We start from the raw sequence: 56,939 nt of genomic DNA on the forward strand, positions 1-56,939 counted from the left end.
GGCTAGACCTGCCGCACCGTGGCGTGGCGGTACCAGCGGCTGTGGCCGTCGTCGTGGGCCCAGCGCCATTCGCGGCGGTTGGTGAGCAGTACCGTGGTCGGTGTTCCGATGGCGGCCGCCAGATGGGCCACGGCGGTGTCGATGGTGATCACCCGGTCCATCCGGGAGAGGAAGTGGGCGGTGTCGGAGAAGTCGTCCAGCGCGGGGGCGAGGTCATGGACGCCGTGGGTCGCGAAAAGCTCCCGTTCCTGCCCGGTGGGCTGGAGCTGGAAGGAGTAGAAGGCGCTCCGCTCTCCCCCCTCCGCGCGGCGCGCCTCGTCGAGGATCGTCGGCAGGTCGATCGATTTGCTGTGCGCCAGCTCGGTGCCGACGTTGCTCCTCCAGCACAGCCCGACCCGCCGGGCGTCGTCGCCGTCGTCGATCAGGGCTGCGCGGGGGTGGTGCTGCGGCGGATTGATGTAGCGCCCCTTGCGGTCGTATTTCTTGACCCCGAGGTGGCAGGGCAGCGAGAGCAGTGAACTGATGTACTGGATGTCCACCTGATGGGGGCGGTCGGGGGAGAGGTAGTCGCAGAAGGCGAAGCTCGCCTCGAACAGCGACTCCAAGCGGTCCTGGGCCTTCAGCAGGATGGTGCACTTCTTCTGCTTCAGCGGCAGCAGGAAGCGGGAGAAGAAGATGGCGTCGCCGTAGCCCTGTTCGGGGTAGACCAGGATGGCCTTGCGCGCCGGATTCTGGCCGCGCCAGCGGAACGGCTCCAGCTGTTGGGCGGACATCCCGAAGGAGCGGAAGACCTGCTCGGCGTGGTCGGCGATCTCCGGCGCGGCAAGGCGCTCTTCGTAGGCCTGGAAGCCCTCGTGAACACGTCCATCCAGCAGTGCCTGCTCGCCCCAATCCATCGTTCATTCCCCTTTCTCGGTCGCAAACCGGGGATTCTAACCATGAAGGGCATGAAGCGGAACGAAGGGCAGGAAGAAGACTTCATGTTTTTCGTTCCGCCCCATGCCCTCCATGGTTCGATCATCGGGCGCCGTATCGAATGCGGGTTCAGCCGCCGGTGAGGGACATGTAGCGGAGGATCCGGTCGGGTTTTTCCTGGAATTCGTGTTTCTGCGGTTTGAGGGCGATCGCCTCGAGGATCGCCGCGTGCAGCGCCTCGTCGCTCGCGCCGGCGCGCAGCAGCGGGCGTAGCGGGTACTGGTGGTCCTGGCCGAGGCACATGAAAAGGGTGCCGTCGACCGCCAGGCGCACCCGGTTGCAGGTGTCGCAGAAGTGGCGGGAGAGGGGGGTGATGAAACCGATGCGCAGCTCGCTGGCGCCGAGGCGGACGTAGCGGGCGGGGCCGCCGCCGGGGAACAGATCGGGGATCAGCTCGAAACGCTCGGCGAGCCGCCGGCGCACCTCGTCGAGGTCGACGAAGTGGTCGCCGGCGCGCCGCCCGCCGTCGCCCACCGGCATCGCCTCGATGAAGCGCAGGGTGAAGCCGTGGTCGCGGCAGAACTCGACCATGTCGAAGACCTCGTGATCATTGATCCCCTTCATCACCACCATGTTGATCTTCACCGGCTGGAGACCCACCGCGGCGGCGCGTTCGAGGCCGCGGATCACCGGCGCCAGCTCGCCGCGGGTGATCTCGCGGAAACGCGCCGGGTCGAGGGTGTCGAGGCTGACGTTGATGCGCTGGATGCCGGCCTCACGGAGGCCGTCGGCGTGGCGCTCCAGTTGGGTGGCGTTGGTGGAGAGGGAGAGGTCGTCGATGCCGGGGATGGCGGCCAGTGCGCGGACCAGCGGGACGATGTCGCGGCGCACCAGGGGTTCGCCGCCGGTGACCCGGATGCGCCGGGTGCCAAGGGCGGCGAACGCCGCCATCACCCGCACGGTCTCCTCCGCGGTGAGCCACTCCCGCGGCGGACGGAACTCCTTGAAGCCCTTCGGCAGGCAGTAGAAGCAGCGCAGGTCGCAACGGTCGGTGACGGAGAGCCGCACGTACTCGATGCGCCGCCCGTGGGGGTCGATGAGGCCGTCGGTCATGGTGGTCGGAGGCGGGGGGGGTAGAGGGGGTAGGTGAATTTTAACCGCTCCCAGGGGGGCTGGGAACGGCGGAAAAACGCCTTTTTTCCTTGGGTTGATGTGGCTCAAGTAGTTTTGTCGCGGCTCCGCGTTGATCACGAGGACCGGATTCGAGCCACCCGGTACGCTGTCGGAGGGGGCCTTCTCCGCCATGTCGGGCCGGCGGGTGTCCGACTCCACCCGAGCCTGTACAATACGCGGCTTCTCCAGGCGGCGTTGCCGGAGCGCGCGCGCCGATCGATGCAACACCACTCAAGGTCCGATCCATGCGTTATCTTTCGACCCGCGGGGGCGTGGCGCCCCTCACCTTCTCCCAGGCCGTGATGATGGGGCTCGCCTCCGACGGCGGCCTGCTGCTTCCCGAGACGATTCCCACCGTCGACGCCGAGACCCTGGCCGCCTGGGCCGGGCTCCCCTTTGCCGAGCTGGCGATCGAGGTGATCGGCCGCTTCGTCGGCGACGACATCCCCCGCGACGACCTGGCGGAGCTGATCCGCCGCTCCTACGCCACCTTCACCCACCCCGAGGTGACCCCGCTGGTGGCGGTGGACGGCTTCCAGGTGCTGGAGCTGTTCCATGGCCCGACGCTGGCTTTCAAGGACGTTGCGCTGCAGTTCCTCGGCAACCTCTTCGAGTACCTGCTGAAGCGTGACGGGGGCAAGCTCAACATCATCGGCGCCACCTCCGGCGATACCGGCTCGGCGGCGATCTACGGCGTGCGCGGCAAGGCGAACATCGACATCTTCATCCTCCACCCCCACAACCGGGTCTCGCCGGTGCAGGAGCGGCAGATGACCTCGGTGCTCGATGGCAACGTCCACAACATCGCCATCGAGGGCTCCTTCGACGACGCCCAGGGGATCGTCAAGCAGCTGTTCGGCGACGCCGACTTCAAGCGCGACTACCAGCTCGGCGCGGTCAACTCCATCAACTGGGCGCGGATCGCGGCGCAGATCGTCTACTACTTCCACGCCTGGGGCCGGCTGAGCGGCGGTGACGTCAACCACAAGCCGGTCTTCAGCGTGCCCACCGGCAACTTCGGCGACATCTTCGCCGGCTATGTGGCCAAACGGATGGGGCTGCCGGTGGAGCGGATGGTGATCGCCACCAACCGCAACGACATCCTCGCCCGCTTCGTCGCCAGCGGCGCCTACGCCTCGGGCGAGTGCTACGCCACCCTCTCGCCGGCGATGGACATCCAGGTCTCCTCCAACTTCGAGCGCTACCTCTACTACCTGATGGATGGGGATGCCACCGCGGTGAAGGGGCTGATGGAGGGGTTCGCCGCGACCGGCCGGCTGGAGGTGAGCGAAGAGAAGCTGGCGCAGGTGCACACCGACTTCGCCGCCCACGCGGTGGACGAGGAGCAGACCCTGGCCACCATCCGCGAGGTGTTCGAGGCGACCGGCTACGTGCTCGACCCGCACACCGCGGTGGGGGTGGCGGCGGCGCGGGCAGAGGGCGTGGACGGCGCGGTCTGCCTCGCCACCGCCCACCCGGCCAAGTTCACCGAGGCGGTGCAGCGGGCGATTGGCCGCGAGGAGCCGCTGCCGGCATCGTTTGCCGACCTGATGGAGCGGGAGAGCCGCATGGAGATCCTGCCGGCCGACGCCGGGGCGATCCGCGAGTACATGCAGCGCACCCTCTCCTGAATCCGGGATATCCAAGGAGGCGGCCCCGCGGGATGCCGCCCATCCGCTCAACCGGGCCGATGGTCCGTGATGGGGTTGTATCAATCGCGCCGCTGGCTAGAGTGTGAGGAAAATCCTGAGCCGGCCACGGATCGCGCACGGCCCTTAATCACACCAGGAGACGTTGCCATGAAACACCCCCTCCACTGGCTCGCAGCCGCGACCCTCGCCGCCACCCTCTCCCTGCCGGCCGTTGCGGCCCGCCCCGACGACACCGGCGGCGGCCAGTCCAACGCCGACCACGGCAATTCGGCCAACGCCCACGCCCAGGGGAGCCCCGGTTCCGGTCGCGGGCTGATCGTTCCCAGCCGCCACGTCTACTATCCGGGGGACACCCTCCAGGTGCGGGTGGTCTACCCGAGCAGCCTCACCGCCATCTGGAACGGCGAGGCGGAGAGCTACATCGTGATCCATGTGCCGGGCGGCGCGGCCATCCCGGTGCCGCTGACCAGCGACATCCCCGATTCGGTGGTCAGTCTGGTGGAGCTGACCGACCTCGACACCAGCCAGCTCACCCCCGGCGACTACCAGCTCGGTCTGGTGCTCACCGTGCCCGGCGGTGATCCGCTCAATATCGACGACTGGTACCAGGGGTTCCGCGGCCTGCTCAGCGTCGAGCGGGTGCGCTTCAGCGAGACCACCGATCCGGCCGACGCCGACGGTGACGGCGAGTTCGACAACGACAGTGACGGCGACGGCTTCGGCGATGACGAGGCCCTCGGTGCCGGCGACGACGAGGCCGCCGGAGGCGACACCTCTGGCGGTGATGACAGCGCCAGCGGCGACGACACCTCCGGCGGTGACGACAGTGCCAGCGGCGACTCTTCGTCCGACGACTCCTCCTCCGACGATTCCTCGAGTGACGGCAGCTCCACGGATGGGAGCTCCACGGACGGTTCCAGCGACGGTACCACCACGTCCAACTGAGCGCCTGCTACATGCGGAGATCGGAAGGGGCCCGGCAGGGCCCCTTTCTCGTTGGTGGCCCCCTGTGCGGAGGGGCGCCAACGGGCGGCCGCGGCGCCCCTTTCCGGCGGTTGCTCCCTGCGTAGTGCAAAAATTACTTGTTCTGCATGCGAGAATCCAATACGTTGAGCGATGCTGCCAAGGGCCGTGGCCCGCCCGCCCATCGCGAGGCGCAGCTGAATCAAACTTGTTGTGTGCTCATTAAGGAGTCATCTAGATGAATCAAAAAAATGTTAGCCGCCGTGCGGTGCTGAAGGGCCTTGCCGCTATTCCGGTTGTCGCTACCCTCAGCTATTCCGCTACCGCTTCCGCCGAGGCGTTGAACCCCGATGACGCCCTGGCCAAGGCGATGGAGTTCACCCTGAAGAGCGAGAAGGCCGACCAGGACTGCGCCAACTGCGCGCTGTACCAGGGCGGTGCCAACCCCACCGGCCCCTGCCCGATCTTCGGCGGCAAGGACGTGCCGGCCGTCGGCTGGTGCAAGTCCTGGGTCAAGAAGTCCTAAGGACTCCAGGCGTCCACTGCCGTTGCAGATCCTTGCGGCGGCAGTGGGATCCCCTTCACACCTTCCTACCGATCCCTTCATTCGCACTCCTGGTGCCTCTCCGGCCGCCAGACCTCCAGATCCCAGTAGTCTGCTCCCCGCCTGAAACGTCCATCTTCGCCCTTTGGCGGATCGTCGTGCGCTGCGCGTATGGCGAGCCCGATTGCGTGAAACGCGCTGCCGGGCGATAAACGGGGAGCCGCCGACGCGGGATCCGCGGGTTCAGAAGCGGTAGTCGATACTGGCGTAGAGGGTGCGCCCGGCCAGCGGCAGGTCGCCGGGGATCAGGCCGGAGGGAGGCGTCGGCTCCAGCGCGCGCTCGTCGAACAGGTTGTCCACGGTGAGGTGCGCGCCCCACTTGGCGTGGGGCTCGCGGTAGTGCAGGGCGAGGCTGGTGAGGGTGTAGTCGTCGGTCGCGGGGCGGCTGTCGCCGGGTGGGCGGGCGCGGTCGGAGACCCGGTTGACGCGCCCGTCGAGGCGCCAGCGGGGGGTGATCCGCCAGTCGGCGCGGAGGTAGAGCTGGTGTTGCGGGGCGAGGCCGACGGCGCTGTCCCGCTGGGTGTCCTCGGCGTGTTGCCAGGCGTAGTTGGCGCTCAGGTCGAGGGTGTCGCTGGCCGCCCAGCGTCCCTCCAGCTCCATGCCGTAGCCGTCCTGCGAGCCGGCGTTGCGTTCGGTGACGCTGGTCGCCGGGGCCGGGTCGGGTACCGTGCGGATGATGTCGCGCATGGCGTAGCGGTAGGTGCTCAGCGTGCCGCTCCAACTGGCGGCGGGGTGGTAGACGAAGGAGAGTTCGAGGGTGTCGATGGTCTCCGGTTTGAGCGCCGGGTTGCCGAAGTAGACCGGGTTGGCCTGGTTGTAGAGTTCGGCGAAGCTGGGGGCGCGGAAGGCGCGGCCGTAGAGCAGCTTGGTGGTCAGCGCGTAGTGGGTGGCCCAGACCAGGGCGAGGCGCGGGTTCAGCGTGCCGCCGACGTCGGAGTAGTGGTCGTAGCGCATGCCGGCGGTCAGCTCCCAGTCGGGGGCGAACTGCCACTCGTCCTGCAGGTAGGCGAAGGCGCCGTGGCGCGACTCCTCGGGGAGGAACACCCGGGGGGTGTCGTCGACGTCGACCACCGCGCCGGTGTAGACCGGCAGTCCGGTGAGCGGGTCGATGACGAAGTTCTTGCCCTCGCGGGTCTGGTAGATCTCATCGCCGAACAACCCGACGCCGAGGCGGACGCGGTGGTCGGCGATGCCGGTGTGGACCGCCGAGGCCTGCAGCCGCAGGTGGCGTTCGGCGACGTCCGGGTTGCCGATCATGCCGTCGGGAAAGAGGCTGGCGGCGAAGCGCGTACCGGCGGGGTAGAGGATCAGGTCGGTCCACTGGCGGTAGCGGTGGAACGCCGCCTCGACAGTGACGTCCCACTGCGGGGCGACCTCCCGGTTCCAGGTGAGGTCGGCGGTCAACCGGTCGCGGTTCACTTCGCCCGCGGGGTCGAGGGCCTGGGCGACGCCGCCACCGGTGCCCATGTTGGCACGGCCCTCGTAGGCGCCGCGCAGCCGCCACGGCCCCTTGGCCAGGTCGAGGCGCAGGTCCAGCCGCTCGCGTTGCCGGTTGACCGGGCCGGGGGCGAGGGAGGCGCTGGTGCCGAAGGTGGTGTCGAGGCCGCTCTGGGCGTCGGCGGCGATCCACGGATCGGCGCCGTCGGTGGTGTCGGCCTCGAGGATGAAGGCGGCACGCACGCCGCCGATCCGGCCGCCGTGGAGCAGGCTGACGCGGCGGATGCCGTCGCTGCCGATACCGGCCCGCGCCTCGCTGCCGTGGAGATCGTCGGGACCCTTGGTGACGATGTTGATGACGCCGGAGAAGGCGTCGGCGCCGTAGAGCGCCGAGCCGGGGCCGCGTACCACCTCGATGCGCTGGATCGCCGCCACCGGCATGCCGCCCCAGACGTTGCCGCGATCGCCGTGGAAGATGCTGGTGATCGGGAAGCCGTTGACCATCATCAGCACCTGGGGGTTGAACTCGCTGGCGATGCCGCGGATCTGGTAGAGGGCGTTGTAGGCGATCGGATGGGCGGAGACGTGGAGGCCGGGGACGCTCTCCAGCACCTCGTCCAGTTCGTTGGCGCCCATCGCCTCGATGTCGTCGGCGGTGATCACCGTCGCCACCGCGGGGGCGCGCGAGAGGGGTTTGGCGGTGCCGGTGGCGAGCAGCAGCTCAGGCTCGTCGCCGTAGAGCGCGGCGAGGTCGTCGGCGGCCGGCGCAGGAGCGGAGAGGGCGCAGAGGAGCGGAAAAAGGAGGACGGTCGCGAAAGGGCGGGGTGTGGAAAGGGGATTCACGACGATTGCCTCGGCTGGAGTGGTGCCCCCCTTCCCTGGAGGCGGCGGGTCCGCGGTTCGCCTTCGATTTTTTCAATTTCACTCGGTATAAGTCAAATCCTGATTTTATTGTAAGAGAAATCTTAGACAATGCAGAGGTTTCCTCTTCGCGGGCGGAAGGCAAGGGGGGGGCGGCTATTCGACGGTGAAGTACACGGGGGTGTTGCCGTAGACAACCTCTTCTCCTGTCTGGTAGCCGGCGAAGACCAAGAAGGTGCCTCGTATTCCGGTCAGGCTGGCGATGTCGAAGTGCTCGATGGCGGAAAGCGGATGAGGTCCTTCCGCGGCGGTGAGACTCTCCGCTTCGCCGTCCCACGGGTACCACTGTTTCCCGTCGCGCATATAGAAGTGCATGTGGGAGGGCTCGCTATAGAAGATGGCCACGGCTACCAGCGAGCCGGTGGCGCCGACGTCTGCCGGGTCGGTTTCGATGGTTGCGGAGACCTCCAGCAGGTCACCTGCCAAAAAGTCGCCGTAGATAAGTTGGGTGACACCTCCGTTACCTGAGACGCTCGGGTGGATCGACGCGGCCGTGGGGGCGCCCGAGAAAGTCGCTCCGAGGGAGGGGGCGGGGTCCATCGCGCCAGCGGCAGCGGAGTCGCTTGGTTCCGGGAACAGGGGTGCAGCGGTTGCTCCAATCGGTGCCGCCAGAACGAACGCCACCGTGAAGAGAAGGCGTTTCCAGCCTGTCGTCCTGTGCTTCATGGTCGCAGTCTCCTCTGCATTTCCCGCCGTTTCGCGGGGCGGTCCACGTCGCTCCAAGTCGCCTGAGGTCACTCGACGGTGAAGGTCAGAGGGGTGATGTTGTACGCCAGCTCGCCTCCGACCTGATAGCCCACGAAGACGGTGAAGTCCCCGCGCAGCCCGCTGAGGTCCGTGATTACGTCGACGTCCTCGTTCGCTGGCAACAGGTGGGAAGCGACCGCGGTCGCCAAGGATTGCGGCATACCGTCCCAGAGGAGCCACTGCCCGCCTTCGTCCCGGGTGTAGTAGGCGTTGTTGCACTTGGCCACCATGAAGATCTCGGCGTTCAGCCCGACCGCGTTCGGGTCGGGGGCGATGTTCGCGGAGACCGTCAATCGGTCGCTCGCCAGGAAGGTTCCGGTGGTGTGTTGGGTGGCACCGCCGTCGTTGGTGACGGCGACCGTGATGACCGCGTTCGATACGTACCAGAGGTCTATTGTGGAACGGGGGGTGGAGGCGTTCTCCATCTTGGCGGCCGATGCCGCGGGTGTTGCAGCGTGGGCGGGGAGGAGCGCGGCAGAGAGGATGAGGAGTGCAGCGCCTGTTGCGGACCGGCTGGGGTGGTTCATTAGGGGGGGCTCCTGCCTTCGGGTTGATTCCGTGATGGAGGGCTCTCGGTTGCGGAGGGTTTTCCTCCGTCAGGATGCTTGGCGGACCGGGGCCCCTGTCCGGCTATTGAACCGCAAAATGGGCGAAAAGTGAAAGTATTTCAATTACTTTTGGTGATTTTCCTCTTGCCGTTTCAGGCTTTTTCCCAGTCCTCCCACCGCACGTGTTTTTCTTGGTGCCCGCGAAAAAAGCGCGGGGACCGCAAAGACGCAGAGGGCGCAAAGGCTTGTTGCTCTTCTCTGCGCCCTCCGCGTCGAGCATCCGCAGCCGGATCGTGTCGCTGGTGGATCAGCCGCCGCGGGCGTTGAGGTAGGCCCGCTCGGAGATGTCGTGCCAGGCGATCGCCTGTTCGCGGAAGCTGCGGAAGGAGTCGTAGACCTTTTTCGACAGCGGGTCCTTGGCGGCGATCTCGCCGACCACCTCGTCGGAGAGCGCCTTGAGCTTGGCCAGCACGTCGTCGGGGAGCCTCTTCACCTGGACGTGGTGTTCGTTGACCAGGGTGTGCAGGGCGGTGTTGTTGCGCGCGGTGAACTCGGCCAGCATGTCCTGGTTGGCCACCCGCGTGGCATTGGTGACGATCGCCTGGAGATCCTTGGGCAGGGCCTCGAAGGCCTCCCGGTTGACGAAGCACTCCATGGCGCTGCCCGGCTCGTGCCAGCCGGGGTAGTAGTAGTACTTGGCCGCCTTGTAGAGGCCGAAGGCGAGGTCGTTGTAGGGGCCGACGAATTCGGTGGCGTCGATCGCCCCCGATTGCAGCGAGGTGAAGATCTCGCCGCCGGGGAGCGACACCGGGGTGCCGCCGGCGCGCCTCAGTACCTCGGCGCCGAGGCCGGGGATGCGCATCTTCAGCCCCTCCAGGTCGGCCACCGATTTGATCTCGCGGTTGAACCAGCCGGCCATCTGCACGCCGGTGTTGCCGGCGGCGTTGGGGATCAGGCCGAAGGGGGCGTAGACCTCCTGCCACAGCTCCATGCCGCCGCCGTGGTAGAGCCAGGCGTTCATCTCCTGGGCGGTCAGGCCGAAGGGGACGGCGGTGAAGAACTGGGCCGCCTCGCTCTTCCCTTTCCAATAGTAGGCGGCGCCGTGGCCCATCTGAGCTGAGCCGCGGGAGACCGCGTCGAACACCTCGAATTCCGGAACCAACTCTTTCGCCCCGAAGACTTTTACCTGGATGCGGCCGTCGGAGAGTTCGCCGATCCGCTTCGCCAGGAACTCGGCGCCGGTGCCCAGGCCGGGGAAGTTCTTCGGCCAGGTGGTGACCATCTTCCAGCGGATCTTCTTGGCGGCGACGGCGGGGGCGCCGCTCAGGGTGGCGCCGGCGGCGGCCGCGCCGACCCCCAGCTGCTTGACGAAGTCACGGCGTTTCATCGTTCGGTTTTCCTTCTTCTTAGGGCCCGCGAAAGAATAACTTCCGGTTTTGGGGCGTCGAGACGCCGCTCCAGCAAGGCGCGCAAAGGGGCGCATACTCGTTGTATGCAACCCTTTGCGCAACGCCGCTGGAGAGAATGGATCGGCGTCCCAAAACCGGAAGTTATTCTTTCGCGAGCCCTTAGTGTGGCGGTGGGCACCGTCTGCGGTGCGCTGCGGCCTACTCTAACTCCGCATCGGACGGGGCGCAAAAGGGGCTTTCGGGGTGTGGGCTGTAATGGGAATGACCACAACATATAGTGGTGACCCTGCGAATGGCGCGGGATTGGGCCATGTGCTTGAATTTGTTGGAAAAAGGCTTATTAGAAAAACTGTTATATTATTGATTATAAACAATAAAACTTCATTTCTGTCGTTCCCGTGCGAAGGCGGGAAGGGCCCTTGACAGGGGGGTGTATGAGGTCATAACCTTTCCGCCGACACACAACATCTTGTGGTTAAGGATTTTCCGGCGGTCCCCGTTGCGACCGCCTTTCGGCGCCGGGCCTCCGGCGTCGATTTGCGGGACGGAGGGGTTCGCGGGTGTCGCCGGTCGATTTTCCGCGGGCCCGTTTCACGTCGTCCGTCACGCGCAACCTAACAACACCTGGGGAGTTGTCCGATGAGCCGTGCCCACCTCAAGTCCGTTCCCGATTCCACGAATCCCGAGACCATGAATCAAGAGATCTCCATGCAGCAGGCGTCCCTCGACATCTGGGACAAGAAGTACCGCCTCAAGTCGAAGAACGGTCAGGTGGTCGATGAGACCATCGACTCCACCTACCAGCGGGTGGCCCGCGCCCTGGCTGACGTGGAGGAGGACGAGGCGAAGCGCGAGGAGTGGTTCGGGAAGTTCGTCTGGGCGTTGCGCCGCGGTGCCATCCCCGCCGGGCGGATCACCTCCAACGCCGGTGCCTGGGAGCACAAGCCGGCCACCTCGACCATCAACTGCACCGTCTCCGGGACGATCAGCGACTCGATGGACGACATCCTCGCCAAGGTCCACGAGGCGGGGCTGACGCTGAAGGCGGGCTGCGGCATCGGCTACGAGTTCTCCACCCTGCGCCCGCGCGGTGCCTACGTCTCCGGGGCCGGCGCCTACACCTCCGGGCCGCTGTCGTTCATGGATATCTACGACAAGATGTGCTTCACCGTCTCCAGCGCCGGCGGTCGCCGCGGCGCGCAGATGTCCACCTTCGACGTCGGCCACCCCGATGTCCTCGACTACATCCGCGCCAAGCGCGAGGACGGCCGGCTGCGTCAGTTCAACCTTTCGCTGCTGGTGACCAAGGAGTTCATGGAGGCGGTGAAGAACGATCGCGAGTGGAAGCTCGCCTTTCCGATCATCGCCGAGGAGGCGGAGAGCGACGGCATCGACACCAGTGATTCCGATCAGGTGGTGTGGCGCGAGTGGCCGCTGCGCGAGCCCTACCTCGTCAACGACGAGGGCAAGGTGGCGTGCAAGGTCTACCGCACCATCCGCGCCCGCCGGCTGTGGGACGTGATCATGTCCTCCACCTACGACTACGCGGAGCCGGGCTTCATCCTCATCGACCAGTACAACGAGATGAACAACAACTGGTGGTGCGAGAACATCCGCGCCACCAACCCCTGCGTCACCGCCGACACCTGGGTGCAGACCGCCGCGGGGCCCCGCCAAGTGGCCGAACTGCTCGGCACGCCGTTCGTCGCCCGGGTGGATGGCGCGGGGCACGCCAGCGGTGCGGAGGGGTTCTTCAAGACCGCCACCAAGGAGGTGGTGCGACTGCGTACCCGCGAGGGGTACAGCCTGCGCCTGACCGCCGACCACCGGGTCCGCCGGGTGACCCGGTTCACCCGCTATACCACCGAGACCGAGTGGTGCGAGGCGGGCCGGCTGCGCGCCGGCGATCGGGTGTTGCTCAACGACCATCGCGCCGATGCCGAGTGGGCGGGGACCTACAGCCACGGCGAGGGCTACCTGATGGGGCTGCTGGTGGGGGACGGCACCCTCAAGCGCGACGAGGCGGTGCTCTCGGTGTGGCGCCGCCGGGCGGTGGCCAACGGCGCCGATGGTGTACTCGATGCCGGGGTGGAGGCGGTGATGGCCGAGGCCCTGGAGGCGGTGCGGGCGCTGCCCCATCGCACCGATTTCTCGGGGTGGTACGCGGTGGCCGGGCGCGACGAGCTGCGGTTCTCCACCGCCGCCATTCGCGGTCTCGCCTTCGACCTGGGGATGATGCCCGGCGCCAAGGGGATCACCGCCGAGGTCGAACGGGCCTCCAGCGACTTCTATCGCGGCTTCCTGCGCGGCCTGTTCGATGCCGATGGTTCGGTGCAGGGTGGGCAGGAGAAGGGGGTCTCGATCCGCCTCGCGCAGTCCGATGCGGCGACGCTGGAGGCGGTGCAGCGGATGTTGCTGCGCCTCGGCATCGCCTCCTCCGTACACCGTGATCGCCGCGCCGCCGGCACGGCGTTGCTCCCCGATGGCCATGGCGGGCGGGCGGAGTTCCCGATCCAGGCGCAGCATGAGCTGGTGATCAGCGGCGAGAATCTGGCCCGCTTCCGCGACTTGATCGGTTTCGCCGACGGGGACAAGCAGGCGCGGTTGGACGGCCTGCTCGCCGGTTACCGCCGCACCCTCGATCGCGAGCGGTTCACCGCCCGGGTGGAGGCGGTGGAGGCCGACGGGGTCGAGGCGGTCTATGACGTCCAGGTGCCCGGCATCAACACCTTCGACGCCAACGGCCTGCACGCCCACAACTGCGGTGAGCAGGGTCTCCCTCCCTACGGTGCCTGCCTGCTCGGCTCGATCAACCTGACCAAGTTCGTCCGCGACCCCTTCACCGAGGGGGCGCACTTCGATTGGGAGGAGTTCCGCGAGGTGGTCTCGGTGTTCACCCGCATGCTCGACAACGTGGTGGAGATCAACGGCCTGCCGATGCCGCAGCAGCGTGAGGAGATCACCCGCAAGCGGCGCCACGGCATGGGCTACCTGGGGCTAGGCTCCACCGTCACCATGCTGCGCATGGTCTACGGCTCCGAGGAGTCGGTGGCGTTCACCGAGCAGGTGACCCGCGAGATGGCCCTGGCCGGCTGGCGCACCGGACTGGAGCTGGCCCGAGAGAAGGGACCGGCGCCGATCATGGGCGAGGAGTTCGAGGTCACCGTGGAGATGCTCGAGCGCCGCCCCGAGATGCTGCGCGACGGCTGGAAGGTGGGCGATGCGATCAAGGGGCGCGAGCTGCACGCCAGGTACAGCCGCTACATGCAGCGCATCGCCCAGGCCGATCCGAAGCTGGCGGCGGAGCTGGCCGAGGTGGGCGCGCGCTTCACCCACCACAGCTCCATCGCCCCCACCGGCACCATCTCGCTCAGCCTGGCCAACAACGCCTCCAACGGCATCGAGCCGAGCTTCGCCCACCACTACGCGCGCAACGTGATCCGCGAGGGCAAGAAGTCGAAGGAGAAGGTGGACGTCTGGTCGTTCGAGCTGCTCGCCTACCGCGAGCTGGTCAACCCCGACGCCCAGCCCTTCGCCGAGGACGAGGCCTCCCAGCTTCCCGACTACTTCGTCTCCTCCGAGGACATCGACCCGCGGGCCCACGTCGACATCCAGGCGGCGGCGCAGAAGTGGATCGACTCGTCGATCTCCAAGACCATCAACGTGCCCACCGAATTCGCCTACGAGAAGTTCAAGGACATCTACCTCTACGCCTATGACAAGGGGCTCAAGGGGTGCACCACCTTCCGCTTCAACCCCGAGGCGTTCCAGGGGGTATTGGTGAAGGAGCAGGATCTGGCCAACACCACCTACCGCTTCACCCTCGACGACGGCAGCGTGCTGGAGGTGAAGGGCAACGAGGAGGTGGAGTACGACGGCGAGCTGCATACCGCCGCCAACCTCTACGACGCCCTGAAGGAAGGGTATTACGGAAAATTCTGAAGATTGGCCACGGAGTCACGGAGCACACGGAGATTCGATACTTTCTGCCCCGTGCCCTCCGTGGCTCCGTGGCAAATGTCGTAGGGTTCGCGCCGGGGAACGAGGCACGCCCTACCCGTTTTTCGCATATTCGGAAGACAACGTGGAGAAGTGCCGGCGTCCCCGCGGGCGCGGCACCGACATCAAGATGAATTCGAATGTCTGGTGATCTCAAGCACCAGATATTCGAAACTCCAGAGGAGTTTCGAAATGGCAGTGAAGATCGAGAAGAAGATCGTCAAGTACAACGTGGTCAGCGAGGAGAAGGAGCAGGCTGCGGCGAAGGAGGAGGCCAAGCGCGCGCCCCGCGCCGGCGAGGGCAACGTGGTCCACCTCACCGAGGAGCTGGAGCGTCCCGAGATGCTGCTCGGCTCCACCTACAAGGTGAAGACCCCGCTCTCCGAGCACGCGCTCTACATCACGATCAACGACATCGTGCTCAACCCCGGCACCAGCAACGAGCTGCGCCGCCCCTTCGAGGTGTTCATCAACTCGAAGAACATGGACCACTTCCAGTGGATCGTCGCGCTGACCCGGATCATCTCCGCGGTGTTCCGGAAGGGCGGGGATGTCACCTTCCTGGTGGAGGAGCTGCGTTCGGTGTTCGATCCGAAGGGCGGCTACTTCAAGAAGGGGGGCAAGTACATGCCCTCGCTGGTGGCGGAGATCGGCGACGCCATCGAGTGCCACCTGCGGATGATCGGCATGCTCAAGAGCGAGGAGCTCGACGAGCACCAGCGCAAGCTGATCGAGGAGAAGCGGGCCCAGTACGACGCCACCCTCAAGGAGGCGGAGAGCAGAGACCCCGGCGATTTTCCCGACGGCGCCGAGCTGTGCGGCAAGTGCAACACCAAGGCGGTGATCATGATGGACGGCTGCATGACCTGCCTCAACTGCGGGGATTCCAAATGCGGCTGAGAACTCGCTATCGCGATTTCCCAGTATTCTGATTTGCTTGTGTTGGTATGGTGGCAGGGATGCTGCGGCAAACGTTTGGCGGCCTAAGGGCCGCCTTTTTTTGCCTACAGGGACGTAGGTACCCCGCGAGAGCAGGACGCGGTAGCGGGGTTGCGAAGGGTCACTGCGGCAAGGAGAAGAAAACCGGCGAAAAACCTGGCACACCCCGCGAGAGCAGGACGCGGTAGCGGGGTTGCGAAGGGTCACTGCGGCAAGGAGAAGAAAACCGGCGAGAAACCTGGCACACCCCGCGAGAGCAGGACGCGGTAGCGGGGACTTCGGTGGGTTCGCCGAACACGGCGCCCGCGGGGCGCCCTATGTCGCGCACCGATGCCGGTACTGCGCCCCGGTTCATCCTCCGCGTTACAATGAGCCGGATAACCGTTACGACCCGGGAGAGTGTCCGATGAACGCAGCCGTCAGCCAGAAGAAACGCTCCACCGCCAAGAAGACGACCGTGGCGAAAAAGGGGAGCGCCCAATCCTCCGCCCGCCGCCCCGACCTGGATTGGAGCCAGGTGAAGGAGACGGTGCTGATGCTCGGTTTGGCCGTGGCCCAGATCGAGTCCTCGATGCGCGACGGCGACGATTCGGTCAACGTCCTCGGCAACTCGTTCACCACCATGTATGGCTCGCTGCAGACCATCGCCGCCACCGCCGACCACCTCACCGACCGCGGCGAGACCGGCAAGGTGAAGAAGGCGATCGGCCACAACGTCGCCGAGGTTTCCGGCATGATGCAGGAGGTGATCATGGCGATGCAGTTCTACGACAAGCTGACCCAGCGCCTCTCCCACGTCACCCACTCCATCGAGGCGCTGGGGGAGCTGATCGCCGACCACTCCCGCCTCTACAACCCCTACGAGTGGGCCGGCCTGCAGGAGAAGATCCGTGCCAAGTACACCACCGAGGAGGAGCGGCTGATGTTCGACACCATCATGGCCGGGGGGGACGTGGAGGAGGCGCTGGCGGCGGCGGTGGAGTTCCGGCGCGAGCGCGCCGAACGGGAGGAGGCGCTGCCCGACGACAACATCGACCTTTTTTAGCGGGATGGAAATTCTGCGAATTTCCATCCCGCTAAAAAAGTGTTGGGAGGATGGGGGGCCGCGGTGTTGTTTGGTTGACGTAGGTCGCCGCTACTGCGGCGACGTGAGCGGGGGCAGCGGGGATGGGGGTGTGGGTCGCTTTCCGAGTGCTCCGCCATCTCGTTCGGAATGGCTCCCCCGGGGTTTCACCAGGGTGCCTTCGTTCGCGTCGGCGCGGTAGCACCGACCTACGGTGGCGTTGATGGCGGTGGGCAGGAGGGGAGCTGTTCGCGTAACCACGCGCCCAGCGCGCGGGCCTCGTCCTCATCCTCGGCGGCCTGCGCCAGGCGCCCCTTCGCCAGCTCCACCTCCCCCTTGTACCAGCCGCTGCAGATGGCGTACTCCAGGGTCAGCCGCCAGCTCGCCGGCCGTTCCTCCAGGGTGAACAGGTAGGCGCTGATGCCGAGCCCTTCGATCAATCCGCGGACCTGGCGGTGGAGCGCTCCGGGGACCCGCTTGCCTGCGCCAGCCATCGCTCACCGCCCATCCAGGGCGCGCAGTTCCTGCTGGATCTTGGAGATGTTGCGCGACCAGGGGGCGTAGGCACGCAGCTCCGCCGGCAGTTCGCCGATCGCTGCCTTGGCGTCGCGGTTCAAGTCGTAAAGCCCGAACAGGATGGTGTATTTGTCCGCGCCGTTGGGGTAGCGCAGACGGATCAGGGCGGTGCGTCCGCCCAGCCCGTGGTGGTGGATGAACTCGCGCATCTGCGCTTCGCTCTCGTTGCTCATCAGCTGGATGGTGTACTTGGCCGGATCGAGGGCGAGCACGCCCTGCTCGTCCATCGGCGTATCGGCCGTCCGCAGCGGCGACGAGAGGGGCGTCGGCATGGGCGGGGCCGGCAGGGGTTCGGGGGGCTCGACGGCCGCCGTTTCGGTGGGCGTGGGGACCGGGGTCGGCTCCGCTGCGATGGGCGAGGGTTCGGCGGCGGGTGGGGTGCTCGCCTCGTCAGGCGTTTCGGCCGCGCTCGAGGGGGACGGCCCCTCTGCCACTTTCTGCTCCTCTCCCGGCTCCGCGGCGCGGATCATCAGCCGCGGTTCCGGTTCCCCTTTCGGGGTCTCCCGCGGCGGTTCCTCATCGCTTGCCGGCGGCAGGCTGAGGGGGTGCAGCTCCCGCTCCGTGGAGGCCGCGGCCGGCGGTGCGCCGTCGTTGGAGAGGGGGACCAGGACGCCGTAGCCGACGCCGGCGAGGGCGGCGAGGGCGAGGCCGAGCAGGGCGAGGCGGAGCGGGCGGCGTCTGCCGTCGCCCGTCGTGCCGCCCCCGCCGGCAGGTTTGCGCCGCCGCTCCTTCTTGCCCCCCTTCGAGTCGAGAGCGCGCTCCAGCAGGGCGCGGTGGGCCGCCTTGTCGATCCGTCCAGGGAGCCCCTGTGAGGCGCGCTGAAGCTGGCTCAGTTCGTCGTCGCCGAACGGGAGCTCCCCCTCCAGACCGGCCAGCCGCAGGCGGTGGAGCAGGTATTCGGCCGTCTGCGCCGGGGTGAAGGCGTTGATGTAGATCTGCTGCATCGGCAGGCGGTCGCGCAGCTCGTCGGGGACCAACTGGAGCGAGGTCTTGATCTGCGGCTCGGTGAACAGCAGCCCCTGGATCAGGATCCCCTCGGAGTCGCGCCAGGTGCACATGTCGAGCACCATCTCCAGGGAGCGCTCCGGCAGCAGGTGGGCGTTGTCGACGATCAGCAGCGGCTTCTGGTCGCGGGCGCGGCGGGCGCGCAGGCGGGTGCTCAGGTCGGCCAGGGTGCCGCGGTCCTCGCCGTCGTCGCCGAATACGGTGAACAGCCGCTCGGTGAGGCTGGCCGGCTCGCTCATCGGGTCGGCGTCGATGCGGCAGACCCGCCAACTGCCGTCGTTGCAGGCGAGCAGGTGCTTGATCAGGGTGCTCTTGCCGCTGTCGTGTTCGCCGCTGATCATCACCAGCCCCTCGCCGTCGATCTGCTTGAGCAGCATCTCCAGGCGCTGGTTGAAGGCCGGGTGGGCGAAGAAGAAATCGTCGTCGTCTCGCGCGAAGGGGGCGCGATTGAGCCCGAGCAGGGCGACGTAGGGGGGGAACTGGCGGAAGCTCTGTCCGGGTTCGGGGGTCGACATGGCGGTTCGGCGGCCTGGTGGGCGGTGGTCGGGCAATGATACGACCTTGGGGTGGGGGGGTGGAAGGTGCAGGCGGGCGGTAGGCGTTGCGGGGTGCGTGCGCTAGAGTAGTCACATCGACATGAATGGCCAGATTGGCGTTGTCCGGGAACCTTCCATGAATTTGAAACAGATCGAGGTCGAAGCGCTCCACCTGTCCGAGGAGGAACGTGCCGAACTGGCTCACAAGCTCCTACTTAGTCTGGATGCTCCGTCTGTGGACGAGGTGGAGAGCGCATGGCTGGAGGAGGCGGAGCGTCGCGCGAAGGATTTAGACGATCAGCTTGTTCAGCCGGTCCCTGCGGAAGAGGTGAGCCGCAAGGCGCGGGCCTTGCTACGGTGAACTATGTTTTCCATCCGGCGGCCGAGTCTGAACACCTCGAGACCGTTGCCTACTATGAGTCGAAGCGGCCGGGGCTGGGGGCTGAATATCTGGCCGAGTTCGAGGCTGCCATGGGCGGCGTTTGTCAGTTTCCGCACCGCTACCCCATCGCATTTTCCGCTGACATTCGCCGCAAGCGGATGGAGCGGTTCCCTTTTGCCATTCTGTATCGGGAACAGGTGGGAATCGTCCAGGTTCTGGCGGTTGCTCACCTTCGGCGGCGTCCTGACTATTGGCTGGGTCGGTGTTGAGTCAGTGGTTTCGCCTGTGTCTCGGCAGTGTCATCGTGATGACGATCACGAGCAGCCCCAACCCTACCGCTAGCCCGTTCCCCACCCGTACATAGGGGGTAGCCCCCCTCAGCGGAACCGCCTCTCCCTTCAGGGTGTAGCGCTCGAACTGCGGGCTTCGGGCGGTGATCCCCCCATCCGGCCCGATGATCGCCGAGATGCCGTTGTTGGTGGCGCGCAGCAGGTAGCGCCCGCTCTCCAGTGCCCGCATGCGGGCGATCTCCAGATGCTGCGGCGGGGCGAGGGTGTCGCCGAACCAGGCGTCGTTGCTGACGTTGAGCAGCAGCTGGGCCGCGGGCAATGCGTCGATCAGCTCCTCGCCGAAGGCGGCCTCGTAGCAGATGGAGGCGCCGATCGGGTGGCCGGCGGCGGTAATCGGCGGTTGGTCGTCGGTCCCTTCGCTGAAGTCCGCCATCGGGATCTCCAGTAGCCGCAGCAGTTCGCCGAGCAGCGGACGTAGCGGGAGGTATTCGCCGAACGGTACCAGGTGGCGCTTGTAGTAGAAGCCGGCGGGGTCGAGGGGGTTGAGGATGGCGTTGAAGTAGCGGTCGCGCCCCTCCCACACCGGGGCGCCGATCAGCAGGTCGCTGCCTTTCAATTTCGCGGCGCGGGCGAGCCCTTGCAGACGGTAGCGTTCGCGGTGGTAGAAGGTGGGCAGCGCGGTCTCCGGCCAGACGATGAGCCGCGCGCCGAAGGCGGCCCGGGTCATCCGGTCGTAGATCGCCAGGGTCTGCTCCAGTTCCCCCTCCTTCCACTTCAGCTCCTGGTCGATATTGCCCTGGAGCAGGGCGACGCTGATCGGCTCGCCGGCCGGTTCGCACCAGGCGTGGCCGCGCAGGGCGAAGGCGGCGATCCAGAGCAGGGCGACGGCGGCGAGCGGTTGCCACGCGGCGCTCCCCTGCCGGCGCAACAGGGCGAGGGCGCCGGCGGTGAGGGTGACCGCCCAACCGACGCCGTAGACCCCGGCGAGCGGGGCGAGGCCGGCAAGCGGGGCGTCGATCAGCGCGTAGCCGAGATTGAGCCAGGGGAAACCGCTGAGCAGCCAGCCGCGGACCCACTCGGCGAGCAGCCAGCCGGCCGGCAGCAGGCCGAGCAGGCGGGCCGGGGCGGAGAGGGCGGCGCCCCAGCGGCGCGAGGCCCAGCCGAGGGCCGCCGGGAAGAGGGCGAGGAAGAGGATCAGCAGGGCGGCGATGGCGATCGCCAGCGGCAGCGGCGCGCCGCCGTACTGGTGGATGCTGTAGTGGACCCAGGAGACGCCGACACCGAACATCCCCAGGCCGAACAGCCAGCCGCGCAGCAGGGCGCGGCGCGGGGTGCTCCCCTCCCAACTGAGGAAGAGCAGGGCGGGGGCGAGGATTGCCAGCGGCCACAGGCCGAAGGGGGCGAAGGCGAGGGGGGCGAGGGCGCCGGCCCCGGCGGCCAGCAGGTCGCCGAGATGGCCGGCCAGCCACTCGCCGAGGGGCCGCGGCGGGATCACTCCTCGCTCTTTTCGTCGAGGCCGACGGTCATCCGCAGCAGGTGGATGCGCCGTTTGTCGGCGTGCAGCACGCGGACGTGGAAGCGGCCGAGACGGGTGCTCTCGCCCCGCTTGGGGACGTGGCCGAAGGCGTTGACCACCAATCCGCCGATGGTGTCGAACTCCCCGTCGCTGAATGCCGACTGGAAGTAGTCGTTGAACTCGTCGATGGGGGTCAGCCCCTTGACGGTGTAGTGGTGTTCGGAGCGCTGCAGGATGAACTTCTCGTCGTCGAAGTCGTGCTCGTCCTCAATGTCGCCGACGATCTGCTCCAGCACGTCCTCGATAGTCACCAGCCCGGCAACCCCGCCGAACTCGTCGACCACCACCGCCATGTGGTTGCGGTTGGCGCGGAACTCCTTCAACAGCACGTTGAGCCGCTTGCTCTCGGGGACGAAGATCGCCGGGCGCAGCAGGTCGCGCATGTTGAAGCGCTCCTGATTGCAGCCGGCGTAGCGCAGCAGGTCCTTGGCGAGCAGGATGCCCGCCACCTCGTCGCGGCTCTCGGTGATCACCGGGAAGCGGGAGTGGCCGGTGGGGACCACCTGCCTGAGGATCTCCTCCAGGTCGGCGTCACGCTCCACCACCGCCATCTGCGAGCGCGGGATCATGATGTCGCGGGCCTGCATCTCGGAGACCTGGAGGGTCCCCTCGATCATCGCCAGCGCATCGTAGTCGAGGAGGTCGCGGCTCTGCGCGTCGCGCAGGACCGCGATCAGGGCTTCCCGGTCCTTGGGCTCCCCGGCGAGGAGGTGGGTGAGGCGGTCCAGCCAACTTCGGGAAGGGGTGTCTGTGCTACTAGGTCGGTCTTCGTTCATTGGGGGTTATGGGTAGTCGGTAGGGGAGAGGAGAGGCTATGCCTCCCCGTTAGTGTCGTGAATTACCAATTCGTTGCATTTCAGCGCGGCTGTCCCGGTTTGTGGTTAGGCGCGCTCGCGCAGGAATGGCGATCCCTTTCAAGTGAGCGCAACGACGCCACAAGCCGGTACAGCCGCGCCCGGAGGGAGCCCCGCAAATGGGCCAATTCGGCGTTGCGGCCCTTGGCAAGGGGGCGCCATTCCCTGCGGGCCGCGCCTTGACTTGGCCCATTTGCGGGGCTCTGAAACGCAACGAATTGGTAATTCACGACACAGCCTACTCGCCGCTCTCGTAGGGGTTCGGATAGCCTAATCCGGCCAATATTTCGATTTCAAGCGCCTCCATCGTCTCGGCTTCATCCTCGTCGATGTGGTCGTAGCCGATCAGATGGAGGCAGCCGTGGATCACCATGTGGGCCCAGTGGGCATCGGGCGCCTTGTCCTGCTCGGCCGCCTCGCGCGCGACCACCGCGGCGCAGATCGCCAGGTCGCCGATGTGGGGCATCTCCTCTTCCAGGCCGGGGGGCGCCTCGAAGGGGAAGGAGAGGACGTTGGTCGGCTGGTCCTTGCCGCGGTAGGTGTGGTTGAGGGTGCGGCTCTCCGCTTCTTCCACCACCCGGATCGCCAGCTCGGCGCCGTCGGCGCGGCCGGCGAGCGCCGCCTCCGCCCATTGATGCAGGTGCGGCTCGTCGGGGATCGCAGCGCCCTCGACGGCGTAGATCACCTCTACGGCGACGCTCACTCGCCGGGACCCTGGTAGGCGTCGTAGGCCTTGACGATGCGCTGCACCAGCGGGTGACGGACCACGTCGCGGGCGTTGAAGAAGGTGAAGCTGATCCCCTCCACGTCCTTCAGCACCTCGCTGGAGTGGCGCAGCCCGGAGAGCTGGCCGCGGGGCAGGTCGATCTGGGTGACGTCCCCGGTGACCACCGCGGTGGAGCCGAAGCCGATGCGGGTGAGGAACATCTTCATCTGCTCGACGGTGGTGTTCTGGGCTTCATCCAGGATGATGAAGGAGTCGTTGAGCGTGCGCCCGCGCATGTAGGCGAGCGGCGCCACCTCGATCACGTTGCGCTCCATCAGCTTGGCCACCTTCTCGAAGCCGAGCATCTCGTAGAGGGCGTCGTAGAGCGGGCGCAGATAAGGATCGACCTTCTGCGCCAGATCGCCGGGGAGGAAGCCGAGCCGCTCGCCCGCCTCCACCGCCGGGCGCACCAGGATCAGCCGGCGCACCTTGTCGCGCTCCAGCGCCTCCACCGCGGCGGCCACCGCCAGGTAGGTCTTGCCGGTGCCGGCGGGGCCGACGCCGAAGTTGATGTCGTGGGAGACGATGTTCTTGAGGTAACGCTGCTGGCTGGGGCCGCGGCCGCGGATCATGCCGCGCTTGGTGCGCACCACCACCTCGTCGGTGGGGGCGATCGCCTCCGCCACCTCCATGCCGGTCTCCTGGATGTGCAGGTGGACCTGGGCGGGGGTGAGCGGGCGCTCGGCGGCCAGCTCGAACAGCGTCTGCAGCAGGGTCGCCGCCGCCTCGACGGATGCGCGCTCCTGGCCGATCAGCTGGAAGTGGTTGCCGCGGTTGTTGATCTCCACCCCGAGGCGTCCCTCGACGTGGCGCAGGTGCTCGTCGAAGGGGCCGCAGAGGTTGGCCAGCCGCTCGCCGTCGGCCGGTTCCAGGGTGAGATCGAGGGATTCGGGGAGGTCGTCCAAGGGGGGGATGCAGGGAAAAATGGGAGTGGATCGCGAATTTTATCCGCAATCGCGGCGGGTTGCACCCGCTGCGAAAGGGGAGGCGTGGTGTGGGGGCTATAGGGCGTGCCGTGCGCGCCTTGTCGAGCGGAGCCTCCCCGGTTGGGGGCATCCCACGACTTGATGGGCGGTGCCTTCGTTCATCTGCACGGGATCAACGGTGGGCGGCAAGCAACATCCTGTTTAGAATCGGACCGATGAAGGCTCCCACCTCCACCGCGAGTTCCATCGACGCCGCAGCCCTGTTGCTGGTGGAGCGTTTCCACCCCGCCGCGATCCTGCTCTACGGCTCCCACGCCAAGGGAACCGCCGGCCCTGCCAGCGACGTGGACCTGGGACTGCTGGCCGGTGGCGAACATCCCGACCCTTTCGAACTGATGACAGCCCGCACCGAGCTGGAGGAGTGGCTGGGGCGGCCGGTGGACTTGGTGCTGCTGGACGGCGTCTCGCCGATCCTCGCCATGGAGGCGCTGCGTCACCACCGCCTGCTGCATCTCGCGGATCGTACCGCGTGGGAGGCGTTCCAGGTGCGGGCGATGCGGGAGTATTTCGACCTCAAGATGGTCCGCCGCCCGATCGAGGAGGCGCTGCTCAGGGGACGGCCGGCATGAGCTCCGACGTATCGCTCGCCAAGCTGGCGACCATCGAGCGCTGCCTCGCCCGCATCCGCACCAAGACCGGTGGTGATCCGCAGGCGGTGCGGGACCTGGACGTGCAGGAGATCGTCATCCTCAACCTGCAACGGGCCGCCCAGGCCTGTATCGATCTGGCCGCGCAACTCATTGCCGTCAATGGTTGGGGCCTGCCGGACACCCTTGGCGGACATTTCCGGGTGTTGCGCGAGCAGGGGGTGATCGACGGCGAACTGGAGACGCGGCTGAAGGCGATGGTCGGTTTCCGCAACATCGCGGTGCATGACTACGAGGCGCTGGATACCGCGATCCTGGAGCGGGTGGTGGCGGAGCACCTGGAGGATTTCGAGCGCTTCGCCGACGCGGTACGCCAACGCCTGACCTCGACCCCCGAATAGGTCGCCGCCGCCGCGGCGACGCGAACGGAGGCACTGCCGGAAAATTTCGCACGCAATTCCGGGCTGCTCCTGGATGGTGTTGCCCACTGAACCCGTCAATAGCGTCAGGCCTGTCGCTGGAAGATTGGTATTAATTTAGCTATCAATATGGCTTAATTAAGAGAGTCGTCCTCTGTATTAAGCTATGGAAATGGCTCTTCTGACCATTGAGATCTTCTTGGGTGGTGTTTGGCGCCCCGCCGCCGCCCTCCGATCGTCCCGGCCGGAGGCGGAAGCGCTCGGTTTCGGTGGCCCCTGCTGGCTTGAATACGACGCAACCTATGCCGTTGAACAGCTTGGTCGCAGCGACCGCGCCGCCCTGTCGGTGTGCCACCCGGTCTCTTTCGATCTGCGGAAGGGGGAACACTGGCCCGCCTTCCTTCTCGACCTGATCCCCAGCGGCCACGCCCGTCGGGTCTGGCTCGGTCGCCTCGGCATCGCCGACGGCCCCACCGCCGACTGGTCCCTGATGCTCAACGGTGCCGGCTACCCGCCGGGCAACCTGCGCATCCGCGAGGCGGTGGCCGCTCCGCCGCCCGCGGCGCATCCCGGCTTCGACCTCCAGGAGGTGTTCGACCGTCACGAGGCGTTCATCGAATACGCCGAACAGACCGGCGCCTCGGTGGCCGGCTCCTCCGGGGCCCAGGGCGATGCGCCGAAACTGCTGCTGACTCGCGACCGCGACGGCCGCTGGCACGCCGACGGCGTCCTCCCCGACGGGCATGCCGCCGACCATTGGCTGGTCAAGTTCCCCCGCGGCAAGCGTGAATCGGATCGCCTGGTGCTGCGCCTGGAGGCCGCTTACATGAAGGTGGCCGCAAAGGTGGGGTTGCACGTCCATCCGCGGTTGCCCGAGTGGCGCCAGGACGCGCTGTTGATCTCCCGCTTCGACCGCCGGGCGGTGGCGGGGGGCGTCGAACGCCACGGCCTGGAGAGCCTCGTCTCCGCCGCCGGCATCGCCGAGTTCGGCGCCGTCCGCCGCCACGAGGCGTACTGCGAGACCATCGCCCGCCACTCCACCCGTCCGGCCGAGGACCTGCTGGAGTACCTGCGCCGCGACCTGCTCAACTTCGCGCTCGGCAACACCGACAACCACGGACGCAACACCGCGCTTCTCAAGGCCGCCGACGACGAGGTGCGCCTCTCCCCGCTCTACGACTTCGCCCCGATGTTTCTCGACGATCAGGGGATCGCCCGCGTCACCCGTTGGGAGCGGACGTTCGAGTCCCCAGGCCATAGCCCCGACTGGCTGGCCATTGCCGGGGAATTGGAATCGCGTTTCGGCGCCGCCGGTTTGCGCGAACGGATGGGGGCATGGGTCGATGTTGTCGCCCGCCTGCCGGAGGCGATGCTTGAGGCCGGTGTCGATGCGCCGGTCGTCGAGCGTCGACGTGGCGCGATCGCCGAGTGTGTGTTGCGCTTGAGGGGGGAGGACTGAAATGGCCCGTAATCGGAAGCTGGACCCGGAAGCGCTGCGCGAACTGCGCCAAGCGTTCCACGAGGAGTGCCAGCGGGGCGTGCCGATCGGCCGCGCGGTGAAGACCATGCGCACCATCGCCGGCCTCGACCAGCCCGCCTTCGCCCGCCTGCTGAAGATCGCCCCCCGCGCGCTGATGGAGATCGAGCGGGGTCACGCCAACCCTACGCTGCACACCCTGGAGAAGATCGGCGCGGCGTTCGGCTTGCAGGTGGGGTTCATCCCGAAGGACCGGTGAGGCGGCGGGAATCCGGCCACACCACGGCGCGAGAGGAGACCGCATGGGCCGCTCGGCCCATTGGCACCGAATCGACGTCGACGACTACCTGGAGGGAGAGCCCCCGGCGAGGTCGTCACGAGTACGTGGCGGGTCAGGTGTTCGCGATGGTGGGCGGCGCCCGTGCCCACAATCTGATCATCGCCAACCTCCTCCACGCCCTGCGCAAACGCGCCGAAGGGAGCCCCTGAGAGTTCCACGCCTCCGACATGAAGGTGCGGGTGGAGGCGGAGCACCTGGAGGACTTGGAGCGTTTGTCGATGCGGCACACCGGCGCCTGACCACGACCCCCGAGTAGGTCGCCGCTACCGCGGCGACGCAAACGGAGGCACCGCCGGGAAATTTGGCACGCAATTCATCCGACTATTCGGGGGTGAGTTGTCGGATCAGCTCAGGAATCGCCTCGCGGGCGACGATCCATACCATCTCCAGGTCGATCGTGTCGTACCCATGAATGAGTACGTCGCGCAGGCCAGCCATCTGCTTCCAGGGTGTTTCCGGATGGGCTTCGCGATAGTCGGAGGAGAGTCGTTTGGTCGCTTCGCCGATGATCTCCAGTTGACGGATGACCGCGGAGTGGACCAGCCAATCGCGATTGAACCGCTCCTGGTCCAGCGCAGCGGTGGCCTCTTCGATACGCCGGGCGGCGTTGAGAATATCCGTGACGGTTGCCGGGTCACGCGGCGTCACGGTGGATCGTCCGGGCGGTGGTGAGGATCTCCTGGCGGAGCAGGTGGTTCCGGCTCGCCTCCAGCCCGCGGCGGGTCACCACGTCCACCGGCCGTTCGAACAGTGTGCTCAACTCCTCCTTCATGTCGACCAGATCGAACAGGCTCCAGTGGGCTTCCGATGAGAAGTCGAGCAGCACGTCCACGTCGCTGTCGTCGCCGAAGTCCTCACGCAGGACGGAGCCGAACAGGCTCATCTCGGTGACCTTCCAGCGGTGGCAGAACGCTGCGATGGCGTGCGGGGGAATGGAGCGGTCTGCGATCTGCATGGGGCTGCCGTCGTCGGGTGGGGGGTGGGTTAAGGATATATCGTCTTGCGGGGGAGGACGAAGGGGAATCCGGGGGTGCCCTGCCACGCCTTTGGCTGCGTCGGATCAATGTCGAGCGGAGCCGCTTTGCTCCGGATCTTTTCCATGAGCATCAATGCGGTGCCTCCGTTCATCACGGCGCGCACGGCACGCCCTATAACGCGATGAGTAGCATGGAGGCCGTGCTATCCTGTCGTCATGATCGTTTCAAATGGGGCGAATCCGGCCCCTTTGAAGTGGAAGTCACCGATTACCACTAGAGAACCGTCATGGTCCGCATTCCGACCCACCGAGAACCGACCCACCCCGGCGAGATGCTCCGCGAGGAGTTTCTCGACCCGATGGGGATCAGCCAGCGCGACCTCGCCGACGCGATCCATGTCCCTTATCAGCGGGTCAACGAATTGGTAAATCGTAAGCGCGGGATCACGCCGAGCACCGCCCTGCGGCTGGCCCGCTTCTTCGGCGTATCGGCGGACTTTTGGCTCAACCTGCAGGTGCGGTGGGATCTGTACCGGGCGCAGGTGGCGGAGGGTGACGAACTGGAGACTATCGAGGTGTTTCAGGCGTCCCGCAAGTCGGCGTGATAACCGCGACCATGGGGGGCTCCTCCACATCTTCATAGGGTAGCTTGGCGCTATCGCTGTACATCGGGTCGCGGTTGTCTGCTTGGTGGCGGCGCGGAGTGCGCCGCGTATAGGGCGTGCCATGCACGCCATGCCGAGCGGAGCCTCCCGGTTTCGGGCGTCTCTCGCGGGTTCCGAGTGCGGTGCCTTCGTTCGGCATGGCGCGCACGGCACGCCCTATGGTTTGTCGAAGGTGGGCGCGTCCCGGTCGTTGCCGCGCCGGCATCCGGACCAAAGCAGCAGGCGGCGCGGGACCTGGACGTGCAGGAGATCGTCATCCTCAACCTGCAGCGGGCCGCCGAAAGGAGTCAGGTTGATGCACTCGTCAATCCAGCACCTCATGAAACAGCGCATTTAGCGTCGATACATCCGTGGCGCGCGATGTCGGATGTTCATCATATTTCTCCAAACGTTCGAGCTCGCTCTCGATAAACTGATTGATCTCCGTGATCGGTGGGGCTATCTCCTTCTCTGAACTTCGCCTCTTTTGTTCCAGAAGACGCTCTATGGGGTCATGGAGAGGGGCGTCGGCGGATATCAACGTGCGCAACTTATCGAATTCAATGGGGGCCGGTTCCCGGTGCTTTTCAAGCCACAGGATGGACAATAGCGGCCTGAGCACATAGAAGTATTTTTTCAAGGGCACCCTCTCGCCTTTCAGATACCCTCGATAATTGGTTTTTGCCATGCTGCGATAGTGATAGATTCCTTTTTCGATAGAGTAGATTTCCGGCATCAGTTTCCTGGCTCTCTGCGCAAAGCTGCCGTGCTCGATGTATACAACGGGAGATCGCAGCCACTCGACGAAGGCGGGGTTGGATTTCCAGAAGAGTCTCAGCGCCTTCCTGACATCCCAGCCATTGATGTCAATCTCATCCACGATCTCATACTCGATCACATCCCGCTTTTCTTCCAAATCCACCGCGACATACCAGTCCTTTGGATGAGCGTAGATGAACCTGACATCGTAATCGCTGTTGGGTGACGCAAATCCCCAGGCGCGGCTTCCCGACTCGACGGCATAGAGAACCTGGACGCCGTGGTCGGATTCGGCATCCCGGATTCTCTTTAGAATTTCACTTTTGACGTGTTCTTCGATCATGGCTTCTCAGGCGTTGACCTTGCAAATCGGGAGGGCGGAGTACATGGCCACCTATAGGGCGTGCCGTGCGCGCCATGTCGAACGGAGCCTTCCAGTTTCGGGCGTCTCCCGCGGATTCCGAACGTGGTGCCTCCGTTCACCTGGATTTTCCTTGCTGGTGCTAGCCGTGATTCTGAAATGCCATTTTGAATCGTTTTTTTGGATTCCAGAATTTCACTTCACTGGCACTAAATTGTTCTGCGTCGTATGGGTAGTAGTTCTTTGCATGGTTTTTTAGCCAATAATTCGTATCTTCATGTTCTTCGTCTGTTTTATTTTTAATGATATTCAATAGTCTGTAATAACCGGGTGCTCCGCCACAGTCTTCGGGCGGGCACGCGCGCCTCCCGTCTATGCAGCTTGGATATTTTTTGTCGCTTTCTTGTAGGTGTATCCCTTCCATGAGTATTTTGTGACGCCATCCATCTCCAAAATCGTAATCATAGATTGCTTCATCGCCCGGCTCTTTAAAAAACTGGTTTACCTGAGTTTCCCATCCCGGTAGAGTGCTGTCTTCATATTCATCAGGTATGCCAATCAAGATAGGCTTTCTTTTTCGTGGTGGAAAAATGCTAAAGGAGTGTAGGTGGTAATCCAGCCATCCCATTGAATCCTGTATGGCTACGTGAAGATCCCAAAACGTGTAATCTGACGGCACCTCGATGATGCGCCATATCGTCGGCTCGATTTCCAGCAACTCTATCTTGAACCGATATGCGATTTTCTTTTTCATGTGCTGCGTACCTAGCTGTTGTTGATGTTGATATACCGGATTTTGTCCGATTCGCGCCTGCACGGAAGCCAGCGCGCAGCACGATTATTTATGCGAAATATACAAGAAACGAAAAGGCATACCCACCCCCATAGTCCGACAGGCTCCTAGCCCAAATCGGTACCGGGACCGACGGCGATGGGCTAGCGGTGCGGGAGGGGGCGGAGTACCACCTTGCGTGATTGCCATTTATAGGGCGTGCCGTGCTGAACGGAGCCCCCCGGTTTCGGACATCTCCCGCGGATTCCGAGTGCGGTGCCTCCGTTCGTCACGGCGTGCACGGCACGCCCTATGCGTTCTCGAAGGTGGGCGCGTCCCGGTCGCTGCCGCGCCACAGGTAGGCGGTGAGGGCTTTTCCCTTCTCCAATTCGTCCGCCGGGTTCTCCGGCAGTGGCCAGCGTAGGGCGCGGTAGAGGTCCAGGCGGTGGAGGTCGTAGGCGCTGACGATCAGCGCGCCGTAGACCCGCGCGGCGCGCAGGGTCCAGCCGTAGGCGTAGCGCATCACCGCCAGCGCCACCAGCGGCGCCCACCACGCCCACGGGGTCCAGGCGAGAAAGAGCAGGCCCCACAGCCAGAGGTTGGCGGCGTCGTTCAGCTCGGCGCGGCCGCGGGTCAGCGCATCGCGGGTCGCCTCCGGCAGCAGCAGCCAGAGGCGCGGCCAGCAGACCACCCCGTCGAGGCCGTAGCGCTCGGCGGGGGCCAGCTCGGCGCTGCGCAGCAGGCGGCCGAGGCGGGTGGGCATGAGATAGCGCTCGTCGGCGGGGAGCCCCATCAGCGCCGCGTCGAGGCGGCGGTACTCCTCGCTCTCCTCGCGGGTGAGGTCGTCCAGCCCCTTCCCGGCCAGCGCCTGGAAGCGGGTCTCCTGTTCGGCGGTCTTGCGTGCCTGACGCGCCAGCAGCCGGCGGCGCAGCGGGTTGCACCAGCGGGGCCAGTAGCCCTCCAGTAGTTGCAGCACGGGGAAGGTGAACTGGCGCGCTGCCGCCGCCGAGAGGGTCACCAGCAGCAGCGCCACCACCGCCAGCCCGCCCTGGGCGGCGGCGGGCAGGGCGGTGAAGCGCGCCTCCAGTTCACCCCACGGGCAATCGCGGAGCCGCAGGCCGAGGCCGGCGGTCCAGAAGAGCAGCGCCGGGGAGAAGAGGGCGGCGATCCAGCGGTCGGCGAGTTTGGAGCCGAGGGATTGCCAGAGGTTAGCCATCATCGTTTGATTCCTTGTCGGGGAGGGCCTGTTTCAGCAGCGCTTCCGCCTCCTCCGTTGAGAACTGGAGGGTCTCCGCCACCGCGGCCGGAACCTCCAGTTCGGCGGCGGTTTGGTGGAGGTGGGCGAGGCTGCGGAGGACGATGGCAAGATTATGGGGGGCATTGAAGCGGCTGAAGATGGCGAGGCTTTTCAGGAAGTCGGCGAGCGCCTCTTTGCGTTGTCCCCGCGCCACGGCGACGCTGCCGAGCTGGTGGAGGGTGGATGCCTGCCCGTAGCGGTCGTTGAAGTCGATCTTGATGGCGAGTGCCTTGCGGTAGTGCTCCTCGGCGGCGTCCCAGTCGCGCCGCAACTGGGCGATGGTGCCGAGCTGGTGGAGGGTGGATGCCTGGGCGTGGCGGTCGTTGAAGTCGATCTTGATGGCGAGCGCCTTGCGGTAGTGCTCCTCGGCGGCGTCCCAGTCGTGTCGCTCCTGGGCGAGGATGCCGAGCTGGCCGAGGGTGGATGCCTGGGCATGGCGGTCGTTGAAGTCGATCTGGATAGCGAGCGCCTTGCGGTAGTGCTCCTCGGCGGCGTCCCAGTCGCGCCGCTCCTGGGCGATGATGCCGAGCTGGTGGAGGGTGATTTCCTGGGCGTGGCGGTCGTTGAAGTCGATATTGATGGCGAGTGCCTTGCGGTAGTGCTCCTCGGCGGCGTCCCAGTTGCGCCGCTCCTCGGCGACCCTGCCGAGTTGGTGGAGGGTGGATGCCTGGGCGTGGCGGTCGTTGACGTCGATCTTGATGGCGAGCGCCTTGCGGTAGTGCTCCTCGGCGGCGTCCCAGTCGCGCCGCGCCTCGGCGACCCTGCCAAGCTGGTGATACATTCCCGCCTTTCCCGTTGCGGCCTGCTTGGGTTCGATCTGAGGAGCCGATTCCAGCAGATTGATCGCCTTGCCGTAGGCCGTTTCGGCATCGGCGTAGCGTTTGAGCAGGAAGTATCGCTTGGCGACGTCGTCCGCTACGCCGATCAGCCCGAGCAGCGCCTCCCCCTCCAGCTCCCCGGTCGCGTACCCCTCCAGGCGTTCCAGCACCGTCTCGCCCAGGGCCAGGCCGCGCGCCTCGTCGTGGGTGGTGTCCAGGTAGAGACTGAGCGGTCGGTAGAGCCGGAACACCGAGGCGTGGGCGTCGAGGGCGAGGCGTAGGGCGTGGTGGAGGTTCTCGTACTCCAGCCGGGTGAGGGCCTGGCCGATCTGCCGCTCCTGTGGTTCCTTGGACTGGAGCAGTTGGGCGAGCGTGTTGCCGGCCGCCTCCATGGTCTCGTGGAAGGCGCGGTCGATGGCCCCCCGCCGGGTCTCCCCCTTCAGGCGACCGCGCAGGAAGTAGGGGACGGTGGGTTGCAGTCGCAGGTAGCCGGGTAGCTCGTGGGGGGTGGCGAGGCCCCAGCGTTGCGCCTCTTCCAGCACCTCGGGCCAGCGTTCGAAGGGGAGGTTGGCCAGTTCCGGCTGCACCCTTAGTCGCTCTTTGTAGTGCTCCAGCCAGAGGGTACCCACCACCCCCTGAAACGGCGCCAGACACTCCAGCAGCCCCTGGGCCTCGGCGGAGAGGCGGCCGTGGGAGTATTCGATGCAGCGCAGCAGGCTTTGGCTGCGGTCCGCCTCCCGGCCGTCGTCGGCGTGGAAGTCGAGGGCGTCGTCTCCCGCCGACAGCGCGGTCAGCACCTCTGCGGGGCTCTGTTCGGCGAGGTTGGCAAGCACCACCTCTATGGCCAGGGGGAAGCCGGCGAGCAGTTGGAGCAGGCGGTCGAATTCCGGTTCCTCACGGCGGGCGGTGGCGTCGTGGCGCTCCAGCACCCGCTCGGCGAGGGTGGAGGCGGCCTCGGGGTCGAGCCCCGGCAGTTCGTAGTAGTGCGCTTCGCCGAGCGGGTAGTCTCCGTCGCCGGTGAGCCACGCCTCGGGGCCGCGTGAGCCGAGGAGGACCCGGCTGCGGCCCCCCTTGAGGCGGGTGAGGAAGGCGCGCAGGCGGGCCTGTTCGGCCTCGTCGAGGGTGTTGGGGATCGCCAGGTGGGCACCGGTGACCGACTCCAGGTTGTCGAGGATCAGCAGGTGGTGATCATTGCGCAGCCGTTCGACGATCAGCTCGCGCTGGGCCTCGTCGGGCAGTGCGTGCCAGCTTGCGCGTTCGTCCTCTCTCAGCAGGCCGCTGCCGGGGCGCCCCTCCTCGCCAAAGGCGAGGTGGTGGAGCAGCTTCGCCAGGGGCCAGGGGGCGGTCTCGAAGGTGAGGTACCACGCCTTGTCGATGAAGCGGGTGGTCTGCCACCACTGGGCCAGGTGGCGCAGCAGGGTGCTCTTGCCGGCGCCGGCCATGCCGCGGATCAGCAGCAGGTTGTGGTCGAGCAGCCGCCGTTCGATCTTGAGGATCTCCAGGTCGCGGCCGTGGAAGCCGTAGGTGAGGTCGGGGGTGCGGTAGCGGCCGGCCTTCCGCTGGTAGCGGGCGGCCAGCGTCGCGGCGTCGGGCGGGGTCAGCGCCAGCGCCACCGGGCGGTTCTCGTAGACCACTGGCAGCAGCCAGTCCTCCAGCGCCACCCGCTGGTCGTAGTAGACCCGCCGCTCCTTCTCGTTATGCAGTCTGAGGCGGGCGCGGCGCAGGGCGGCGGGGAGCGGGGCGCCGTCGAAGAGGGCGTGGTAGAGGGCGGTCATCAGCCGTTCGGCGGCGGTGACGGTGACCGAGTAGCCCATGGCCAGTACCCACTGCACCCCGGCGCTCATCAGCCGGGCGCCGAGGCTGCTCTCGCGCTCCCCCACCTGCTTGCCCGACTGGCAGGCGTTGAGGATCGCCACCGGGATGCCGTGGCCGGTGAGCAGCGCGGCCAGCTCGTGGTCGGCCACCGGGTCGTCGCCCCCCTCCGGGTGGTCGAGGAAGAGGAAGCCCTTCAGCCCCTCATAGGGCTCGATCTCGTCGCGGCCGAAGCGGCCCTTGAAGAGGTAGCGCTCGGGGTGGGAGGACTCCTCCAGCTTTGCGACCTGTGCATGGTCGAGCACCGCGCCGTGGGCGTCGAAGTGGACCACGTGGTAGTGGCCGGCGCCGTGGTGGTCGCGGGTCGCCTCCAGGTGTTCCACCAGGGCCCGGTAGCTGCCGGGGCGGAGGATGTGCACCGCCACCGGCAGGCGGGCGTTCTCCAGGGACTCCACCAGCGGGCGGGAGATGGTGCGATAGGCGACGTCCCGCTCGCCGAAGGGGCGGGCGGTGACCAGCAGGATGCGCAGGGTGTCGGCGGGGCGGGGGCGCGCGTCGGCGTTGGGTGGGGTGAGGTTGCGCCGCAGGAGCGGGCATTCGAGGGCGAAGGGGCGGGGGAGTTTGGGGTCCTTGAGGGCCTCCCAGTGGAGGCGGTGAAATTCGGGGGAGCCCTTGATCTCGATGATGAGATTTTCGATGCCCGCTTTCTTGATCGGGCCGTACTCCTCGATCACCTCAGGGGTGGAGAAGAGCTGCCTGAAGAGCTTTTCCCCGTAAGGGCCGATGCTCGCCGCCGCCCGTTGGTAACGCACCTCCTCGATGAAGGGGAACTTGAGGTACTCCTCGAAATACCACTCCAGGTCCGTCTCCTGTTTCTCGTCGAAGGGGTCGCTGACGGTGGCGGGGTGTTCGGGGCCGTGGTCGAAGCTGACCACGGTGTTGGCACCGTCGGCGCCGGGCTGTTCGCGGATGGTGAGGAGGGTCATGCCGTTGAGTCCTTGGTTCCTTCGTGGGAGGGGTTGGCTCCAATGTCATTAAGTTGAGAACCGCTCTCTGAATGTAGGGCGGATTAGCGATGGCGTGATCTGCCGGATCGGAGCAGGTTCCGGCGTAGGTGCCTTCGTTCCCGGCGGATTACGCTATCGCTAATCCGCCCTACTCGCGCTGTGGCCTCAACTGAACGACGCTGGGTTAGCTCTTGGGGATCAGGCGCTTCTGGTGGGTGGGGCAGAGGGGCGGGTGTTTGCCCGCCTTGCGTCGGAATCAGCGCTCCGCGCAGCCTGCCTCGGGGCAGACGAACTCCTCGGCGCCGATGGCGGTGCCCTGGCCGGGCAGGGGTTGGAAGGCGGAGCGGGTCTCCAGGCCGAAGGTGGCGGACCTCTGCTGGAGGCCGAGGTGGTCGGCGAGGCGGCGGCGGGCCTCGGGGTGGGCGGCGATTTCGGTGAGCAGTGCGTTGGCGGGGGCTTCGTCGCTCTCCACCCGGGGGATCAGTTGGTCGAGGTGTTGCTGGAGGTCGGCGGCGCGGTCGCCCAGCAGGTCGGGGAGTTCGTCCCGCAGTTTGCGGGTGGCGGTGAGGATCTCGTTCTTTTCCATGTCGGTGTCCTGGTCCGGGTGGGGGTATGACGACGAATCGGCGATCGGAACATGATAGCCAAAAGTTATGCGCCGATCGGTCATGTGTTGGTGCGAGGAGAAGCGGGGGTGGATTCGGGGTTGGGATCGCTGTTCGGAGTGGGTTTTGTGGAAGGTGTATGAAGGGGAGAAGAGCTATCGGTGAGCGGGATGGGAGGCGTAGGGGAAGCGCTGATTTACTGATGGGCCATTGGACGGAGTACAGCCCTCGGGCTGTACGTGGGAAAAAATGCCGCGTTTCTCAGGGGTAGGGCGGGAAATTCGTACACGCCCAAGCGTGTACTCCAGTGCTCTTGGTGAGAGGCTGGTTTGATCAGCGTTTCCTGAGCACTGTCATTCGGGCGGGAGCCGCCGGCTGGCGGTCCCGCCCACGGGTCGAGGGCCGGGGCCCTCTACAGCTGTTCGTCCAGTCGTTTGAGGACGTTGAGGATCTCCTCGGAGAGGGTCCACAGCGCCCAGGCGAACTCATGGACTTCGTCGGCCTCCAGGCTGGTGCCGTGGCGGCCGATGGCGCCCTGGGCCAGGACGTAGCTGAGACCGCGGGAGCGGCGGATCCGGTTCTCCAGGAAGGCGCTCAGATCGAGGCGCGACAGGCCGGGTTTGAGCTGGGTCCATGGGTCCAGCTCCACGGGCGGGGCGGCTTCGGCCGCTGTGGTAGACTTTTCTTGGTTCATGGGATTGGGTTCCTGCAAAGAGTTAATCCCAGGGCCCCGCCCGGTGTTTGCGCACCGGGCGGTCATCCCCTTCGTCGATGGCCACGTTCGCGGCCGGTTTTCTCGTTTTCTCTTGTGATGAATCGCTGGGTCGGGCGCCTCCTTGGTGTGGTTATGAACATGCCTATAGGTTAGTGTTTGTGACGGATTTGCGCAAGGGAATGTTGGTTGAATTTCGATAAAAAACAGTGTGTAAGAATAGTCTGATCGATTCGTGGGCGGGCGGTCTGATCGATTTGTTATTTTGGCTGGTTGTTCGGGGCGCGCCCTTGCGGAGTGGCGTGTTTCCTCTGTCTGTCAGAAATTTCGCAGTCTTGTTTCTTCTGGCGAATACAAAGGATCCTCCGGGTGTCTTGAGCCTCGGGGAGTTGATTGGCTTCCCGGTCTATTGGCGATGGTTGTCACTTGACAACTAAAAGGAAGAGGTCATACTCCCCATGCGACCCCGACACCCGAACAAGGAGATTGAGGCGGCGCTCAGAGACGCGGAGGCTTTGGGCTGGCGAGCGGAGAAACGCTCCGGTTCCGCGCACTCCTGGGGGTTGCTCCGGTGCCCGCATCACGACGAGGCCTGCCGGTGTGGGCACTTCTGCCAGATGTCGGTGTGGAGCACACCGAGGAATCCGCACAACCACGCCCGGCAACTGCGCCAGCGGGTGCTTGGTTGTATTCACCAGAATCCGAGTCCGAGACGACGATGAACCCGTACGAATTCACCCTCGCCTTTTCCCTCCGCGACCCGGCAGCGGGGGCGGAGTCCCATCTCGATGCGCTGTTCGAGGCGGGGTGTGATGATGCCCTGGTGGGTTCCGGCGTGCCGGGGATCCTGGCGTTGGATTTTCTGCGCGAGGGGGTGTCGGCGGAGGCGGCGGTGCGTTCGGCGGTGGAGGCGGTGTGCGCCGCGATTCCCGGTGCGGAGTTGATCGAGGCGAAGCCCGATCTGGTGGGGGTGAGCGAGATCGCGGCGCTGGCCCACTGTTCGCGGCAGAACGTGCGCAAGTATCTGGTCAATCTCCGCTCCGGTTTCCCCCTGCCGGTCCACTCGGGCAGCGTGCCGTTGTGGCATCTGTTGGAGGTGGTGGAGTGGTTCGGGCGTTCGCCGAAGCCGGCCGTGGCCTTCGATCCGGCGGTGGCGGAGTTGGCGGCGACCACCTTGCGGATCAATCTGGAGGGGCAGAGCCGGCGGTATGCGCGGCTGTTGGCGGGACGGGCGGGGCGCTGACGGATCAGGGCGAGAAATCCGGCCACTGTCGGCCGGTGGGGAGGCCTTCGATCTCGGAGAAGTGGGTGTCGATGAGGACGCCTTTCATCGCCAGAGCGCTTCGTCGATCTGTTCGAACTCCCGTTGGCTTTCTCCGAATTCGACCGCCTTCTCTTCGCTCCAGATTACGGCCAAGTGGCGTTCATCTCCACCGGATTCCTTGCTACGGGCACGACGTGCGTTGCCTTCGTTCGGCACGGCGTGCGCGGCACGCCCTATAGGGGCGCTTCGCTTTCGGCATCCATGCAGTCATTTCCACTCTGCCGCTCGGTCTGACGTCGGAGGTTTGAACCCGGTCGAGCCAATCGCAGGTCGGTGACCAACTCTTCCGCTTCGCCGATTTCGATCCTCGTGAAGTCGGGATGCTGCGGATTGAGCAGGTAGTTGTGCTCGGCGGGGAGTACCGCGCTGGGTACCGTCAGCACGGCGGCGGTTCCTTTTTTGGCCCAGGTGGTGCCGAGGGCTTGCAGGTCGTCGCGGACGCCGGGGGTTCGCCAGTGGGGCGGGAGTTCTTCGGCGGGCAGGTGGTCGATACGCAGGTCAGCGGGGATCGTCGCGGGGATCAGGGTGTAGCGGGCGCGGAGGTGGGTGTCCTGGACGATCATTTCGAGCAGCGCGAGGGAGCGGTGGGCGGCGGTGTAGACCAGGGGGGTGCCCTTGCGGTTCCAGCGGCCGCCGTAGCGGCGGGCGCCTTCGCCGGTGAAGGCGTCGGCGGTGTGGCGTAGGGTGGTCAAGCGCCAGACGGTCGTCGCTGGATCAGGCGAAGACGCCATGTTCGATGCGCCCCAGGGTGTCGAGGACGCCTTCGGCGCCGACGTCGGTGTCCATCAGGGAGAGGGGCGGTACGCCGGCCAGGGCGGTGTTGGGGCTCTTCAGCCAGTCGAGGGCGCCCTCCAGGGTTTCGAACACCTCTTCGGCACGCTCGACCACGCGGGCGAGGCGGACCAGTTTGGCGCTCTCTTCGCTGTTGAGGCGTCCCTCCCGTTTGCGCCGGGCGAGGGTGCGTTCGGGGATGGCGAGGGCGGTGGCCAGTTCCGCCTGGGTCAGCCCGACGCTGCGTTTGATGGCGTCCACCGCGGTGATGGCGAGGCCGTCGCGGATCACCGGGACCCACTCCAGGGTGGAATGGGGGGAGGCGCCTTGGCCGCCGAGGAGTTGGTCGGCGGTGAGGGGCGGCGGTGGGGGTTCGGAGAGGGCGGTGGTGATCATCGGGTTGGGTTGGGTGGGGTGTTGGTGCCAGTTGGCATCCAGTTTAGGCCAATCTGGCGTGTTCGGCGACGATCCGAACGTCCCGGCGGTCTCGTGCGGGTGTGGCGCGCGTTGCCTTCGTTCGGCACGGCGCGCGCGGCACGCCCCATAGGGAGCGCGGATTCGATTGAATCCGCGCTCCTTCGCGGATCAGCCGGACTTTTTCACGAATTGGGTGAGGATGACGATCCGTTGGCCCTCGACGCGGCCTTCGATCTGTTCGGGGTTGTCGTGGACCAGCGAGATGTTGCGCACGGCGGTGCCGCGTTTGGCCGTGAAGTTGGCGCCTTTGACGTTGAGGTCCTTGATCAGGGTGACGGTGTCGCCGGCCTGGAGCGGGGCACCGTTGCTGTCGAGGTGTTGGATCGCCTCCTCCTGCGTCTGGCCGGTGCCGTCGGCTTGGGCCCAGGCGAGGGTCTCTTCGTCGAGGTAGAGCATGTCGAGCAGTTCCTGGGGCCAGCCTTCGGTGGCCAGCCGGGTGAGCATCCGCCAGGACATCACCTGGATCGCCGGGACCGGTTTCCACATGGCGTCGTTGAGGCAGCGCCAGTGGTTGGGGTCGACCTTCTCGGGGTCTTCGATCTGTTCGCGGCAGGTGGCGCAGAGGAGCAGGCTGCGCTCGGCGTCGCCTTCGCCGTCGGGCGGTACGGCGTAGACGGCCAGCTCGTGGTCGGCGCCGCACAGTTCGCAGCGGGAGTCGGCGCGGGTTTGCAGGGTCTGTTCGATGGTCATCGGTCTTGGCCTCGGTGGTTTTTTTCCATGAAGGGCATGAAGGAGGGGATGGTGCCCCCTCATTTGCCGGTTGGTGTGCTGGATCGGGTCGTAGGGCGGATTGGCGGCAGCGTAATCCGCCGGAAATGGGGGCGCCTTCGCCGGTGGCAGCTTCGAGGCGGCGGATTACGCTGTCGCTAATCCGCCCTACGGGACGCTTCGTTGGTTCGCGTGAGTGTTCGGTTTAGCCTCTCCTCGCCAGATAGAGCTGGAACAGCGGCGGGTCGCTCGTCTGGAGTGCCTTGCGCTGATCCACCGAGGTGGGGTCGCCGATCAGCCGACGCAGTTGGTGGAAGCTCTCGGGGGCGCCCTCCAGTTCGGCATCGTGGAGGTTTTCGGCCAGTCCCGGACGCTGGATCAGCAGCCAGGCGGGGAACTGGGCCTCGGGGAGTTCGGGGTCGAGGTCGAGGAAGTCGCGCCACGGGTCGCGCCATTCGCGGGCGGCCTCGTCGCCGATGGCGCCGCTCTCGTCGGGGTGGCGCCAGCAGAGTTGGAACCAGTCGGCCAGCGCGGTGAGCGGGCGCCGGTCGTGCTCGGCGGCGCGGGCGTGGCGGCGCAGCAGCGCCGCTTGGTCGCGCCAGGCGGGGACGCCTTCGATCGCCTCGAGTGCTTCATTCCACAGGCCGAGCCGTTCGGCGGTGTGGCTGGCGTGGAGGCGTGGCGTCGCGGCGGCGTAGGGGTGGCCGGCGAGTCGCTCGTGGAGGCGGCGCAGCAGCGGCGTGAGGTAGGCGCGGGCGTCGCTGCCCAGCTGCTCTTCGGCGAGCGGTTGCAGTGTCTCCTCGATGCGTTGGAGTTCTTCCGCGGGCTCTTCCCGCGGTGGCTGCTCGGCCCCTTCCACCAGCCGCTCCAGGGCGCCCAGTTGGCGGTGGCCGGGGTCGTTGTCGCGCAGTTGTTGCAGGGCGCGGTGGGCCTCCGCGCTGTCCCGCTCGGCGAGCGCGGCGGTGATGGTGTTGACCAGGGTGTTGCCGCCGCCGTCCATGAAGAGATCGAGCTGGGGGCGCGCGGCGGGGCGCAGGTGGTGGGTGGCGAGCAGGGTGTCGAGGGCGGGGGCGCGGGCGCGCTTGAGTTCGCCGCCGCCGCCCCAGGCGCGGTGGTGGCGCGCTTCGGCTTCCAGGCCCAGCTTCTTGGCGTAGGCGGCGGCCTCGGTGAGGGTGGCCCGGATCTCGGCGGGGTCGCCGAACAGGTGGTCCTCCAGGTAGCCGGCCTCACCGCCGCGCCACGCCTCGTAGTCTTCGGGGAAGAGGCGGCCCTGGGCGAGGAGCAGTTCGATCGGGCTGTAGTCGCCTTGCTCCAGCAGCAGGCGGTCGACGTCTTGGCGGGTCTCGTTGTCCATGGGCGTTGTCGTTGTGGGGCGGGGTGTTCCAGTGGATCGGTGTGGCGTTGGGGCTGCTGCCCTCGTTTGCGTCGCCGCGGTAGCGGCGACCTACTCCAAGGGGGCGAAGAGGCGTTCCAGGGCGTCGCTGTCCCACAGGGTGTCGGCGCCGTCGGTGTGCTCGAACAGGCCGTCGGCGAGTGCCTGCTTTTTCGCCTGCATCTCGTGGATGCGCTCTTCGACGCTCCCTTCGCAGATCAGTTTGTAGACGAACACCGGCTTCTCCTGGCCGATGCGGTGGGCGCGGTCGCTGGCCTGGCGCTCCACCGCGGGGTTCCACCACGGGTCGTAGTGGATCACGGTGTCGGCGGCGGTGAGGTTGAGCCCGCTGCCGCCGGCCTTCAGGCTGATCAGGAAGAGCGGTACCTCGCCGGCCTGGAAGCGCTCCACCGGGGTGGCGCGGTCGCGGGTGCGGCCGGTGAGCTGGACGTAGTCGATGCCGGCGGCCTCGATGCGCGCGCGGATCAGCTCCAGCATGGTGGTGAACTGGGAGAAGAGCAGGATGCGCCGCCCCTCGTCGAGCAGTTCGGCGAGCAGTTCCATCAGCAGTTCGAGCTTCGCCGAGGGGGCCTCGCGGGTCCCGGAGAGGCCGGTGAGGCGGGGGTCGCAGCAGACCTGGCGCAGCTTCAGCAGGGCGTCGAGGAGCACGATGCGGCTGCCGCCCCAGCCGCGCTCGGCGACCTCTTCGCGGATCCGCCGGTGCATCGCCAGGCGGATCGATTCGTAGAGTTCGCGCTGGCTCCCCTCGAGGGTGACGCCGCGCAGGATCTCGGTCTTCGGCGGCAGTTCGGTGGCCACCGCCTCCTTGGTGCGTCGCAGCATGAACGGCAGCACGCGGTAGGCGAGCCGCTCGGCGGTGGGCGCGTCGCCCCACTCCTCGATGGGGGTGCGGAACAGCTTGCGGAAGCGGCGGCGGTCGCCGAGCAGGCCGGGGGTGGCGAAGTCGAACAGCGACCAGAGTTCGCCCAGGTGGTTCTCCAGCGGGGTGCCGGTGAGGCAGAGGCGGTGACGGGCGTTCAGCTCGCGCACCAGCTTGCCGGCGCGGGTGTCGGGGTTCTTGATCGCCTGCGCCTCGTCGAGGATCAGCAGGTGCCACGGCTGTTCGCGCAGCACCGCCTCGTCGCGGGCGAGCAGCGGGTAGGTGGTGAGGATCAGGTCGTGGTCGGTGAGCGATTCGAAGTGGCGGTGGCGGTCGTTGCCGTGGAGGGTGAGCAGCTTGAGGGCCGGGGCGTGCAGGGCCGCCTCGCGGCGCCAGTTGGGCAGCAGGCTGGTGGGCAGCACCAGCAGGCTGGGGCGGTCGGCGCGCCCCTGCTCCTTTTCGAGCAGCAGGTGGGCGAGGGTCTGCAGCGTCTTGCCCAGCCCCATGTCGTCGGCGAGGATGCCGCCGAGGCGGTATTCGCGCAGCCGTTGCAGCCATTGGAGGCCGTGCAGCTGGTAGTCGCGTAGCGTTGCCTGGAGGCCGGCGGGTTGCCCGGGGGGGGGGCTCTCGCGCTCCTCGCGCAAGGCGGTGAGCATGCCGCGCAGCCGCTCGGCGCCGTGCCAGACGAAGCCCTCGTCGTCCTCCAGCTCCGCCAGGCGGGCGGCCTGGCTGCGGTTGAGGCGCAGCTTGCCGGCGGCGTCGGGGCGGCCGCCGTAGAGTTCCACCAGGGTGGTGAGGATCGGCCGCAGGCGGGCCATCGGCAGGGCCACGGTGCGCCCGTCGGGGAGCGTGAGCGGGATGTGCCGGCGCGGGTCGAGGCCGAGCAATTGCTCCGGGGCGAGGGCCTCGGGTTGGGCGCGCAGCAGTTCGCTCAGCGGGCCGAGCAGGTCGATCCGCGCCCCCTCCAGTTCGATGCCGAGGCCCACCTCGAACCAGTCGCCGCGGTCCTGCGCATCGTCGCCCGCCAGTTCGCCGAACCACTGCTCCGCGTGGTGGAGGGGGTGGGCAAACCCCGTCGCGCACTCGACGATCCAGCCCTCGTCGCGCAATGGCTCCAGGTGGTCGAGCTGGAGGGCGAGCCAGGCGTCGCGGCCGCCGTGGAGGCGCCAGCCGTCGGCGGTGGGGTGGAGGCCGGTCTCGCCGAGCCGGTTGCGGCATTCGTCCTCGAATGCCGGGTCGCGGTCGAAGCGCAGCAGCTTGCCCTCCGCCGCCCGACGGGGTTCCTCCCCTTCGCCCAGCGGATGGCCGTGGTAGAGGAAGGCGAGGCGGGCCCGTTCGTGGCCGGCCGCTCCCTCCAGGCGAAGGCGTGGCTGCGGGGCGGTGGCGGGGAGCCGCTCCTCATCGAGGAGGCGGGGGGGCGGGAGGGTCGGCGCATAGGGGGCGAGCCGGCGGGTGGCCTCGGTGAGCCGTTCCGGGGGGATCGGGTCGACCGTTTCCGGCCGCTCGAAGAGTTCGGCGGGGAGGCCGCTCTCCAGCGGGGCGCACCGTTCGCCATCCAGGTACCAGGGGGCGGGGAGGCGGAGGACGGTGGCCGCCGGGGGATCGGCCTCGAAGGTGAGGCGCTGGTCGCCGTTGGGCGCCATCGCCCAGCGCGGGATCGCCCGGCGCGGTGCGCCGGGGGTGAGCGGCGGCGCGTCCGCGGCGAGCCGGGCGCGGCCGGTGGCGAGGATGCCGCCGAGCAGCGCGGGGGCGCCGGGGCCGTGGAGGTGGCGGCGGTGCTCGGCGCCGTCCGCGGGGAGGGTGTCGAGGGTGGCCAGCAGCGTCAGGTCGGCGGCGAGCAGGAAGCGCGGCGGGGTCCCCTGGGCGGCCCAGGCGGGGTGGTATTCGCGCAGCCGCTCGAAGCCGCCGTCGGGGCGCAGGTTGGCGCTCAGGGTCTCCACCGCGAGGCGGCCGTCGGCGGCGGGGGCGAGGAGGTAGAGCAGGCGTTGACGGACGTCGGCGGGGTAGTCGTCGGGGGGCGCGGCCGACGGGGCGTCGTCGGGCTCTTCCATCGCCTCGCCCAGGGCGTCGTTGTCCAGCTCCTGCTCCTCGCGCAGGGCGCGCAGCAGGGCCGCGGCGACGTGGACACAGCCGCCCTTGCGACCGCAGCCGCACTCGCCGTGGATGGCGAGTGTTTCACCGTTGCGTTCGATGCGGGTGTAGGTGCGCAGCGGGCGGCCGCCGGAGGGTTGGTCGACCACGGCGGTGATCAGCGCGCCGTTGCGGCGAGTGTCGGGGGCGCGCACCAGGCCGTGCTCGAGCAGTGTGAAGGCCCATTCCAGGGCGGCTTCGCCGAAGTGCTGCTTGAGGTCGTCGAGGGTGAAGAGCATGGGGCGTTTCGGCTGATGGTGTAGGAGCGGCTCCTAGGCCGCGATGGCGCCCTTTCCGGGAACCCCCGCCGGTATCGTGAATGGCGGCACTTCGCCCGATCGTGGCCTGGGGGCCGCTCCTACAGGGGGAGGGGTTACCCGTTGGCGGCCCGGTCGAAGTGGTGGATCAGCTCGCCGCGCAGGGAGTTGGGTAGCGCCTCGGTGATGCGCACCTCTGCAAACTGCCCGAGCAGTTCGCGGGGGCCGTCGAAGTTGACCACGCGGTTGTTCTCGGTGCGCCCGGCCAACTGGTTCGGGTCCTTCTTGGCGGGGCGGGTGACCAGCACCCGCTGGGTGCTGCCGACCATCGCCTCGCTGATCGCGAAGGCCTGCTGGTTGATCCGCGCCTGGAGGACGTTGAGCCGTTGGCTTTTCACCTCGGAGGGGAGGTCGTCCGGGTAGTCGGCCGCCGGGGTGCCGGGGCGCGCGCTGTAGATGAAGCTGAAGGAGTGGTCGAAGCCGATCTCCTCGATCAACCGCATGGTGGCGGCGAAGTCCTCGTCGGTTTCACCGGGGAAGCCGACGATGAAGTCCGAGGAGATGGAGATCCCCGGGCGGGCGGCGCGCAGCTTGCGGATCTTCGCCTTGTACTCCAGCGCGGTGTGGCCGCGTTTCATCATCGCCAGGACGCGGTCGGAGCCGCTCTGCACCGGCAGGTGGACGTGGCCGGCCAGTTGCGGGACCTCGGCGAAGGCCTGGATCAGCCGGTCGCTGAACTCCACCGGGTGGGAGGTGGTGAAGCGGATGCGTTCGATGCCGTCGACCGCGGCGACGTATTCGATCAGCAGTGCCAGGTCGGCAATTTCGCCGTCGTCCATCTCGCCGCGATAGGCGTTGACGTTCTGCCCCAGCAGGTTGATCTCGCGCACCCCCTGGGCGGCCAGCCCCGCCACCTCGGCGAGCACGTCGTCGAAGGGGCGCGAGATCTCCTCGCCGCGGGTGTAGGGGACGACGCAGTAGGTGCAGTACTTGGAGCACCCCTCCATCACCGAGACGAAGGCGCTCGGGCCGTCGGCGTGGGGCTCGGGGAGGTGGTCGAACTTCTCGATCTCGGGGAAGGAGACGTCGATCACCGCCTGGTGGTCGCGGGCGGCGGTGGTCAGCATCCCCGGCAGGCGGTGCAGGGTCTGCGGGCCGAACACCAGGTCGACGTAGGGTGCCCGCTCGCGGATCGCCTCCCCCTCCTGGCTCGCCACGCAGCCGCCGACGCCGATCACCGTTTCGGGGTTGCGCTCCTTCAGCGGCTTCCAGCGGCCCAGCTCGGAGAAGACCTTCTCCTGCGCCTTCTCGCGGATCGAGCAGGTGTTGAGCAGCAGCACGTCCGCCTCCTCGGGCGTCTCGGTGCGCTCCAGTCCGTGGGTGGCGGCCAGCAGCTCCGCCATGCGCGCGGAGTCGTAGTCGTTCATCTGACAGCCGAAGGTCTTGATGTAGAGCTTTTTCGCCATGGATTTTGAGTTTGAGCGCGTGCGGTTGAATAGGGGGTTCGAACCGCTCATTATACGAAAAAGAAGTCCTTAGCAAAGGAACGATCGAGCTGATGTGGGGAGGGGCGTTGGAAGAGATAGGAAACTGTGACGGCGGCGAGGGTTCAATCGACTGAGTTGCTACGCTTTACCAAGCAATAATTCAGAAGATGAGCTGGAGTTATCGTCTACTAAAACCATAAGTGCTTGCGGTTTTTTCGAGGGTTGTAAAGGATGCGCTGATTTAATCGAAATTCGAGCGGCTAATGTCGCGTAACCTGTTGATTTGAAAGGTATATAATTGTTGGATTCGATTGAATCAGCATTCCTAAAGGGGTGCGCCTACGCTGGCGATAAGGGATCGGGGACGCTTTATATGAATCTTGCTGGGTTCTTTGACAATTTCGTCGGTTGCGGGAGGGCTTAGGCGTATCGGACACTCACCATCCCACAAAAGTCCTTGTTGACCTCTGTTGCTCACGCCGGGAATCCTCGTCTTGAGCTGGAGTCGGCCTGGGGGTGGCCGCTTCCTTGCTAATCTTTAAGTCGGATATGCGTCGATCGCCTGGAAAATTTTCTGACAACTGGTCTATGTGTCTCTCTGCAAACTTGAGTGATTTCGCCTCGATTTCGTTTTTTATAAGTTCCACGAGACGATCAGCTACAATCTTCAGTCCCTCTGTGGCCTTGTGGTTTCCTGCATCCAGCTCCAAGATGTGAAAATAACATTTGGCGGCATTTTCCTCTTCTCCATGTGAAGAGACTAGTTTCCCTACTTGAAGATATGTGTTGCATTTTTTCTGCAACGCATTGATCGTGTCTTTCTCTTCTTGGATTTTGTTTTTCTCTGTCCTCCTTTGCTCTTCGCGGCGAATATGTCTTAGCTTAATGTTCGCGAGCGAAACGTAGGCTCCGGCGGGGTATTCCGCTAAATACGCTGCGCAGTAATCCGCTGAGTTTGATGTATCACATTTTTCCCAAAAATATTTTTCTGCGGTGACTGTGCTCTGTGCTGAATCTTTCTTCTGGCTGAAATAGAAATCATCAACTAGTGAAGAGTGATCCCAGGGAATTTGTTTTCCATTGGATTTCTTAATTACATCGGCGCGTACCCTGGTTAATAGCTGACGAACTTCCAATCCGCCCTCTCCGATATGTTCGAGTAGCGCGGCTGTGAAAGGACTATTTCGGCCGTCTCCATCAACCGCCACGTTGCCTGGCTGAGTGGAATAAGCTAACAACGTGCCCATGCCTGCTTCGATTTGTCCAAGCCCGCGTGCGACGGAGGTGCTTCGGGATGTTCCCATACTTCTTGCCAGTTTGTTGGCTAGCGGGTTATCTCGGCATGCATCGAGAAAAACTAGGCTTATTCGACTATCTCTCTCCATTTGGTCCATCACAACATCAACAGAAACTGTTTCAAATTGAATGTCAGCCTCGTCCATCAGCGCGGCATCGATGGGAACGAGATAGTTTTCTCCGTGAACTTGGAGGCCGTGGCCAGCGTAAAAGAAGAGTCCAACAGACGAGCCCCTCAATGCCTTTGAAAACTTACGGATGGCGTCCTCCAACTGAGTCCGGCTCGCGTCTTGAATCAATTTTACATCAAAGCCAAGACTCGTCAGCTTCTCTCTAATGTCTAGTGCGTCGTTCGCTGGGTTTGGCAAGAAGGGAGCATGCATGTATTCGGAGTTTCCGACAACCAATGCGACTCTATCGCCCGCCGCATCGGCAGTTCCAACACCAAAAAGAAATAGGGTGGCAATCATCCCAAGAAAGTGGCTCAATTTCTTGCGGCTATTACTCGCTGAACAAAGAATCATCGGCTTGCCAAGTCAATTGATGGTTGTGAGTGTTGTTGGAAGCTGGTGCTCCTCGTTCGATGAGGAGCGCCGCAGTGAAATCAAGTCCAAGTAGGTGTTGGGTGAAATACAAATACTAAAACACCATGTTTATTCCAAATCGCAGAGATAGCTGCTCTTCTTCAATGGTAAGGTCGGGTGCGAAGTTATCGTATTCATATTTATAGGTATCCAGCTCTATGACGTAATTTGTTTTCCCTATAAAAGGGCCTGTCATCATGGCGCCCAGAGAGATGCCGCTTCCGTTAACTTTGCTGGAAACCGGGTACCACGATATGTCCCCGCTCAAATCGCTGTATGCGGCCTTCAGTGAAAGCGAATTTCCTAAAACTGGAATCGTGTATGCCGCTCCGACAAACGGTCCGGATACATCGACGCTGTATAGCGTGGTGGGTAGTCCGCTCATGTCTACGCTGGTTTCTCCACTAAGATATCCAGCAAACGCACTTATTCTATCTGTGAAGCGGTAACCGCCTACCAACGAGAGGTCTTTGCGGTCTAGTTGTGAGGATGCGCCATAGGGCATCTGGTAGTTCTCGTTGGTGAACCCCGGCAGGATTGAGGCGGAAACGTCGCCTAGTGATGTTTCATATTTCACTCCGCCAAAAAATTTTCCGTATCCAGCATTTAATCCAACACGGATAGAAGGAAAGTTTACGTCAAAAACATCCACCGATTTGCCTGGTATGCTATAGCTCCATTTATAATTTCTATGACTAAGCGCCACTTCCGGTACAATGGCGAGTTTGTCGCCTGATTCCGGCGAGGCGGCGTTGCTGCTCTCTGCGAAGGCCGCTACTGCGAGAAGAAGCGGTATATATTTACTTGCGTTTTTCGATTTCATTTTATCTCCTTGGCTGGGTTGTGTGGTTGGTGTTGCGTTTGTGGTTCCATATTTGTGTTCGACCGTCAGCGGTGTGGCGTGATCGGTCTGATCCCCTTATTCAGGACGCAATGCCCCGTGAACTCGTAATACTTACCTCTTTCGCAACAAATTGCACAGCGGGAACAGCATGAACAACTGTACGGTGTTCTTCGTCAGCCCACGATAACGAGCCTTTCGATGCTTGAACAGGTTCTTCACCACATGGAAGGGATGCTCAACCAGCAAGCACACTAGCGACGTCGCTTGCTTTCGAACGCCTCCGCGCTCTTGCGCGCCTGTCCCTCTGGCGGACTTTTGATCTAGTTACGCTTTTCCGCGACGATCCATTTCGCCTTCCGATGTTTCCTATCCACGCATTTCTCCACGCCGACGTAGCCGTGTCTCCGATTCCGTAGGCCTCGTGGCCATGCAGTACTGGTCCGCCTGGGTAACATCTCCGACGGTCGCCGCGGTGCCGATCACACTGTGGACCAAGCCCGATTCGGCATCCACGCCGATATGCGCCTTCATGCCGAAATACTACTGGTTCACCTTCTTTGTATGATGCATCTCCGGGTCGCGTTCCTTCTCCAGGTTCTTGGTCGAAGACGGCGCATCGATCAACGTGGCATCCACAATCGTCCCCTTGCGCATCCATCATCAAGCCGCGTTCCCCCAGCAAGCCGTTGATGGATTGAAACAGGGCCTAGGTCAATGAATGCTCTTCCAGGATCCGGCGAAAATGAATCATCGTCATTGCATCCGGTGCCGCCTCGCAGGATTGATCGATACCCACAAATCCACGGATCGCCTGATTGTCATAAATGGCATCCTCCGCGGCTTCATCCGATAAGCTGAAGCACTGTGCTGCACAATGTGTATCCGTAGTATTTGCTCGATGCCAATCGGCGATCGTCCACGCTTTTCTTTCGGTTAGTACGGCTCAATCACCGCCACCATCTCTCCCGCGGGATAATGGCATCAATGTCAGCCAGAAAGCGGTTGCGGCACGTCACTTTCTCCCTCGCGGCGTACTCCAATTCTGAAAAGCTGGTCTGTCGCATCAGGGGGGGGCTCCCAGGCTGTCTGGGCTGGGCCAATTACCCGCGCTATCCCAGACGCTCGCGGGATTAAATCAGCGATTCCCTAGCAGGGAAGCAGTAGGCGCAATGTAGATCAAGAGTAACGTTGTCCAGTACCGGAGTTGTGGTGATTTTTATCGTGTTGAGAACTCAAAAATCGCACAAAAAATACGGTAAGGCATGGCGAGCAAAAGCATGCCGGGGAGTGGTCAATGCCAGAGTATTCTTCACGCGTTTTGGATGAGGCTTGAGATCGATTACGTTTTATGGCATCCGGCCGACGCAAGACTAAGACCCCTGCATGATATACCGCTGCACCCGGTTTATCCACCCCGTTTATCTTGTCATTTATCGCGGCTCGCGAAGATACACAAGTTAAGATGCTTTTTCTTTTTTTGATTTGTGTTATTCCTCCAAACCCTTTCGCTCCAAGTCTGTTTAGGGCACAGGAGTTCGCCCCGGAGGCGATTGAGAAACGGCTGCTATCGCCTGTGCAATCTCGCTTGTGAGCTGGGACAACGAAACAGTGTTGCGGGAGAATTTGGTCGTATTGGGATATCATGGCGGTAGGTCGCCGTTGCTATAGATGTTACCTTTGCGATAGATTTTCTTGTGGCTTTCGAGTTTTCCTACTTCGGTGTAGGAATACTGCTCGTGGGGCCAAAATGTACTGCTTTTCGCGGGAAATGGAGATTACACCTTGATCACTTGGACGGCTGTCTTCTCGAAGGCGATATTCGGTTCATTCTTTATCCGCCGGGTTGGAACAGCTCTATGGACGTGGCTCTTATGGCTTGCTGCAGTGAGCGTGGCATCGGGGGCTTTGGCGGAGGACGGGCCGCCTACAGTGGAATACCGGGCGGCGTTGGTCATTGGGAACGGACGCTATGGCGCCGAGCGGTTAAAAAATCCCGTTTACGACGCCACGGACATCGCTTCGAAATTGGAAAGCAGGGGGTTTTCGGTTACCCGCTTGCTTGATGCCGATCAGCGACAGATGGAGGAGGCGGTGGAGCAGCTTGCTGCGCAACTCGATAGACCCGGTGCGGTGGGCCTCTTCTACTTTGCCGGGCACGGTGTGGAGACGAACGGAAGAAACTATTTGATCCCGGTTCGGGCTGATATCGAATCAGCAGCGGATCTCAAGTATCGGGCGGTGGATGCCGGATGGGTCCTGGACCAGATGTCGTCCCACAACAAGCGGTTGAATCTGATCGTTCTCGATGCCTGTAGAAACAACCCGTTTCGCTCACTTTCGAGAAGCATTGGTCGTGGTTTGGCGCGGATGTCGCCTGCGTCGGGGTCGTTGATTCTCTATGCGACGGAGCCCGGTAGCCTTGCCAGCGACGGTGATGGGCGCAACGGCACGTTTACCAAGCACTTTCTGGATGCCTTGGACGTACCCGGTCTTTCCGCCGAAGAGGTATTCAAACGCACCGCGAAAGGGGTCAATCAGGAGACCGGGGGTGAGCAGGTGCCTTGGATGGAGGGGATCATCCTGGGTGACTTTTATTTCAATTCGGGCCAGTCGGGTAGCGGATCGATGAGCCGGTATGAGTCCGGCTTTTCGGGGGGGGCTTCGGCGTCTCGTGCAACGCGCCGGGATGATACCGAAAGGGAAGGCGATCTCCCGGAGGTATCGGATTCCAAAACGGAGACGCGGGTTGCGGCTCGCGATGAGCGTTCGACGGTGGTCGAGAGGGACGTTGCAGGCGCGGCCAGCGGTGGAGCGTCGTCTCCGGGCGATACCGTATCTACCGTGATTGGAGGTTCAGACCTCGCAGAGCAGCTGAAGGTCGTTCGGCCGGTGACCAGAAAGGTTGGCGTCTTTACGCAGGGCCAGATCGGAATCCAGAACCTGAGCGATGACTCCCTATCCTTGGAGTACCAGTTTCGCTGGATGGATCGAAATGGCTTTGTCGTCTCCGACGAGTCGATGTGGCACCGGATGCAGCTGGGGGCTCGCCAGATGAAGCGGGTGAGTTCCGTCGGGAAGTCAAAGGACGCCTACCACATGGAGGTCACCGTGCGGGCGCCGGAAAGCTACTTCCAACCGAAATCGGATGCGGCTAAAGGATCGCAGGTCTCCGGTTGGTAGGGATTTTCGAAACCCGTTTCGCGACGACATGTCGAGCGCATGGCTATTTCAGGATCACGAACTGCACTCTGCGGTTTTCGTCGGAGTAGGGGTTCTGCTGATTGATGGGTTGGGATTCCCCCCATCCGTAGATCACCATCCGCTGAGGGTCGATCCCTCCGTAGATCAGATAGTTGCCTACCGATCGGGCTCTCTTCTCCGAGAGTTGGCGGTTGAATTCGGTGCCGCCGGCGGCGTCGGTGTGGCCCTCGACGGTAAAGCGGCAGCCGGCCAGTCCCGGTGATTTCATTGCCTGTGCGATTTCTCCGATCAGTCGATATCCCGAAGGGGAGATGCTGTAGGATCCCGAGTCGAATTCGATCTGTACGGCTAGCCCCGGGACCCTCGCCTGACACCCTCCGTCCCCGGGGGGGAGCGCAGAGATCAATTTTTCGTACTCCTTATCGAAGGAGACCTCCACTTTCTTGGGACTGCTCTTGGGACGGTTCAATTTGAGCGACCGGGAGTTGCCGTCCTGGGGCTGAAAGCTGCGAAAGCGGGGGGCGTCGTCTCTCTCCTGGGTGTCCTCGCGATTGCCGACGAGTGCATCGACGATCCCATGGGAGGTAAGCGTGGCAGACTCCTCTGCGTTGAAGTCCATAACCGATACGTTTCCGCCGAGCGCGTCGGCAACATAAAACGCCGTGCCGATGGTGATCGCCAGGGTCAGGGGTATCGCTCTCCGCGACGCGTCGGATTTTGGTTGGTGTGCTGGTGATTGAGTGTTGTGCATCTTTCTACCCTATTCGATGACCATGTTTCCCATGTTGGATTCCGCATTTCGGCCGATATTGAAGTTGGTGCCATTCGATTTGTCCAGGTGGTTGATCACTGCGCCCTTGATTTCGGCGTTGATCACCCTGAGGTGACGATTTTCGTTGGTGCGTTCGATGGTTGCAGTTGATTGGGGCTCGCGGGTCATTACTCCGCTCCAGTGACCCTGGCAGTCGTCGTCTAGTAGGGCATCCGAGCGGAACGTGAGCGTCTGTCGCTGAATATCGCCCGAGGTAAATGGGGTATCGCGCCCGCCAATAAGTAAACTTCCGCCTTTGCTGACGATCCCGTTTGCGTATCCGGATCGGGAGATGTTCCGGTGACCGCCTGTCAGGGAGTAGGACCAAGTTCCCGAAAGGGTATCGCCGGAGCCTTTCGCATCCCACTCCACCGCGCCTCGGAGTTCAGTTCCTGATGCGATCCCAAGCTCTCGTTTGCACTTTGTGACTCGGACGGTGATGGTCCCTCGCCAATAGCCGCCAAACTCGTTTGTAGCTCCCTCTACAGCCCCCAGGGTCGAAGTGGCATTTGCTGAAGACCGAAGGTTGCTAGAGTGGGAAATGTCTGTGTTGGATGTGTTGTAACTGATCGGGTATTCCGTCTGCTCAGCTATCGTAGACGAGGTGGAGAGAGTAAAGAGAATCACGATGGAATATATTACTAAGTCATTGCGTATCACGGGGAGGGCCCTCCACGTTGGGGCGTAGAGGAAGTCGCTTCGCTTTTGAAAAGGCAAACCGTGTCCTTCCCGAGAGGGAATAAGCTCAAATGTATCGGATCGTTATGAGAGACGCCGGCTAAATGTACGACGTCGCCCGCCTGGGTGGCTATCATTGACTCCAGTCCGACTTCACTGACAATCAGTTTTCCATTCTGCCAACACTGTAGCGTCTTGGAAGGTCCACTTGGCTGCGCCTTGGTGCTATTTTGCTGCTCCGCGCAGGAAGTGCCGGGGGAGGCCATGAGTAGCAGAAGAGCGATTGTTGCGTAACCGTATATTGTATTCATGCAAAACGTTCCGTTCGCCGCTGGTTCCGAGAGGTTAGTTTTTCCCTGAGTCTGCACGAGGGTGCGTCGATGATGATAGGAGGCTTTCAGTTGATGGGGATTCTTTCTATCTGATAAGTGATTTTTCCCGCGGATTTCCCGTCATTGAACTCATCCAGTAACGCCTGTAGGTTGGTGACTTTGATTGGTGTTAGTGGTGGCACGCTGTGTGCGGTCGCGGAATAGTTGTCAAGTGGGTCGGTCCCCGCTACGCACGCGACGAATTCATTATTCCTCGAGGAACCAACTTCAATAGTGAAATTTCCGTTGTGGATCCTGGAGTCGGGAATTTTTGTTACAACGCCTCCCGCGGTAACAGTGGTGTTCTGCAGTGGATTTGGATAAATTCTGAAAACCGTGCCTTGGCCGTCTTGATAATAGCAGTCGAGATGGCCATCCTTGCTGATGCGTGTCGTAACGATCAGGTGGTCACCTTCTTTGAAGGTCTTTTGGTTTAATACCATTTCCAGGCTGATTGCGGAAGAGTGGGTGGGTTGTTCCTTCAGGTTTCTGCGCCTGTGTTTTGCCTGCTCAGTGATTGGGATATTGAAGAGGATATCCGAATAGAGTTGGAAGTCGATGGATTTTCCGTGCAATGCATTGGGTCCCTTTAGTGTGGTCAAGGCATTGATTGTTGGAGGGTCAAGTATGTCGGTCCGGGGGACGTCGAAGCCGTATAGGTAGAGCCAAGTCTGGATGTCATCGATGCGCTGTTGATCGGAAGATTGGGAGTAGGTTGCTTTCCATCTGTCCACAACGTAGGGGTCGGGAGCAGCGTTCTCGTCGAGTATTCGCCAGTATGGAATGCCTACATACTTTCCGATCATCTGGATGACACTCAATTCGACAAGCAGTCTCACGGCGTCGTGGCGTCCTTGAACCTTCTTTATTTCACCTTTGGAACCGAAGCTAAGCCCGAACAAGGATATGTTGAATCCGTTCTCTGATCTCGCTTTATGCACCTCCATGGTGTTTCTCACGTTTACTCGTGGAATGCCGGTCATGTAGTGATAGTCAAGCATATTGAAGTCGAGGGTGATGCGGGCGGTTCCCTGCTTTCCCTGTTTGCCGGCTTCGATGCCGATCGCTTCTCCATTGAGTGTCGAGTCCACACCTACGTCCCGGCTTGAGCCAATGGTTTCCAGGGCCCTGTCGAATTCGGTGATTCCCCCGGATATTACGATGTCGGGGAGTCGAATTTTTGTGGATAGACCATATTTGCTGGAAAGGTAATCCTGGTCGTAAGGAATGTAGGTTACCTTGCCGCCAATGGAATTTAATGCGCTCTTGGTCATTTCCGTAATGTCTTTTGGGATCTCCCCTACAGTCACCCCGGAAGTTCCGGTTTTGTCATCTATGGGGGTGCTTTGTATATAGATGGGATTTACGGGGTAGATCTCTGTCATCAGGCCAAGCTTTGTCAGCGCCGCGCTATAATTGGTAACCTTTTCTCGCGGAGGTGTATTTTTCAGCACGACGTCATCGCTCTTCGGTGGGGCGGCGACACACCCCGCGAGTAACGCCACGGACACCGCAATTAGCTTTCCAATCAGTCGCATTTTTCTCACCAATATCGCAGTTTTTCGTGTTCTAACGAGGGCTATTCAATACATCCGATGGCGGAGCTGTTGCCACTGCTGTCGTGGATGTTGTAGACGTCCCGAAGGTTGTTGGCGACAGCGGGGTCGGTAATCACAATGCTGTTGGTGACATTGGAGTATCCCTCCAGCTTTCGGCATCCGTCGCGCTTCTTCGCTTGATTGGCCTTGGCCCTCGCCTTCAGAACGGTGTATTTCTCATTGACCATTCGATCCCCAATTTCATCCCACTTGGAGATGGGGTCATCGTTGTACTTCGATATCCCGTCGTCGAGGTCTCCGGCGTGGGTGGTGGCGGCCACGAGGATGGCGGCCGAGAAGGCTGTCGAGCGCAGGAGGTGCATGATCTCTCTCCTATATCGATCGTATGCTAACGCGGGGATCGGGAGGATTCCCAATCCCCGCTCGCATTACTCAACGCTTACCGAACCCATGTTTGCTTCGGCATTGGCTCCGATTGCGGTGTTGGCGGCGTTGGTGATGTCGGCCCGGTTGGTCACGGTACCACGGATATCGGAGTTCTTAATCGAAGTCGAGCCCATGTTGGCGGTGGCACGCTCGCCGATGGCGGTGTTGGCGGCGTTTCGGATGGTGGTGGTGTTGGATACTGTTCCTCGGATGTTGGAGTTCTCGACCCGCATTGAGCCCATGTTCGCCTCTGCGTCGGTTCCGATGGCGGTGTTGGCGGCATTCTCAATGGTGCTTTGGTTGCTCACGGTGCCGCGAATGTCGGAATCCTTGATCGCCGTGGAACCCATGTTGGCTCGCGCCCGCTCACCGATGGCGGTATTGGCGGCATTCTCTATCGATGTGCGGTTGCTGACGGTTCCCCGGATGCTGGATTCCGCGGACGTAATGGTGGTCATTCCCAGGGCGATCATCGCCACCAGTAGTGTGTTTGTCGATTTCATTGCTGCTTCTCCTTGGTAGTTGCCTGTGCTTTCTGCGCAGGGATGTTTGGGTAACAAATATCTCGAGGCATGACGCATCAACAATATGAATTCGTAACTTTTTTCAGTGTGCGCTCACCGCTTCCGGCGTGGTCAGGCTGGTCAGTGATGACCGATAACAATGGAGTTCTTGTACGAATGGTTTCCTTCGGTGGCGACGTTCGTATTGTTGATGCCGCCGGAGGCCCATGCGGGCTGGATCTCGATGTTGTTGAATTTTGCCCCTCCCCAGGAGAGATTATGGCCTCCGCCATTTCCGCCATTGTCGACTAATACGGAGCCCTCAACGGCGCGTGACCCCCTCCCGATTGCCAGGTTGGTCGCCGTGAGGCCGGTGACCACGTTGGTGACGCTGCCGCCGATAGAGCCGTTGGATACGGCGACGGAGCCCATGTGTGCCTGGGCGCCACTTCCGAGCGCCATGTTGGTTGTCGCTCCGGAGACCACCACGTTGGTGATGTCGCCCCGCACGTTGCTGTTGCGAAGATCGACCGCGCCCAGGTTCGCGGTTGCGTTGTCGCCGACCGCGAGGTTGGTCGCGACGCCGGAGGCCACCGTGTTGACGATGGATCCGGAGAGCCTCGATCCGCTCATGTCGACGGCGCCGAGGTTCGCGTGGGTCCCGTTTCCAATGGCGGTATTGGTGGCGACCCCCGCGGTGACCAGATTGGTTGCGTTGCCCGTCATAGAAGAGTTCTCCATATTCACCGCGCCGAGGTTGGCGGAGGCATTCTTCCCGATGGCGGCGTTGCTGGCGCCGGCGGTGACGACGACATTGGTCACGTTGCCGTTGAGTGCGCTGTTGCTCATCTTGAGCGCACCCGTGTTCGCGGTCGCTCCCTCGCCGATGGCCATATTGTTGATTCCGGCGCCACCGACGAAGTTGGTGACGTTTCCGTGCAGTGTGCTGTTTTCCATCACTGTGGCCGCCATGTTGGCTTGAGCGCGATTGCCGATGGCGGTGTTGATCGCGGCCTGGGCGGCGGTGGTGTTGGTGAGCGTTCCCTCCGCCACGCTGCCGAGCAGGCGGGTGGAGGCCTGGTTGGCCTGGGCATTGGAACCGATGGCGGTGTTGGCCGTGGCTTGACCAAGGGTGACGTTGGTGGCGACGCCGTTGAATCGTCCGCCGTTGATTCGGGTCGCCGCCTGGTTGGCCTCGGCGCCGTTGCCGATGGCGGTATTCACCGTCGCCGCGCCCACGGCCATATTGGTCAAGGTGCCGGTTGCGCTGCCGCCGGTGATGCGGGTGGTGGCCTGGTTGGCAAGGGCGTTGTTGCCGAGTGCGGTGTTGGTC

Annotated in this window: 49 protein-coding genes and 1 pseudogene (1 of these 50 running past the window's edge); 15 read left to right on the plus strand and 35 right to left on the minus strand. The window is 64.3% G+C overall.

Features of this window, described 5'->3' with window-relative positions:
• Positions 1-2: 2 nt before the first annotated feature.
• Positions 3-896: a glycosyltransferase family 9 protein gene (locus tag ACYQ2W_RS00735; RefSeq protein ID WP_459862422.1), complete on the minus strand. Its 894-nt coding sequence runs from the start codon at positions 894-896 to the stop codon at positions 3-5.
• 148 nt (positions 897-1,044) lie between these two features.
• On the minus strand, positions 1,045-2,028 hold the full coding sequence (moaA, locus tag ACYQ2W_RS00740; RefSeq protein ID WP_459862425.1) for a GTP 3',8-cyclase MoaA: 984 nt from the start codon (positions 2,026-2,028) through the stop codon (positions 1,045-1,047).
• A 305-nt stretch (positions 2,029-2,333) separates the two neighbouring features.
• On the opposite strand from moaA, the gene thrC reads away from it, so the two are divergent.
• From thrC to ACYQ2W_RS00755, 3 genes are all read left to right on the plus strand, one after another.
• A complete protein-coding gene (thrC, locus tag ACYQ2W_RS00745) occupies positions 2,334-3,719 on the plus strand; it encodes a threonine synthase (protein ID WP_459862428.1) in 1,386 nt (461 codons plus the stop codon).
• Positions 3,720-3,887: 168 nt separating this feature from the next.
• Positions 3,888-4,685: a hypothetical protein gene (locus ACYQ2W_RS00750; protein ID WP_459862431.1), complete on the plus strand. Its 798-nt coding sequence runs from the start codon at positions 3,888-3,890 to the stop codon at positions 4,683-4,685.
• 256 nt (positions 4,686-4,941) lie between these two features.
• A complete protein-coding gene (locus tag ACYQ2W_RS00755; protein WP_459862432.1) occupies positions 4,942-5,229 on the plus strand; it encodes a high-potential iron-sulfur protein in 288 nt (95 codons plus the stop codon).
• Between the two features lie 261 nt (positions 5,230-5,490).
• Here the strand turns inward: ACYQ2W_RS00755 and ACYQ2W_RS00760 are convergent, their stop codons facing one another.
• From ACYQ2W_RS00760 to ACYQ2W_RS00775, 4 genes are all read right to left on the minus strand, one after another.
• The gene (locus ACYQ2W_RS00760; RefSeq protein WP_459862434.1) at positions 5,491-7,587 is read right to left on the minus strand and encodes a TonB-dependent receptor plug domain-containing protein; all 2,097 of its coding nucleotides are present in this window, start codon (positions 7,585-7,587) and stop codon (positions 5,491-5,493) included.
• Between the two features lie 174 nt (positions 7,588-7,761).
• The gene (locus tag ACYQ2W_RS00765; protein ID WP_459862436.1) at positions 7,762-8,331 is read right to left on the minus strand and encodes a hypothetical protein; all 570 of its coding nucleotides are present in this window, start codon (positions 8,329-8,331) and stop codon (positions 7,762-7,764) included.
• Between the two features lie 68 nt (positions 8,332-8,399).
• Positions 8,400-8,939 (minus strand): hypothetical protein, encoded by a 540-nt coding sequence (locus ACYQ2W_RS00770; RefSeq protein ID WP_459862438.1) that lies wholly within the window; start codon positions 8,937-8,939, stop codon positions 8,400-8,402.
• Between the two features lie 328 nt (positions 8,940-9,267).
• Positions 9,268-10,347: a TRAP transporter substrate-binding protein gene (locus tag ACYQ2W_RS00775; protein ID WP_459862440.1), complete on the minus strand. Its 1,080-nt coding sequence runs from the start codon at positions 10,345-10,347 to the stop codon at positions 9,268-9,270.
• A gap of 712 nt (positions 10,348-11,059) precedes the next feature.
• On the opposite strand from ACYQ2W_RS00775, the gene ACYQ2W_RS00780 reads away from it, so the two are divergent.
• From ACYQ2W_RS00780 to ACYQ2W_RS00790, 3 genes are all read left to right on the plus strand, one after another.
• Positions 11,060-14,311, plus strand: a complete 3,252-nt coding sequence (locus tag ACYQ2W_RS00780) for an LAGLIDADG family homing endonuclease (RefSeq protein WP_459862442.1) — start codon at positions 11,060-11,062, stop codon at positions 14,309-14,311.
• A gap of 249 nt (positions 14,312-14,560) precedes the next feature.
• Entirely contained in the window at positions 14,561-15,268 is a 708-nt protein-coding gene (locus ACYQ2W_RS00785; protein ID WP_459862444.1) for a TSCPD domain-containing protein, read from the plus strand.
• A gap of 445 nt (positions 15,269-15,713) precedes the next feature.
• Positions 15,714-16,352 (plus strand): hypothetical protein, encoded by a 639-nt coding sequence (locus tag ACYQ2W_RS00790; RefSeq protein ID WP_459862446.1) that lies wholly within the window; start codon positions 15,714-15,716, stop codon positions 16,350-16,352.
• A gap of 227 nt (positions 16,353-16,579) precedes the next feature.
• Here the strand turns inward: ACYQ2W_RS00790 and ACYQ2W_RS00795 are convergent, their stop codons facing one another.
• Together ACYQ2W_RS00795 and ACYQ2W_RS00800 are read right to left on the minus strand one after the other, a co-directional pair.
• Entirely contained in the window at positions 16,580-16,864 is a 285-nt protein-coding gene (locus ACYQ2W_RS00795; RefSeq protein WP_459862448.1) for a hypothetical protein, read from the minus strand.
• 3 nt (positions 16,865-16,867) lie between these two features.
• The gene (locus ACYQ2W_RS00800; protein ID WP_459862450.1) at positions 16,868-18,466 is read right to left on the minus strand and encodes an AAA family ATPase; all 1,599 of its coding nucleotides are present in this window, start codon (positions 18,464-18,466) and stop codon (positions 16,868-16,870) included.
• A gap of 157 nt (positions 18,467-18,623) precedes the next feature.
• Between ACYQ2W_RS00800 and ACYQ2W_RS00805 the strand changes: the two genes are divergently transcribed.
• Both ACYQ2W_RS00805 and ACYQ2W_RS00810 read left to right on the plus strand, forming a co-directional pair.
• On the plus strand, positions 18,624-18,848 hold the full coding sequence (locus ACYQ2W_RS00805; protein ID WP_459862452.1) for an addiction module protein: 225 nt from the start codon (positions 18,624-18,626) through the stop codon (positions 18,846-18,848).
• Positions 18,845-19,138: a type II toxin-antitoxin system RelE/ParE family toxin gene (locus tag ACYQ2W_RS00810; RefSeq protein ID WP_459862454.1), complete on the plus strand. Its 294-nt coding sequence runs from the start codon at positions 18,845-18,847 to the stop codon at positions 19,136-19,138. The genes ACYQ2W_RS00805 and ACYQ2W_RS00810 overlap by 4 nt, the downstream gene beginning before the upstream one ends.
• A gap of 1 nt (position 19,139) precedes the next feature.
• On the opposite strand, the gene lnt is transcribed toward ACYQ2W_RS00810, so the two are convergent.
• The 4 genes from lnt to ACYQ2W_RS00830 all read right to left on the minus strand — a co-directional run bounded on the left by lnt (position 19,140) and on the right by ACYQ2W_RS00830 (position 23,260).
• Positions 19,140-20,654 (minus strand): apolipoprotein N-acyltransferase, encoded by a 1,515-nt coding sequence (lnt, locus tag ACYQ2W_RS00815; RefSeq protein ID WP_459862456.1) that lies wholly within the window; start codon positions 20,652-20,654, stop codon positions 19,140-19,142.
• On the minus strand, positions 20,651-21,511 hold the full coding sequence (locus tag ACYQ2W_RS00820; RefSeq protein ID WP_459862457.1) for a CorC family transporter: 861 nt from the start codon (positions 21,509-21,511) through the stop codon (positions 20,651-20,653). Before ACYQ2W_RS00820 ends, lnt begins: the two co-directional genes overlap by 4 nt.
• 316 nt (positions 21,512-21,827) lie before the next feature.
• Positions 21,828-22,292 carry an rRNA maturation RNase YbeY gene (ybeY, locus tag ACYQ2W_RS00825; protein WP_459862459.1) on the minus strand — a complete coding sequence of 155 codons (465 nt, stop codon included), beginning with the start codon at positions 22,290-22,292 and terminating at the stop codon, positions 21,828-21,830.
• Positions 22,289-23,260, minus strand: a complete 972-nt coding sequence (locus ACYQ2W_RS00830; RefSeq protein WP_459862461.1) for a PhoH family protein — start codon at positions 23,258-23,260, stop codon at positions 22,289-22,291. The genes ybeY and ACYQ2W_RS00830 overlap by 4 nt, the downstream gene beginning before the upstream one ends.
• Positions 23,261-23,496: 236 nt before the next feature.
• Here ACYQ2W_RS00830 and mntA point away from each other — a divergent pair, with 236 nt between their 5' ends.
• The 4 genes from mntA (at position 23,497) to ACYQ2W_RS00850 (ending at position 26,083) form a co-directional block, all read left to right on the plus strand.
• Positions 23,497-23,910, plus strand: coding sequence for a type VII toxin-antitoxin system MntA family adenylyltransferase antitoxin (gene mntA / locus ACYQ2W_RS00835; protein WP_459862462.1), 414 nt, complete (start codon positions 23,497-23,499; stop codon positions 23,908-23,910).
• A complete protein-coding gene (gene hepT / locus ACYQ2W_RS00840; protein WP_459862464.1) occupies positions 23,907-24,329 on the plus strand; it encodes a type VII toxin-antitoxin system HepT family RNase toxin in 423 nt (140 codons plus the stop codon). Before mntA ends, hepT begins: the two co-directional genes overlap by 4 nt.
• A 190-nt stretch (positions 24,330-24,519) precedes the next feature.
• Positions 24,520-25,806: a type II toxin-antitoxin system HipA family toxin gene (locus ACYQ2W_RS00845; RefSeq protein WP_459862466.1), complete on the plus strand. Its 1,287-nt coding sequence runs from the start codon at positions 24,520-24,522 to the stop codon at positions 25,804-25,806.
• Position 25,807: 1 nt separating this feature from the next.
• A complete protein-coding gene (locus tag ACYQ2W_RS00850) occupies positions 25,808-26,083 on the plus strand; it encodes a helix-turn-helix transcriptional regulator (RefSeq protein WP_459862467.1) in 276 nt (91 codons plus the stop codon).
• 402 nt (positions 26,084-26,485) lie between these two features.
• On the opposite strand, the gene ACYQ2W_RS00855 is transcribed toward ACYQ2W_RS00850, so the two are convergent.
• Both ACYQ2W_RS00855 and ACYQ2W_RS00860 read right to left on the minus strand, forming a co-directional pair.
• Positions 26,486-26,812, minus strand: coding sequence for a HepT-like ribonuclease domain-containing protein (locus tag ACYQ2W_RS00855; protein WP_459862469.1), 327 nt, complete (start codon positions 26,810-26,812; stop codon positions 26,486-26,488).
• Complete coding sequence (locus tag ACYQ2W_RS00860; RefSeq protein WP_459862471.1) at positions 26,799-27,119, minus strand: nucleotidyltransferase family protein; 321 nt, start codon at positions 27,117-27,119, stop codon at positions 26,799-26,801. Before ACYQ2W_RS00860 ends, ACYQ2W_RS00855 begins: the two co-directional genes overlap by 14 nt.
• 308 nt (positions 27,120-27,427) lie before the next feature.
• Here ACYQ2W_RS00860 and ACYQ2W_RS00865 point away from each other — a divergent pair, with 308 nt between their 5' ends.
• Positions 27,428-27,745: a HigA family addiction module antitoxin gene (locus tag ACYQ2W_RS00865; protein WP_459862472.1), complete on the plus strand. Its 318-nt coding sequence runs from the start codon at positions 27,428-27,430 to the stop codon at positions 27,743-27,745.
• 364 nt (positions 27,746-28,109) lie between these two features.
• Here the strand turns inward: ACYQ2W_RS00865 and ACYQ2W_RS00870 are convergent, their stop codons facing one another.
• The 6 genes from ACYQ2W_RS00870 to ACYQ2W_RS00895 form a co-directional block, all read right to left on the minus strand.
• Positions 28,110-28,886 carry a nucleotidyltransferase domain-containing protein gene (locus ACYQ2W_RS00870; RefSeq protein ID WP_459862473.1) on the minus strand — a complete coding sequence of 259 codons (777 nt, stop codon included), beginning with the start codon at positions 28,884-28,886 and terminating at the stop codon, positions 28,110-28,112.
• A gap of 160 nt (positions 28,887-29,046) precedes the next feature.
• On the minus strand, positions 29,047-29,658 hold the full coding sequence (locus tag ACYQ2W_RS00875; RefSeq protein ID WP_459862475.1) for a plasmid pRiA4b ORF-3 family protein: 612 nt from the start codon (positions 29,656-29,658) through the stop codon (positions 29,047-29,049).
• A 328-nt stretch (positions 29,659-29,986) separates the two neighbouring features.
• Positions 29,987-30,895: a hypothetical protein gene (locus ACYQ2W_RS00880; protein ID WP_459862477.1), complete on the minus strand. Its 909-nt coding sequence runs from the start codon at positions 30,893-30,895 to the stop codon at positions 29,987-29,989.
• On the minus strand, positions 30,885-34,589 hold the full coding sequence (locus tag ACYQ2W_RS00885) for a tetratricopeptide repeat protein (RefSeq protein WP_459862479.1): 3,705 nt from the start codon (positions 34,587-34,589) through the stop codon (positions 30,885-30,887). Before ACYQ2W_RS00885 ends, ACYQ2W_RS00880 begins: the two co-directional genes overlap by 11 nt.
• A gap of 277 nt (positions 34,590-34,866) precedes the next feature.
• On the minus strand, positions 34,867-35,196 hold the full coding sequence (locus tag ACYQ2W_RS00890) for a hypothetical protein (protein WP_459862481.1): 330 nt from the start codon (positions 35,194-35,196) through the stop codon (positions 34,867-34,869).
• A 431-nt stretch (positions 35,197-35,627) separates the two neighbouring features.
• A complete protein-coding gene (locus tag ACYQ2W_RS00895) occupies positions 35,628-35,909 on the minus strand; it encodes a hypothetical protein (RefSeq protein WP_459862483.1) in 282 nt (93 codons plus the stop codon).
• A 736-nt stretch (positions 35,910-36,645) separates the two neighbouring features.
• Between ACYQ2W_RS00895 and ACYQ2W_RS00900 the strand changes: the two genes are divergently transcribed.
• Entirely contained in the window at positions 36,646-37,170 is a 525-nt protein-coding gene (locus ACYQ2W_RS00900) for a DNA-binding protein (protein WP_459862485.1), read from the plus strand.
• Between the two features lie 254 nt (positions 37,171-37,424).
• On the opposite strand, the gene ACYQ2W_RS00905 is transcribed toward ACYQ2W_RS00900, so the two are convergent.
• From ACYQ2W_RS00905 to ACYQ2W_RS00945, 9 genes and pseudogenes are all read right to left on the minus strand, one after another.
• Positions 37,425-37,943: an RES family NAD+ phosphorylase gene (locus tag ACYQ2W_RS00905; RefSeq protein WP_459862487.1), complete on the minus strand. Its 519-nt coding sequence runs from the start codon at positions 37,941-37,943 to the stop codon at positions 37,425-37,427.
• A gap of 22 nt (positions 37,944-37,965) precedes the next feature.
• Positions 37,966-38,418 carry a type II RES/Xre toxin-antitoxin system antitoxin gene (gene parS, locus ACYQ2W_RS00910; protein ID WP_459862489.1) on the minus strand — a complete coding sequence of 151 codons (453 nt, stop codon included), beginning with the start codon at positions 38,416-38,418 and terminating at the stop codon, positions 37,966-37,968.
• Between the two features lie 189 nt (positions 38,419-38,607).
• Complete coding sequence (locus ACYQ2W_RS00915) at positions 38,608-39,189, minus strand: PhnA domain-containing protein (RefSeq protein ID WP_459862491.1); 582 nt, start codon at positions 39,187-39,189, stop codon at positions 38,608-38,610.
• A gap of 223 nt (positions 39,190-39,412) precedes the next feature.
• On the minus strand, positions 39,413-40,561 hold the full coding sequence (locus ACYQ2W_RS00920) for a hypothetical protein (protein WP_459862493.1): 1,149 nt from the start codon (positions 40,559-40,561) through the stop codon (positions 39,413-39,415).
• Positions 40,562-40,651: 90 nt separating this feature from the next.
• On the minus strand, positions 40,652-43,828 hold the full coding sequence (locus ACYQ2W_RS00925; RefSeq protein WP_459862495.1) for an SNF2-related protein: 3,177 nt from the start codon (positions 43,826-43,828) through the stop codon (positions 40,652-40,654).
• A gap of 134 nt (positions 43,829-43,962) precedes the next feature.
• Complete coding sequence (miaB, locus tag ACYQ2W_RS00930) at positions 43,963-45,312, minus strand: tRNA (N6-isopentenyl adenosine(37)-C2)-methylthiotransferase MiaB (protein WP_459862499.1); 1,350 nt, start codon at positions 45,310-45,312, stop codon at positions 43,963-43,965.
• A 458-nt stretch (positions 45,313-45,770) separates the two neighbouring features.
• Positions 45,771-47,099: a caspase family protein gene (locus ACYQ2W_RS00935; RefSeq protein WP_459862501.1), complete on the minus strand. Its 1,329-nt coding sequence runs from the start codon at positions 47,097-47,099 to the stop codon at positions 45,771-45,773.
• A 169-nt stretch (positions 47,100-47,268) separates the two neighbouring features.
• Entirely contained in the window at positions 47,269-48,036 is a 768-nt protein-coding gene (locus tag ACYQ2W_RS00940) for a hypothetical protein (RefSeq protein WP_459862503.1), read from the minus strand.
• Positions 48,037-48,168: 132 nt separating this feature from the next.
• Positions 48,169-49,124, minus strand: a pseudogene (locus ACYQ2W_RS00945) (IS5 family transposase).
• Between the two features lie 715 nt (positions 49,125-49,839).
• On the opposite strand from ACYQ2W_RS00945, the gene ACYQ2W_RS00950 reads away from it, so the two are divergent.
• Positions 49,840-51,237 carry a DUF1425 domain-containing protein gene (locus ACYQ2W_RS00950; RefSeq protein ID WP_459862505.1) on the plus strand — a complete coding sequence of 466 codons (1,398 nt, stop codon included), beginning with the start codon at positions 49,840-49,842 and terminating at the stop codon, positions 51,235-51,237.
• A gap of 43 nt (positions 51,238-51,280) precedes the next feature.
• On the opposite strand, the gene ACYQ2W_RS00955 is transcribed toward ACYQ2W_RS00950, so the two are convergent.
• From ACYQ2W_RS00955 to ACYQ2W_RS00980, 6 genes are all read right to left on the minus strand, one after another.
• Positions 51,281-52,009, minus strand: a complete 729-nt coding sequence (locus tag ACYQ2W_RS00955) for an OmpA family protein (protein WP_459862507.1) — start codon at positions 52,007-52,009, stop codon at positions 51,281-51,283.
• Between the two features lie 9 nt (positions 52,010-52,018).
• Positions 52,019-52,441 carry a hypothetical protein gene (locus tag ACYQ2W_RS00960; RefSeq protein WP_459862509.1) on the minus strand — a complete coding sequence of 141 codons (423 nt, stop codon included), beginning with the start codon at positions 52,439-52,441 and terminating at the stop codon, positions 52,019-52,021.
• Between the two features lie 703 nt (positions 52,442-53,144).
• Positions 53,145-54,656: a DUF4384 domain-containing protein gene (locus ACYQ2W_RS00965; RefSeq protein ID WP_459862511.1), complete on the minus strand. Its 1,512-nt coding sequence runs from the start codon at positions 54,654-54,656 to the stop codon at positions 53,145-53,147.
• A 41-nt stretch (positions 54,657-54,697) separates the two neighbouring features.
• The gene (locus ACYQ2W_RS00970; protein ID WP_459862513.1) at positions 54,698-55,039 is read right to left on the minus strand and encodes a hypothetical protein; all 342 of its coding nucleotides are present in this window, start codon (positions 55,037-55,039) and stop codon (positions 54,698-54,700) included.
• A 66-nt stretch (positions 55,040-55,105) separates the two neighbouring features.
• Positions 55,106-55,606 (minus strand): hypothetical protein, encoded by a 501-nt coding sequence (locus ACYQ2W_RS00975; protein WP_459862515.1) that lies wholly within the window; start codon positions 55,604-55,606, stop codon positions 55,106-55,108.
• 141 nt (positions 55,607-55,747) lie between these two features.
• Positions 55,748-56,939, minus strand: partial view of a beta strand repeat-containing protein gene (locus ACYQ2W_RS00980; RefSeq protein ID WP_459862516.1) — the 3' portion only. 1,106 nt of this gene lie beyond the right edge of the window; the window shows 1,192 of its 2,298 coding nt (coding positions 1,107-2,298); its start codon lies off the right edge, out of view; it ends in the stop codon at positions 55,748-55,750.

It is taken from the genome of Endothiovibrio diazotrophicus, from assembly GCF_054657215.1.

Coding starts and splice junctions, on each gene's coding strand:
- ACYQ2W_RS00765 (WP_459862436.1), bottom strand. CDS start 8,331: ATGAAGCACAGGACGACAGGCTGGAAACGCCTTCTCTTCACGGTGGCG.
- ACYQ2W_RS00935 (WP_459862501.1), bottom strand. CDS start 47,099: ATGATTGCCACCCTATTTCTTTTTGGTGTTGGAACTGCCGATGCGGCG.
- ACYQ2W_RS00850 (WP_459862467.1), top strand. CDS start 25,808: ATGGCCCGTAATCGGAAGCTGGACCCGGAAGCGCTGCGCGAACTGCGC.
- ACYQ2W_RS00770 (WP_459862438.1), bottom strand. CDS start 8,939: ATGAACCACCCCAGCCGGTCCGCAACAGGCGCTGCACTCCTCATCCTC.
- ACYQ2W_RS00775 (WP_459862440.1), bottom strand. CDS start 10,347: ATGAAACGCCGTGACTTCGTCAAGCAGCTGGGGGTCGGCGCGGCCGCC.
- ACYQ2W_RS00975 (WP_459862515.1), bottom strand. CDS start 55,606: ATGAAATCGACAAACACACTACTGGTGGCGATGATCGCCCTGGGAATG.
- ACYQ2W_RS00925 (WP_459862495.1), bottom strand. CDS start 43,828: ATGCTCTTCACCCTCGACGACCTCAAGCAGCACTTCGGCGAAGCCGCC.
- ACYQ2W_RS00785 (WP_459862444.1), top strand. CDS start 14,561: ATGGCAGTGAAGATCGAGAAGAAGATCGTCAAGTACAACGTGGTCAGC.
- ACYQ2W_RS00885 (WP_459862479.1), bottom strand. CDS start 34,589: ATGACCCTCCTCACCATCCGCGAACAGCCCGGCGCCGACGGTGCCAAC.
- ACYQ2W_RS00965 (WP_459862511.1), bottom strand. CDS start 54,656: ATGCGACTGATTGGAAAGCTAATTGCGGTGTCCGTGGCGTTACTCGCG.
- thrC (WP_459862428.1), top strand. CDS start 2,334: ATGCGTTATCTTTCGACCCGCGGGGGCGTGGCGCCCCTCACCTTCTCC.
- ACYQ2W_RS00860 (WP_459862471.1), bottom strand. CDS start 27,119: ATGCAGATCGCAGACCGCTCCATTCCCCCGCACGCCATCGCAGCGTTC.
- ACYQ2W_RS00865 (WP_459862472.1), top strand. CDS start 27,428: ATGGTCCGCATTCCGACCCACCGAGAACCGACCCACCCCGGCGAGATG.
- ACYQ2W_RS00875 (WP_459862475.1), bottom strand. CDS start 29,658: ATGAAAAAGAAAATCGCATATCGGTTCAAGATAGAGTTGCTGGAAATC.
- ACYQ2W_RS00900 (WP_459862485.1), top strand. CDS start 36,646: ATGAACCCGTACGAATTCACCCTCGCCTTTTCCCTCCGCGACCCGGCA.
- ACYQ2W_RS00750 (WP_459862431.1), top strand. CDS start 3,888: ATGAAACACCCCCTCCACTGGCTCGCAGCCGCGACCCTCGCCGCCACC.
- ACYQ2W_RS00780 (WP_459862442.1), top strand. CDS start 11,060: ATGAATCAAGAGATCTCCATGCAGCAGGCGTCCCTCGACATCTGGGAC.
- ACYQ2W_RS00915 (WP_459862491.1), bottom strand. CDS start 39,189: ATGACCATCGAACAGACCCTGCAAACCCGCGCCGACTCCCGCTGCGAA.
- ACYQ2W_RS00940 (WP_459862503.1), bottom strand. CDS start 48,036: ATGAAATCGAAAAACGCAAGTAAATATATACCGCTTCTTCTCGCAGTA.
- ACYQ2W_RS00895 (WP_459862483.1), bottom strand. CDS start 35,909: ATGAACCAAGAAAAGTCTACCACAGCGGCCGAAGCCGCCCCGCCCGTG.
- ACYQ2W_RS00800 (WP_459862450.1), bottom strand. CDS start 18,466: ATGTCGACCCCCGAACCCGGACAGAGCTTCCGCCAGTTCCCCCCCTAC.
- moaA (WP_459862425.1), bottom strand. CDS start 2,028: ATGACCGACGGCCTCATCGACCCCCACGGGCGGCGCATCGAGTACGTG.
- ACYQ2W_RS00890 (WP_459862481.1), bottom strand. CDS start 35,196: ATGGAAAAGAACGAGATCCTCACCGCCACCCGCAAACTGCGGGACGAA.
- ACYQ2W_RS00795 (WP_459862448.1), bottom strand. CDS start 16,864: ATGGCTGGCGCAGGCAAGCGGGTCCCCGGAGCGCTCCACCGCCAGGTC.
- ACYQ2W_RS00820 (WP_459862457.1), bottom strand. CDS start 21,511: ATGAACGAAGACCGACCTAGTAGCACAGACACCCCTTCCCGAAGTTGG.
- ACYQ2W_RS00805 (WP_459862452.1), top strand. CDS start 18,624: ATGAATTTGAAACAGATCGAGGTCGAAGCGCTCCACCTGTCCGAGGAG.
- ACYQ2W_RS00735 (WP_459862422.1), bottom strand. CDS start 896: ATGGATTGGGGCGAGCAGGCACTGCTGGATGGACGTGTTCACGAGGGC.
- ACYQ2W_RS00955 (WP_459862507.1), bottom strand. CDS start 52,009: ATGCACAACACTCAATCACCAGCACACCAACCAAAATCCGACGCGTCG.
- ACYQ2W_RS00880 (WP_459862477.1), bottom strand. CDS start 30,895: ATGATGGCTAACCTCTGGCAATCCCTCGGCTCCAAACTCGCCGACCGC.
- ACYQ2W_RS00755 (WP_459862432.1), top strand. CDS start 4,942: ATGAATCAAAAAAATGTTAGCCGCCGTGCGGTGCTGAAGGGCCTTGCC.
- ACYQ2W_RS00870 (WP_459862473.1), bottom strand. CDS start 28,886: ATGATCGAAGAACACGTCAAAAGTGAAATTCTAAAGAGAATCCGGGAT.
- parS (WP_459862489.1), bottom strand. CDS start 38,418: ATGATCACCACCGCCCTCTCCGAACCCCCACCGCCGCCCCTCACCGCC.
- ACYQ2W_RS00920 (WP_459862493.1), bottom strand. CDS start 40,561: ATGGACAACGAGACCCGCCAAGACGTCGACCGCCTGCTGCTGGAGCAA.
- mntA (WP_459862462.1), top strand. CDS start 23,497: ATGAAGGCTCCCACCTCCACCGCGAGTTCCATCGACGCCGCAGCCCTG.
- ACYQ2W_RS00970 (WP_459862513.1), bottom strand. CDS start 55,039: ATGCACCTCCTGCGCTCGACAGCCTTCTCGGCCGCCATCCTCGTGGCC.
- ACYQ2W_RS00845 (WP_459862466.1), top strand. CDS start 24,520: ATGGCTCTTCTGACCATTGAGATCTTCTTGGGTGGTGTTTGGCGCCCC.
- miaB (WP_459862499.1), bottom strand. CDS start 45,312: ATGGCGAAAAAGCTCTACATCAAGACCTTCGGCTGTCAGATGAACGAC.
- hepT (WP_459862464.1), top strand. CDS start 23,907: ATGAGCTCCGACGTATCGCTCGCCAAGCTGGCGACCATCGAGCGCTGC.
- ACYQ2W_RS00790 (WP_459862446.1), top strand. CDS start 15,714: ATGAACGCAGCCGTCAGCCAGAAGAAACGCTCCACCGCCAAGAAGACG.